Below are 57,451 nucleotides of genomic sequence, written 5' to 3'. Positions count from 1 at the left end.
TGCAACCGCCGCCCTTCTTGTGTGAAGACTTTCAGGCACTGAGCCCGGTCGTCGAACCTGCTGTCACCAACCGCGCTCTGCGAGGCGGTGTCCGACGGGCAGGTCGTCGACGTTGATGCCGACCATTGCCTCGCCGAGTCCGCGCGAGACCTTGGCGAGCACGTCCGGGTCGTCGTAGAACGTGGTGGCCTTGACGATGGCCTCAGCGCGCTGCTTCGGGTTGCCGGACTTGAAGATGCCCGATCCGACGAAGACGCCCTCGGCGCCGAGTTGCATCATCATCGCAGCGTCTGCCGGGGTGGCGATGCCGCCGGCGGTGAACATGGTGACAGGCAGCTTGCCGGCCTTGGCGACCTCGACGACCAGTTCGTAGGGGGCCTGCAGTTCCTTGGCGGCTACGTACAGTTCGTCCTCGCTCAGCGAGGTCAACCGGCGGATCTCGCCGCGGATGGTGCGCATGTGAGTGGTGGCGTTGGAGACGTCTCCGGTGCCGGCTTCACCCTTCGAGCGGATCATGGCCGCGCCTTCGTTGATGCGACGGAGCGCTTCACCGAGGTTGGTGGCGCCACAGACGAAGGGAGCGGTGAACTTCCACTTGTCGATGTGGTTGGCGTAGTCGGCCGGGGTCAGGACCTCGGACTCGTCGATGTAGTCGACGCCGAGGCTCTGCAGGATCTGAGCTTCGACGAAGTGACCGATGCGTGCCTTCGCCATGACGGGGATGCTGACGGTGGAGATGATGCTGTCGATCATGTCCGGGTCACTCATGCGCGAGACGCCGCCCTGTGCGCGAATGTCTGCGGGGACCCGCTCGAGTGCCATGACGGCGACGGCGCCGGCGTCTTCGGCGATCTTGGCCTGCTCAGCGGTGACCACGTCCATGATCACACCGCCCTTGAGCATTTCAGCCATGCCGCGCTTGACGCGGGCGGTGCCGATGGCGGTGGTGGGGGCAGAGTCGGGGGTGCTCACAGCAAACTCCTGCAGTAGTGGCGTGACGAAAGAAACAAGGCACGGCGAACACACGAGTTCATACGCTCGGAGGCCTCTGGCCAGAACTCTAGGACGAACCGGCCTTCGATTCCGTATCCAATTTGCCATTGCTGGCCTTAAACGGCCGCGAGCACTGAACGACCGAACGATCAGCGGATGGAACGCACTTCCGGATCCTCGGAACCGTCCGCAATCGTCGCGGCCTCCACCAGGAGGTTTGCCAGATCCAACGGGTAGACGGGCTCACCGGACTTGGCCAGTCGGCGGATCTCGTCGGCGCTGCACCAGCGATGGCCGGTGATGGCACGCTGTTCCAATTCCGTGTGGCCTTGGAAGACCGGCTCGAAGCCGTGAGTGCGCGTAGCGAAGAACAGCTCTTCCGAACGGATCAGCTCACCGTCGAACGGGAAGATCGCCACCCGACGCCAAAGCGGACCTCGCAGATTCTCCGGCGCTACCTTGAACCCCGTTTCCTCCTCGATCTCACGAACCGCGGCCGCTCGCAGATGTTCGCCGCGTTCGAGCCCGCCGCCGACGGTGAACCAGAAGTAAGTGTTCGGGATCTTGGGATCGTGCCCGCGCAACAGCAGCACCCGATCTTCCTCGTCCAGCATCACCACGCGGGCAGAGGTCCGTGACGTATCCACGGTGATTCCCTCGGGCACCGCCGCCGCGGTCGTGCGCTCAGAGATCTCGAAGTATTGAGGCAGTGGCGCCGTTCCGCCGAGATGTAGCCATCGAACAAGTCGTCGGGTACGCAACGCGAGAGTGTCTCGCACCGCGTCGTTGTGGAACCGCCGGGCGATCAGCACGCGCGCCTCGGCATCGGCCAACTCGGCCACCAGTTGAGGTCGCAGCGAGGTCGTGCCGTAGGCAGCGAGAGCATTGGACAGCCGGTTCTCGGCAAGCTCGCGATCCTGACGATCCGCCCGTTCGGCGGCGTCCGCCAAGGTGACGAATCTGCGGGCGTCGTCGGCGCTCATGTCCACAGCCGCCGCGCGGACAACCGCGGCACGACGGGACAGAGCCGCATCGAGCGCCAACCACGACTGATCCGAACGCACATGCAGTCGATCGAGTCGGTTCGCCGTCCCGTACGCCCACAGTCCGACGACCAGGACGACGGCAGCGACGAGCCCGAGAATGAAGATCGTCAGAGCGGAGAAGGTCATGAACCCACCACGCGTACGCCGGTGCCGCCAACCGTGACGGTCTCGTAGACACGCAGGATCTGTTCGGCCACCACCGGCCAGTCGTATTCGGCAACAACACTTGTCGCGGTGTTGACCAGCGCGCGTCGTCGATCCGGGTCACCGAGAACGGAATCGATTGCCTCGGCCAAGGCATCGGAGTTCCCGATGGGGACCAGCAAGCCGGCCTGACCGTCGCGAAGAACACGGCGGAAAGCGTCCAACTCACTGGCCACGACGGCAGTGCCAGCCGCCATGGCCTCGACCAGCACGATCCCGAAGCTCTCACCGCCGAGATTGGGCGCACAGTAGACGTCCGCACTGCGAAGCGCCGACGCTTTCTCCTCATCGCTGACCTGCCCGAGCAGGCGGAGATGCTTGAAGTACTTGCCCGCCTCTTTGCGGAGTTTCTCCTCGTCGCCGCGTCCGACCACGATCACTTCGAGATCCGGGTGACGCTCGACCAACTCCGGCAGTGCGCCGAGGAGGACGGCCATCCCCTTGCGCGGTTCGTCGTAGCGACCGAGGAACAGAATGGTTCCACCTTCGCGCGGGTAGCCGGGCAACAGATCGGCCTCGGCAAACGCTGCGACATCGACGCCGTTGGGAATTTCGACCGCATCGGATCCGAGGGACTCGACCTGCCAACGACGCGCCAACTCCGAGACTGCGATCCGGCCACTGATCTTCTCGAGATACGGAGCCAAGACACCCTGAAAAGTGCTCAGCACCAACGACTTCGTGGTCGACGTGTGGAAGGTGGCGACGATAGGGCCTTCCGCGATACGCAACGCGAGCATGGACAGACTCGGCGCATTGGGTTCGTGGATATGTAGAACGTCGAAGTCACCTTCCGCGATGAACTTGCGGAGGCGGTTGTTCGCCGTCGGGCCGAAAGACAACCGCGCAACAGAACCGTTGTAGGGAATCGCGACGGCTTTACCTGCGGAAACCACAAAATCCGGCAACTCGTCGTCATCGGACGACGGCGCAAGCACACTCACTTTGTGACCACGTTCGATCAGCACCTCGGCCAGATCCACCACGTGCGCCTGCACGCCGCCGGGGACGTCGAAGGAGTACGGGCAGATCATGCCGATTTTCATTCACCCTCCATGCGGGCGAGCCGCGATTCGGAGAGGTCGGAGCGCCACAGCGGCTGAAGCATGTGCCAGTCAGCGGGGTGCGCTGCGATGTTGACCGCGAAACGGTCGGCAAGCGCCTGCGTGGCCGGGCCGACTCCGCCGGATACGTCGATCGGCGGGTCGATCTTGAAACCCCAACCGTCGGGAGTGAACCAGCAGTGGACCGGAAGTAGCGGCGCGCCGGTGTCGATCGCGAGCTTCGCCGGGCCGGCGGGCATGCGAGTAGGTTCGCCGAAGAAGGTGACGGGCACACCCTTCTTCGCCAGATCGCGCTCCCCCAACAGGCACACGATCTTGTTCTCACGCAGATGCTTGGAGAGTTCGACGAACGGTGGATGCTCCCCGCCGCTTAGCGGGAAGATCTCGAAACCGAGACTCTCGCGGTATTCGACAAACCGTTCGTACAGGGATTCGGGCTTGAGCCGCTCGGCAACGGAGGTCAACCCACCCCATTGCTGAACACACCACACGCCGGCCATGTCCCAATTACCGCTGTGGGGCAGCGCCAATACCGCGCCATGACCTGCCGCCATTGCTTTTTCCAGATGTTCCTGGCCCTCGACCAGCGCATGCAGCGCTTTACCTGTCGCGACCAGGTCCATCGACGGAAGACGGAACGCCTCACGCCAGTACCGGGCGTACGAGCGCATTGAATCCTTGATCAACTGATCCGGAACTTCCGCCGGCGTCGTGCCCAGAACTCTCGCGAGGTTCTTCCTGAGTTGTTCGGGTCCGCCCTTGCGTACCGCGAAATCCGCTCCGGCGTCGAACAGCTTGACCGCCACCGATTCCGGCAGGCTTCTCACCAGCCGCCAACCCGCGGCATATCCCAGATCGGTTGCGCGCTCGGAAAAACTCACTGCTCTGCCTCACCTTCAGGCTTGGGATCGCCCTCGGTGCCCGCCGCGCCTTCGACCGTCGATGCCGCCGGGGCGATCGGCAGAAGTTCCCGGGCGCCAGGCGAATTGCGCACCGCGAGCACTCGTTGGAAGACCGTCACGATACTTCCGGCGGCAAGTACCCACATCGCGATGTGAATCGCCCACGGTAGACCCATACCTGTCAGGCCAGATCCGACCAACACGATGATCAGTCGGTCCGGGCGCTCGATCCACCCGCCGTCCGCAGTCAGCCCGCTCGCCTCTGCGCGCGCCTTCGCGTACGAGATGACCTGCGAGGTGACGAGGCAGATGAGCGTCGCGACGAGCAGCCACTTGCTGTTCTCGTGGTAGACCGCCCACCAGGCCAGGCCGGCAAAAATCGCGCCGTCGGCCACGCGGTCGCAGGTCGCGTCCAGTACCGCCCCGTACCGCGTTCCGCCGCCGCGAGCACGAGCCATTGCGCCGTCGAGCATGTCGAACATGACGAAGAACCAGATGAACAAGGTTCCCCAGAACAGATGTCCGGACGGAAACAGCGTCACCGCACCGGCGACGCTTGCCACCGTGCCGATCACCGTCACCGAGTCCGGCGTCAGACCGGTCTTGACCAGCGCCTTCCCCATAGGTGCCGTCACCTTGGACACCGATGCGCGCCCGAAGAAGCTCAACACCGCAGGAACCCTCCCCGTCGTGAGTTCCGGTTCGGAACTCGTTGCAGCAATGCATCCTGCCATGAAGCCGGATGCATCAACCTATTGTTGCCAGGCACCGGCGAGTAGTCCCCTGGTCTCCCGCAGCAATTGCGGCATCACCTTGACCCCACCGAGCACGGTGATGAAGTTGGCGTCGCCGCCCCAACGTGGGACTACGTGTTGGTGAAGGTGCTCGGACAGCGAACCGCCCGCGGCAGCACCGAGATTCAGACCGACGTTGAATCCGTGCGGATTCGACACGCTCTTGATCACCCGCAACGCACGCTGGGTGAACGCCATCAACTCGGCGCTCTCCTCCGGCGTGAGGTCTTCGAGGGCCGCGACCTTGCGGTACGGCACCACCATCAGGTGACCCGGGTTGTACGGGTACAGGTTCAAGACCGCGTAGACGTGTTCACCGCGGGCGACGATCAACCCTTCCTCGTCCGACATTTTCGGAATGTCGATGAACGGTTCACCCGTCGTACCCGGGGTGTTGGGCGCCTCGGTGATGTACGACATCCGATGTGGCGACCAAATACGCTGCAAATGATCAGGATCGCCGACGCCGTGGTCGATCAGCGAACCCGGACCATCGTCACCGGGGGCGCTCACTGCGCCACGCTTGGCTGCACCAGTTCGGCTGTCGGCGAGGCATTCTCGCGGCGACCGATCCACTCGGTGATGATCCGGACGGCGTCGTCGACGGGAATTCCGTTGATCTGGGTGCCGTCACGGAAACGGAAGCTGACCGCGCCGGCTTCCACGTCACGCTCGCCCGCGAGGAGCATGAACGGGACCTTTTGCGTGGTGTGGTTACGGATCTTCTTCTGCATCCGGTCATCACTGAAATCGACCTCGGCGCGAACACCGGCTGCCTTGAGCTTCTTCGTGACGTCGAACAGGTGATCGGCGAAGGCCTCGGCCACCGGGATTCCGACGACCTGCACCGGCGCCAGCCACGCCGGGAACGCGCCCGCGTAGTGCTCGGTCAGGACACCGAAGAACCGCTCGATCGAGCCGAACAGCGCGCGGTGGATCATGACCGGACGAGTCTTGACGCCGTCGTTGCCGGTGTACTCGAGTTCGAACCGCTCGGGCAGGTTGAAGTCGAGCTGGATGGTCGACATCTGCCAGGTGCGGCCGAGTGCGTCCTTGACCTGAACGGAGATCTTGGGACCGTAGAACGCGGCTCCACCCGGATCCGGCACCAGAGTCAGGCCGGAAGCTTCGCCGACCTCGGCAAGCGTTGCGGTCGCCTCTTCCCAGACGTCGTCGCTACCGACGAACTTGTCCGGGTTCTTGGTGGACAGTTCGAGGTAGAAGTCGTCGAGGCCGTAGTCCTTGAGCAGGTTCAGAACGAACTGCAGGGTGGTGGTCAGCTCGTCGCGCATCTGCTCACGGGTGCAGTAGATGTGAGCGTCGTCCTGGGTCATGCCGCGCACGCGGGTCAGGCCGTGGATGACGCCGGACTTCTCGTAGCGGTAGACCGAGCCGAATTCGAAGAGCCGCAACGGCAATTCACGGTACGAGCGTCCGCGAGCACGGAAGATCAGGTTGTGCATCGGGCAGTTCATCGGCTTGAGGTAGTAGTCCTGGCCCGGCTTGCGCACGGTGCCGTCCTCGTTCAGTTCCTCGTCGACGTGCATCGCCGGGAACATTCCGTCGCGGTACCAGTCGAGGTGACCGGAAACCTCGTACAGATGTCCCTTGGTGATGTGCGGAGTGTTGACGAACTCGTAGCCCGCCTCGATGTGGCGGCTGCGCGAGTAGTTCTCCATCTCGGTGCGGATGATGCCGCCCTTGGGGTGGAACACCGGCAGGCCCGAACCGAGCTCGTCGGGGAAGCTGAAGAGGTCCAGTTCGGTACCGAGCTTGCGGTGATCACGACGCTCGGCCTCGGCGAGCAGTTCGAGGTACTCGTCCTGAGCCTCGGTGGACTCCCACGCGGTGCCGTAGACACGCTGAAGATCGGCGTTGTCCTGGTTGCCACGCCAGTAGGCGGCGGAGCTTCGGGTCAACTTGAAGGCCGGAATGTGCTTCGTGGTCGGAATATGCGGGCCGCGGCACAGATCGGACCAGATCTTGTCGCCGGTACGAGGATCGAGATTGTCGTAGATGGTCAGCTCGTTGCCACCCACCTCCATGATCTCGGGATCGTCGATACCGGACTTGTCGTCGATCAGTTCGAGCTTGAAGGGCTCGTCGGCCAACTCGACCCGAGCGTCCTCGATCGAATCGACCACTCGACGCGAGAAACGCTGCGATCCCTTGATGATCTGCTTCATACGCTTTTCGAGCTTGGCCAGATCCTCCGGAGTGAACGGGCGGTCCACCGCGAAGTCGTAGTAGAAGCCGTCCTTGATCGGCGGACCGATGCCGAGCTTCGCGTCGGGGAATTCCTTCTGGACCGCCTGCGCGAGGACGTGAGCCGCGGAGTGCCGGATGACGCTGCGGCCGTCCTCGGTGGATGCTGCCACCGGCTCGACGTCGACATCGACCTCAGGTGTCCACGACAGATCCTTGAGCGTTCCCTCGCCATCGCGGACAACGACGATCACGTCGGGCCCCTTCGTGGGGTATCCGGCTTCGCGCACTGCAGTCCCGGCGGTCGTCCCCGCGGGCACCCGAAGTGGGGCGGCTGAGTGCTCTGGCGCGGGACTGGTCACGGCGATGTGCTCCTAAAGGTATTGCGACAAGTTAGACAGGCGTCGTACCCACTGCGAGCACGCGCACGATCATGTTATCGGCCCTACCGACATGGTGAGACAACCGAGTGAAGGAAACCGGGCCGCGTTCAGCTCACAGTGGCGACTCGAGCCACGAGTAGTCCAGGCCCACCCATCCCCCGATCAGGCCGAAGGTGCCGAGCACCCACAAAGTCGCCAGGACGATCACTGTGGTGAACAGAACGCCCAACCCCTTGACGAACAGCGACTGCTTGCCGAACCATTCCATGAACCTGTCGTATCGAGCCTTCGCGAAATGAAGGAGTCGATGTGCCCACGCGAACTCCGACGCCAGTATGCCGAGGCCGGCGAAGACGATGAGCCAACCGGGCCCGGGGTACGGAATAGCCACGATGCCTGCTGCGAACACGATCGTGCCCACGACTCCCACACCGATGCGGTACGCAAGATTGAGGGTGGGCCGCGCGGCGATTCCAGCGCGCCACCGCTCCCAGCGGGACTCTGCGTCTTGGAAGACGGACAGGTCTGAATTGTCGACGGGAGAATCGACCTTTTCGGTACTCAAGTCGGTCACCTTTTCGGTCGCGAAATGTCTCTTCGACCAGGCTACCGAAATCATTGGCCGGCGACCTGCGACGACGGTCTGCATGCCGAAACAACCGTGCCCTCGAACAGCTGTGCTCTCAAACAGCTGTGCTCTCAAACGACTGTGCTCTCAAACGACTGTGCTCTCAAACGACTGAAGGCGTCCCCGATGATCGGGAACGCCTTCAGTGTTTTTCTGTGGTCCCGGCTGGGATCGAACCAGCGACCTTCCGCGTGTGAAGCGGACGCTCTCCCACTGAGCCACGGGACCGTAAGTCATCCGAACGCATGCGCTCGAACGAATTGGAACATTAACACGGCTGCGCGATGAATACGAATCACCAGGTTGGCATTCGTTTTGCCCCAGGCGACCCCGAAATCTCCGAATTCGAGCTGATTTCAGACCGTATTCATCGCCAAGACGGACAGTTGCAACGCGCGCGACGGGCCGATTCGACTCCGAACACGCCACTGAGCTGGTGATTTGTGTGTATCCGACACGGTCGGCTAATGTTTCCAACGCACCGAGGAGAGCGAGCAGCTCCCCAAGCAACACGGTGCGATGCGGACGTGGCGCAGCTGGTAGCGCACAACCTTGCCAAGGTTGGGGTCGCGGGTTCGAATCCCGTCGTCCGCTCGAGAGGTGTGACTCAACCTTTTACGGTGGAGTGGCCGAGTGGTGAGGCAACGGCCTGCAAAGCCGTGCACACGGGTTCGATTCCCGTCTCCACCTCGCGCGATTAGCTCAGCGGGAGAGCGCTTCCCTGACACGGAAGAGGTCACTGGTTCAATCCCAGTATCGCGCACCACGTCAGGCCCTCGGGCCTGATGGTCAAGACCTGCTTGCAGGTCTGATAAGTTAGAAAAGTACTGAGTTCCGGTAACGGAGTTCATTGCTCATGCGGACGTGGCGCAGCTGGTAGCGCACAACCTTGCCAAGGTTGGGGTCGCGGGTTCGAATCCCGTCGTCCGCTCCATTTTTCTCCAGAACCCGCGCGATTAGCTCAGCGGGAGAGCGCTTCCCTGACACGGAAGAGGTCACTGGTTCAATCCCAGTATCGCGCACCATTTGAAATTGCAAGAAGCCGGAACCTCAGGGTTCCGGCTTTTTGCGTTCGAGCGCCGAACACATCAACCGCAGTACAGACGCAAGCCCTCTCGGGAATCCACGTCAGTACTGCGGTTGATGTAGCTGATCAGATTGTTGTAACTGATCAGTGAGAGAAGCGGTTCGCTGCCGAAGTCATCGCGCGCAGCGAGGACTCAGTCGACGACTCCGCAATCCCCATCGCCCAGCTCCGACGGCCGTCGCACTCGGTGAAGATGAACGTCGCCGTGCGGTGGCCGATCTGGTGCTGATGGAAAGACAGGATCTCGAGCGAGATTCCCGCGTCGTGCAGCATCGACGTCATGGCCGAGATCGCGCCAGTCGAGGTGGCGGAAGCCTTCTGGATGCGCTCCCCCAGACCGAGAGTCGCTTCGAAAGTCCAACGACCCGGCGCAATCTTCTCGGAGGACCACGCGCCCAAACGGATCGGGCCGCTCATAGCCGCATACGTGGACTCGAACTCGGTCCAAGACATCGCTGAGCATTCGGTGCGCAGGCCGGCTGGCAGAGATTTTCCGTGACGCGTCGCGAAAGGATCAGCAGCGGTAGAAGAAGAATCAGAAGCGAAGGCAGAATCAGAAGCGAAGGCGAAGTTGTAAGTCATGATCGTGGTCTTCCTGGAATGAAGTGGAGGACCAACTGGTAGCAAGACGACCCGCAGCGAGGGGTCGGTCCGATTCAGACCCCGCTACGGCGGCTTACTACGAGAATTCGCTTCATGAGAGACGAGGCTAGGCGGCCCGGTTCGAGAATGCAACCCGGACCGCCTCCGCACAGGTCAGACCTGAGCCGATTTGTGCCCGGCGATCAGGGCGCGATACCACTCGAACGAGGTCTTCGGTGTGCGCTTCTGGGTATCGAAATCGACGTGGACCAGGCCGAATCGTTCCTGGTAGCCGGCTGCCCACTCGAAGTTGTCGAGGAGTGACCACACAAAATAGCCACGGACGTCGACACCGTCGTCCATTGCCGATCGGAGGGCGCGAAGGTGCGCATCGTGGTAGTCGATTCGCGCTTCGTCCTCGACGACGCCTGCGGCATCCGGTGCGTCGTGGAATGAACATCCGCTTTCCGTGATGTAGATCGGCGGCAGTGCGTCACCGAACCGAGCTCGGAACGTCCGCAGGATCTCACCCAGCCCTTCGGGAACGATCGGCCATCCGAAATCGGTTGTGGGATAACCGGTAATCGCGACAGGCGCAAAGGGCAGGCCCGGCGGTAGGTCGACCTCGAGCACACCTTCGGTCCCCTGGCCTTCCACCGGAGCGGCAATCATCGTCGGCTCGTAGTAGTTGATCCCGTACCAGTCGAGCGGCGCCCCGATGATTTTCAAGTCCTCGTCGACGGGACCGCTGAGCAGCTGGGCGAATTCGTCGGCGGGGTACTTTCCGACCAATACCGGGTCGGCGAACATCCAATTGACGACGTGGTCGTAGATGTCGGCAGCCATCACGTCTTCCGGGGAATCGGAAGCGGCCCGCACCGGTGCATGGTTCGAGGCGATTCCGATGTTCGTGCATCCGGTTGCCCGAAGCGCTTCGACAGCGAGGCCGTGCCCGAGCAGCTGGTGATGTGCGGCTTGGAAAGCCTCGAACCCCAAGGCCAGGCCGGGGGCATGAACTCCCAGGGCATGACCGTAGAGCGTGTGCACTACCGGTTCGTTGAGCGGCATCCACATTCCGACGCGATCGGACAACCGTTCGCCGACGACCTGGGCGTACTCCCCCAGCCGGTACGAGGTGTCTCGGTTCATCCAGCCGCCCTGCTCTTGCAGTGCGAGGGGCAGATCCCAGTGAAAGAGAGTGACGGCAGGAGTAATTCCCACCGAACACAGTCGATCGATCAGGCGGTCGTAGAAGTCGAGCCCTTTCGCATTCACAGCCCCCGATCCGGTGGGCAGAATTCGCGACCACGACAGGGACAGCCGATAAGCGTCGAGCCCGAGGTCTTTCATCAACTCGATATCCGATTCCCAGCGGTGATAATGATCGGCAGCAACCGCTCCGGTGTCGCCCCCGACGACTACACCGGGGCGGTCACAGAACTCGTCCCAAATCGACGGTCCGCGACCGTCTTCGGCCACAGCTCCTTCGATTTGGTAGGCCGCGGTGGCGGTTCCCCAGACGAAGGAAGACGGAAATTCTGGTGTCGGCTGCCGAGTCATGTCGGTCAGTTAATCAAAGAAACGTGCAAAACACGCAGCTTTGTTGGACACTCGACCAGTATCAAGATCCAGTACCGTTCGGCCTAACCGAACGAACGAGACAAAGGCCCTGCTTGATGACGGATAACACCCGCACCCTGACGAGGGCTCGGATCGCCACTTCGGTGGCCTTCGGACTTCAAGGATTTCTGCTCGCCGCCATTCTGACGCAGCTGCCGCAGTACAAGGACTTGTTCGAGCTGAGCGAGACACTGGTTGTGGTTGCGGTTGTCACCGTGTCCGTCATCGCCGGGCTCGGCAGCGTGCTCGCCGAGATTCTGGCCGTGAGAACGTCGAGCAAGATGACTCTGCGAACCGGACTCGCCGTCATCGCAGTCTTCGGCGGGGCAACCGGAATTGCGCCCAACGCGGCGATGTTCTTCGTCTTCCTGGCGATCTACGGCATCGGACTCGGCATGGTCGACGGGGCCGCCAACATGCAGGCAGTCTCGATCCAACACGCCAAGGGCCGCTTCATCCTCTCCTCGTTCCATGCTTCCTGGAGCGTCGGAGCGATTGTCGGCGCTCTGTTCATCTCTGCTACCGCAAGCCTCGACATCTCGATCCGCATAACGCAGGTGATCGCGGGAGTTGTTGTCGGACTGATGCTTCTGGCCTTCGGCCCGCAACTGCTCGATCGCTCCGAGTCTCCGGTTGCCGATGCAAACATCACGAGCACCGCGAAATTCACCGTACCCACCCGCGCGTTCGTCCTCCTCGGCGTCGCGATGGCATTGTTCTATGCGGTCGACTTCAGCGTCGGAAACTGGTCGACGCTGTACGTCAAGGACGAACTGCTCGCCGACGCCGGGACGGCCGCCCTTTCCGTGGCGGCGTACCAAATCGCGGCACTGGTCGCACGACTGACCGGCGACTACTGGGTCGGCAAGTTCGGTGAGACCACCGTCGTGCGGATCGGCTCTCTCATCGGCGTGGTCGGCATGACGATCGTTGTCCTCGCGCAATCTCCCGCCGTTGCCATCGCCGGCTTCCTGATCGTCGGCCTCGGCGTACCGGTGATCGCCCCGATCTGCTTCAGCGCCGCCGGACGGATGGCTCCCCCGGATCAGGTCGACGCGGTGATCGCACGCATCAACCTCTTCAACTACGTCGGCACGGTGGTCGGCGGCGGCATCGTCGGCGCGGTCGCTGCCTTCAGTGACCTTCGAATCGGGTTCCTGATTCCGCTGGCGTTCTGCGCGATCTTGATAGTTCTTGCTCCCGCGTTCGCACCGAAACGAGCCACGACGCCGGTCGCCGAGAACGCCGCGTGAGCATCACGCTCGACGAAGGTGGTGTACTTGATCAACCGAATCATGTGCGCGAGAGGTAGAAACTGACGTGACGATCACCGTTGACCGGGCCGGAATCTGGGATTCCGAAGCAATCGCCGACGTGGCAGCGGTGACGTTTCCGCTGGCTTGTCCGCCGGACGCATCCGACGACGACATCAGTGCCTTCATCGACAACGTTCTCTCGGTCGACAAGTTCTCCGAGTATCTGACGGACCCGACACGAACCGTTCTCAAGGTCATTCGCGACGGCTCGATCGTCGGCTACGCGATGCTCGTCGACGACGAGCCCGCCGATCCGGACGTCAAAGCTGCTGTGACACTTCGCCCGACGACGGAACTGAGCAAGTTGTACGTGCTTCCGGGAAACCACGGAACCGGCGCGGCAGCATCCCTGATGGACGCGGTTGTCGACCATGCACGACGCAGCGGAAGTGCCGGGATCTGGCTGGGTGTCAATCAGGAAAATCTGCGCGCCCAGAAGTTCTACGCCAAACACGGCTTCACCCAGGTCGGCACGAAGACTTTTCTCGTGGGGGCACAACTCCACCACGATTTCGTGATGGAGCGCCCCGTCAGCTGACAGGCCTGCTGATCAGCCGGCCGCGACCTCGAAACGAGAAAGTGCGAGCAGACGCGAGGTCGCGCGCAGGTACTTCTTCTTGTACCCACCGGCGAGCATCTCGGGAGTGAAGATCTCATCGAGGCGTGCGCCGGAAACGGTGACCGGGATGCTCGCGTCGTACAAACGGTCGGCGAGAACCACGATGCGCAGTGCAACAGACTGATCCGTGGCCGGGTGAACGCCGTCGATGAAGACTGCCTTCACACCCTCGACCAGCTTGTTGTAGCGCGACGGATGCAGTGTGCTGAGGTGCTTGCACAGCTCGTCGAAGTTGTCGAGCGTGGCGCCGTCGATCGCCTCGGCCCGAGAGACCAATTCCTCCGAGGAGATGGGCTCTGGTGCGGGCGGGAGATCGCGGTGACGGTAGTCGGGGCCGTCGACGCGAATCGTCTCGAAGATCGAGCCGAGCTTCTTGATCTCACGCAGGAAGTCCTGAGCCGCGAAGCGACCCTCACCGAGCTGGCCGGGAAGCGTGTTCGACGTCGCGACGATGGACACGCCGCGCGCGGAAAGCTCCGAAAGGAGGCGAGAGACGAGCATGGTGTCGCCCGGATCGTCGAGCTCGAACTCGTCGATGCAGAGAACGCTGTGGTCGGCGAGCGCTTCGACCGCTTTGTTGAAGCCGAGAGCGCCGACGACGTGTGTCAGCTCGACGAAGGTTCCGAAAGCCTTCGGCGACGGAACGCTGTGGAAGATCGACGCCAGCAAGTGAGTCTTACCGACACCGAACCCGCCGTCGAGGTACAGGCCGGCGCCGGTCGCCTGGGTCTTCTTGCCGAACAGTCCGCGGCGTCCACCACTACGGATCTTGGTTACGCGCTTGGAGAATTCCTCGGCCTTGGCGACAGCAGCTGCCTGGCTCGGTTCCTTCGGATCAGGAATGTAGGACGCAAAACTCACCTCGTCGAACATTGCGGGAGGCACCATTTGAGCTACCAGTTGATCGGCGGGTACCACCGGGCTGCGATCGACAAGACGTTCATGCATCCGTCAAGGGTATCTACGTGATGTGATCTCTCATGTGCACCGTATGGATATTGCGACCTACTTCACACCAGGCCACGAAGACGAACTCCGCGGCTTGTACGCCTATCCGGAGAACCTCTCCCAACCCTGGATGCGCGTGAACTTCGTTTCCAGCATCGACGGGTGCGTCTCCGTCGACGGAGTGAGCCATGGACTGGGCACACCTGCAGACAAGTCGGTATTCGGGATCTTGCGCGAACTTTGTGACGTCGTCGTGGTCGGCGCAGGCACAGCGCGAGCCGAGAACTACGGGGGTGTGCAGATCTCGGACGCAGCCCGGGCGCGACGAAAGGCGGGCGGCCTCGCTCCGGTCCCACCGATCCTCGTCGTCTCGGCGCACGCGTCGATCGACCCTGAAAGCCGGCTCCTGCGAGATACCGAAATTCCGCCGATTCTTGTTGTCGGTAGCGCCGCGGACAGCGCAGCGATTTCAGCGCTGAGGTCGGCCGGAGCGCAGGTGGAGGTGACGGACTCACCGAATGTCAGCAGCGGCGACATCGACAGGGCCTTGTCGGCTCGCAAGCTCCGTCGCGCGCTGTGCGAGGGCGGGCCGTCACTTTTCGGGCAGTTGATCGAGGACAATGCCGTCGACGAACTCTGCATCACCACTTCACCTCAACTGGTGGGGAGCAAAGTCGGCCGAATCTCGCTCTCCCCCAATGCAATGCCCACGTCGATGCGTCCCGCTCACATTCTCGGCGATTCGGACGGCACGATCCTCACTCGATGGGTTCGTCAGCAGCCACGTCGGTGAACCTGGCACTCTGGTCGGCATGCGCAGAGTTGCTTTGATGGCCGTCGTCCTCGCGACGTGTTGTGCGTGCGGCGCCGGGCCGTCGCTTCGGCCCGCCGTCGCGGTCGAAGGCCGCACCGACGGCAGCCCTGCCCAGAGCGAGGGGCCGTCACCCGATGCGCCGCCGGTCGACCCCGGCGTCCCGACCGACGACATACCGTGGCGAGACTGCACCGGCACGTCACTCGCCGACCAGGCTCTCGCAGCGTCGAGCGCCGGCGTCATCCTCGAATGCGCGGAATTCAGTGCCCCCATCGACGTGACCGGCGCCATCGACGGCAACTTCACTGCCGGCTTGACCCGCGCTCGAACGTCGTCGACGCCTGCCAACGCGTATCCGATCGTGTTCACGTCCGGCACCGACCGTTCGTCGGGAAACTCTCTGGCCATGCTCGCTACGTCCGGCTTGACGACGGTACTCGCGGATCACCCCGTCGTTGCCCTGGATCGACGCGGAATCGACAGGTCCACCGCAATCGACTGCATGACGCCGGAGATTCGGCGCGGCCTTCACGATCTGGGCCAGTTCGACGCGGACTCCACCGGCGACGCCGCCGACGCGGTCGCCGCTCTCGGTCACGATGCAACCATCGCCTGTACCGACTACCTCGATCCTCAAGAACTGAAGTTCGGCGCGGACTCCGCTGCCGAGGACATCGACGCTCTACGTACGCGGTGGGGCGTCGAGACCATCGCTCTGTGGTCGGCAGGGTCCGGCTCGGACATCGCGCTGAGCTACGCGGCAGCCCACCCCGACAACCTCGCGAGGTTGATCCTCGATTCTCCCGCTCCGGTGGCCACCGACGCTGCCACCGAGGCGGAGAGCCGCGTGCAGGGCGAGGAAGCGGCGTTGACCGCATTCGCTCAGCGATGTGTGGCGCTGGGGTGCTCTCTCGGACCTGATCCGAAGAAAGCGGTCACGGACCTGATGGAGCGCGCTCGGGCCGATGAATTCCAGCCGCTGTCCGCCGCTGCGGTGTCGAACGCGATTTCGGCGAGCCTGTGGACTGCCGGAACCAACCGTGAGCAAGAGACCCGCTCGCTCTCAGACGCTCTGTCCGCGCTCGGTACCGGCAACGCTTCGCCGATTCGAGAGCGCGCCGCCCGGGCAGAGAACGAGGTGGACGGTGACGGCCAGTTCATCGGACGATGCACCGACGGCATGCAGTGGCCGGGGATCGGGCGCGTCCGCGAACTGGCGGACACCTGGGGCACCAACTATCCGGTATTCGGTCGAGAAGCCGCGCTCGGTTTGCTCGCATGCGCCAGCTGGCCGTCGACCGCCAACTCTCCCCTGCCGAATCAGTTGAAGCCCGCCGTCCTCGTGCTGAGCGGTCAGGGCGACCCGGCCGTCGGGAACTCCGGACTCTCGACCGTCACCGGCGTCGTGACCAACGCGGGGTCGCGCTTCGCAACCCTGGACTGGCAGGGTGCAGGTCACCCCGCGGCACAATCCACCTGCGCGCAGCAGGCGATGAGGGCATACCTCACCGATGCCTCCCTGCCCAGCAACGGAAGCGTGTGCCCGGCCTGACTCGGGCGCTTGTCCACCACGACGGAAAAGGGGTGCATCCCCCGATCACACCCTGCTCCGGTGTACCGTGCCGAAGTGTTCCTTCGACAGCTCGAGCCGCGTACCGGGCGGACAACCCAACAAGTCGTCAACTTCGTTTTGTGGCCGATCGCCGTGATGACTGTGCTCAATCGTGTCATCGTCACAGCAGTCAACGGCGCCATCACCGATGACTTCCGACCGGTCTACAACGCCGCGCTGGCGTTCTGGAACGGGCGCGACGTCTACACCGCAGATTTCAACTCCGTAGACCCCCATTATCTGTACCCACCATCGGGTTCCTTGTTGATGGCACCCCTGGCGATCCTCGATCCCGAGCGCTCGCGGTGGCTGTTCATCGGTGTCAATGCCGTCGCCATTCTCGTGGCTCTCTACCTGCTGTTGCGCTTGTTCGACCTGACGATCAGTTCCATCGCGGCGCCGATTCTGGTGCTCGGCGCTTTCATGTCGGAGACGGTCACCAACACGTTGGTGTTCACCAACATCAACGGCCTCGTACTACTCGGCGAAGTTGCCTTCCTCCTGCTGCTGATGCGCAAGAAGGATCTGTGGGCCGGCGCCGCGATCGGTCTCACCATCGCAGTGAAACCCACTCTCGCGCCACTGCTCCTGCTGCCGCTCGTTCGCGGTCAGTGGAAGGTGCTCGTCACCGCCCTGGGCATCCCGTTCATTCTCACGGTCGTGGCATGGCCGCTTGCGTCGGATCCGATGGACTTCGTCCGCCGCACCGTGCCGTACCTGCTCGAATCTCGTGACTACTTCAACAGTTCGATTGTCGGAAACGGCGCTTACTTCGGTCTGCCCGAATGGTTGATCCTGCTGTTGCGCGTCGTGTTGGCCGCCATGGTCGTCGTCTCTCTGTGGCTTCTTTACCGCTATTACCGCAACGACGAACTCTTCTTCCTCACCACCGCGACCGGTGTGATCATGACCGCGTCGTTCCTGCTGCCATCGCTCGGCCAGATGTACTACTCGATGATGCTGTTGCCGCTGTTGATGTCCGTGGTGCTCAAGAACTCGGTCATGCGGAACTGGCCGGCGTGGCTCGCCGTCTACGGCTTCATGACGTTCGACAGCTGGTGGTCGAACCGCTGGCCGACCTTCGGCCGGGCAGCCGAATACACCAAGAGCACCCTCGGCTGGAGCCTTCTGCTGATCGTGATCTTCTGTGTCCTCGGATACCGGTATCTGGTCGCGCGTCGCGAGGGCCGCTTGGATCGCGGAATCGATCCCGCCTACCTCCTCGATCCCCCACTCGATACCGTCTCACCTGCCGACGAAGCCGAAACGGCGACAAAGCATTAGCGTGGAGGCATGAGTTCTTCACACGATGGCATCGACAGCACACCTGAGGTCACGTACACCGAGAGCGAGTGGCGCGAAAAGCTGACGCCGGAGGAGTTCGCCGTCCTGCGCCAAGCCGGCACCGAACGCCCCTTCGTCGGCGAGTACACCGACACCACCACGGAAGGCGTTTACTCCTGCCGTGCGTGCGGAGCCGAACTGTTCCGCAGCACCGAGAAGTTCGAATCGCACTGCGGGTGGCCGTCCTTCTTCGATCCGGCGGATTCGGATGCCGTGATCCTGAAGGAAGACAGCTCACTCGGGATGCGCCGTGTCGAGGTCATCTGCAAGAAGTGCCACAGCCACCTCGGTCACGTCTTCGAGGGCGAGGGATACCCGACGCCGACCGATCAGCGGTACTGCATCAACTCGATCTCGCTGGTTCTCAAGCCCGCTCAGTAGCCAGGTCGTGGGCTACCCCGAGTCACTGGTAGCCCACGATTCGAGACTTCAACTCAGAAGTCCCAGTTCAGCGCAGTCGGGCTCAGACCAGCCGCGTTCAGGTCCTCGTTTCGAGCGACAAGACCGTCCTTGACTGACCCGATCCCACCACCGATCGCGCCGGAAGTGATGTCCGTCAACGAGGCATCGCCGCCCGTGACTTCCTTCGTCACGATCGCAGCGGACGCTCCCGATACCGCATCGTCGAAAGCCCCCCGCGCGATCTGCTGCAATCTCGAACCGGTCGGGAGCGGGTTCGGGTCGGGGCCGACACGATCCGGCGTCGTCTTCAACCCTCCGTTCGCAAGTCCCTTGATGAAACCGTCGCGCCCCTCGGTCACGACCTTGCCACCGTCGATCGACTGGCGATGATCCATCGTCATCTGCCCGAGTTGAATGGCGAGGCCGGAGAAGACGGCAGCGGCAGCTTCCACTGCTGCAGCCTCGATCACTCGTATCAACAATTGCTGCAACAGCATTCGGACCGTGAGTGTTGTTGCCACCTCAGCCGCCACGATTCCGGCGGTACTCGCACCCAGTGTCGGGACAGCGGCCGCCACCATGGCGGCAATCTCGAGCGCCAGTGCGCCCAGCGCCGCGAGGATCGACAGTTTGGTGTACTCGATGTCCGTGCCGGTATCGGTGCATGACTGACCCAGTTCGGCCGCGGCAGAGGACAACCGCTCGAAGACATCCGCAACTCCCCCGGCCTCCGACCAATACCGAGACAACGAGTCGCCGGCTCGACCGTCGATCGATGCCAGTACTGTTTGCAATCCGTAACCACCGGCAGCGGCCGAAGCCTCGATCCGATCAGCCGCGCCTGACCAGGCATCACCCAACCTCCACAGTGCCGTTTCGTCTCCTTGCGGCCAGTCACTGCCCACCGCGACCGACGCAACCGCCTGTAACCAGCCTGGAATCTCGAGTCCCATCAGAGCCCACCCGCCATGTCGTCGGCAAGCGAGGTGTCGATCGATTCGAAACGATCGGTGATCTCGATCAGCGTGGCGGTCAATTCGCGGAGCGCGCCCGCGACCAGTGTCATCCCACCGACTGCTGACTCCGCACCGGGAACATACGCGTCCGAGAATGCGGTTCCGAACTGGTCAGCGCCCCAGCACCCCTCTTCGGCGCCGGCCACTGTTTCCAGAGCACTCCGTGCCTCGTCGAGATCGGCAGCGACCACCTCGAATGCTGGTGCAGCACTTCCCATCGCGGCCACGTCCACGTCCAGTTCAGACATTGCCGGAGCTCCTCAGAACGGTGCGGTCCCAGTGCTCGTCGCCGCCGACCGGCACCGACGCCGGACGAGGCGCGAGAATCTCACGCAATCCGAGCACACCGGGAACGAGGTCGGGCAAATCGATCCTGGCCGCTTCGGTGAACGGCCTCGACATCTCGGCAATCTGTCGGCGCATGTCCTCCGCCGCAGATGTGGCCGTGGCCAGGATCAGATTTCCCAACGCTACCGGCGAATGCTTGCCGTAAGCGCTCCCGGAGAGGGCGACTCCCACGGTCGCCCCCGAAGCGTCTACGACGACTTCCACACTGCCATCACTCGAGCGCGCGCTCGCCGTCGCTCGTGCGATCTTCTCCTGCATATCCGCCAGCGATCGCGTTCGCTCCAACAGATCAACCTGCATCGAATCGATCTGAGCCCGAAGAACTTCGACCTGTCCCCTCATCGAACCAACATCCGCCCCACTCACGATGGCCCCCACCTTCGATAGATCGTGACACCTGATTCAGGCGCTCACGAGGTTCGACGCGGGAGGTGGCCGATCGGTTCCGTCAGCGCGAACGAAGCACGGGCGGATCGAACGCCTTGACCGGCGGCAGAACCCCTTCGAATTTCTCGATCTGCACCAGAACGTGCTGGCCGGTGCACCCGTGCGAAAGCGAAGACGTGCCGACGTCCGGCGTAAGAACGTTGGGATTTCCGTGAACACACAGCGAATCGGGATCGGCAGGATCGAGCGGGTCGTACCACGCCCCGGTCGACAACTGGACGACGTCGCTCCGCAAATCCGAATCGACGATCACACCAGCCAGGCACGCCCCGCGATCGTTGAATACGCGCACCACGTCCCCAGCCGACACGCCGCGCTGGGCCGCTGCATCGGGGTGCATACGAATCGGCTCGCGTCCCTGAATCTTCGATGCCTGGCTCGCAGCGCCGTGATCGAGTTGGCTGTGCAGCCGCGTCTTGGGCTGGTTGGCGATCAAGTGAAGCGGGAATTGCGTGGCCCGTGGTCCACCCAGCCACTCGTCGGGCTCGTACCAGCGCGGATGGCCGGCGCAGTCGTCGTAGCCGAAAGACTCGATGGTCTCGGAGAAGATCTCGATCTTCCCACTCGGAGTCGAGAGCGGATACTTCTCGGGGTCCTCGCGGAAGTCACCGAAGAGCACGAGGTTGTCTTCGGTTCGCATCCGGTAGTGCCCGTCCGACCAGAAATCCTCGAACGTCGGTGTGTTGCCGCCGTCTGCATCGACGAACGGCCGCCATTGACCGTAGAGATGCTCGATCCACTCCTGTGAGGATCTCCCCTCGGTGAACTGCTCCCCGAATCCGAGCGCAGAAGCCAGAGCGGCAAACGTGTCGTAGTCGTCTCGCGAGTTCGCGAAAGGTGGAACTACTTGCTGCATCGCGACCAGAAGTGGATCATTTCGTGTGCAGCTCAGGTCATTTCGTTCGAGCGACGTTGTCGACGGGACAACGATGTCGGCATTGCGGGCCATCGGCGTCCAGTAGGGATCGTGAACGACGATCGTGTCCGGACGCGCAAATGCCCGTCGCAGCCTCGGGAGATCCTGGTGGTGGTGAAACGGATTGCCACCGGCCCAGTAGACCAACCGAATATCCGGATAGGTCAGGCGCCTGCCGTCGTAGTCGAACTCCTCGCCGGGCGAGAGCAAGAGATCGGAGATCGCGGCCACCGGAATGAAATCGGGCACCGGATTCACACCTTGTGAGAAGGTCGGCAACGGATACGGCACCGGAGCCAGACCCGGCTCGTTCATCGAACCGTAGCCGTGGCCGAAACCGCCACCCGCAAGCCCGAATTGGCCGAGCATCGCGGCGAGTGTCACGCCCATCCACGGTGCCTGTTCACCGTGTTTGATGCGTTGCAACGACCACGTGACGGTCACCAGCGTCCGGCCGGACGCCATTCTCCGAGCCAGGTCGGTGATGAACTCCGCCGGCACCCCGGAGATCTTCTCCGCCCAGCGCGGATCCTTCGGTACACCGTCGGCACGTCCGAGCAGGTAATCCTCGAAGCGTTCGTAGCCGACGCAGAAGCGGTTCAGGAAATCGCGATCGTGCAGGTCCTCCGACGCCAGGACAAACGCCAGGGCAAGCATGATTGCCACGTCGGTTCCCGGAATGGGTGCGATCCACTCGCAGTCGCCATCGACGTCGTCGCGCAACGGACTGAAGGAGACGATCTTTCCGCCGCGGGCACGAAATGCGTCGAGCGCCCCGCTCGTCGGATGATCGCTCGTACCACCGGCATTGACGCCGGTGTTCTTGATCGGTACTCCCCCGAACGAGACGAGAAGATCGGAGTGCTTGGCGATGACGTCCCACGACGTGGAGCGCGCGAACAACTTCCAGTGAGTTCCGACCACACGCGGCATGATGACACCGGTGGCACCGAGCGAGTAGCTGTGGACCGACTTGGTGTATCCACCCAGCTGATTCAGAAATCGGTGAACTTGGCTCTGCGCGTGATGGAATCGACCGGCGCTGGCCCAGCCGTACGAGCCGCCGAAGATCGCTTTGTTCCCGTGCGTGTCGACCACGCGACGCAACTCGAGGGAGAGGAGTTCGGTCAGTTCGTCCCACGAGACCGAGACGAACTCGTCCGCTCCACGTCGGTCGCTGGGACCAGGCCCGTTCTCGAGCCAACCGCGGCGCACCGCCGGGCCCGAAACGCGAGCCCGACTGCGCACCGAACCGGCGAGGTTCCCGAGCATCGGCGAGGGATTCGAATCACCCTCGTACGGATGCACGGCGGTCACCTCGCCGGCGACCGATTCGGCGGTGAACATTCCCCAATGGGACATGTGTAGACGACGCCGGTTCGGTGCAGTTGTCACAGAAACTACTTTCGAAGTAGATCAGGGTAGGGAAAGGACCAGCTTCTCGATGTCCACGCGCGGCCCGGTGAAGAACGGCACCTCTTCGCGAACGTGCAAGCGAGCTTCGGTGGCACGCAGATCGCGCATCAGATCGACGATACGGATGAGCTCAGGCGCTTCGAACGCGAGAATCCACTCGTAGTCCCCCAGAGCGAAGGCCGGGACCGTGTTGGCGCGAACGTCCTTGTACGAACGAGCAGCCATACCGTGATCGGCGAGCATCTTGCGACGCTCCTCGTCGGGGAGCAGGTACCACTCGTACGAGCGGACGAACGGGTAAACGCAGATGTAGTCGCCCGGATCCTCACCCGCGATGAACGAGGGCACGTGGCTCTTGTTGAACTCCGCGGGGCGGTGCACCGCCGAGTTGCTCCAGATGGGAGCACTGGCCTGTCCGAGGACGGTGGTGCGGCGGAAATCCGCGTACGCGGCCTGCAGTTCCTCGATGCTGGCCGCGTGGGTCCAGATCATGAAGTCCGCGTCGGCGCGCAAGCCGGCGACGTCGTAGATGCCGCGAACCACGACGCCCTTGTCTTCGAGACCCTCGAAGAACAAGCGGGCGTCCTTGACCGCAGCTTCCCGATCATCGCCCAGCACACCGGGTTCCACCTGGAACACGGAGAACATGAGGTAACGGATTTCAGAGTTCAGTTTGTCGAAATCAAGGCGTGCCATGGGTCTATCGTGCCACTCGCTCGAATATCCGTGTAGCCGCCGTCGTGCCGACTGCGACACACGCCGGAACCCCGACGCCGTGCAGCCACGACCCGGCCACTTCGAGGCCGTCGAACTGCGTCATCCCGGACTCGATTTCAGCCACGATTTCCGTGTGACCTGGGGAGTACTGGGGAAGACCGCCGTGCCACCGCTGTACGAAGCTCGCTCGTGGCTCCTCGGTGATTCCGGTCACGGCCTCGAGATCGGTGCGCGCAAGTTCGATCAGTTCACCATCCGGCCGGTCGACGATCTCCGATGCGCCGAATCGACCGAACGACACCCGAACGAGATGCTCGCCGCGATCAGCGAGGTGCGTCCACTTTCGGCTCGACAGCGTGAACGCCTTGGCGGTCAGGTCGGCGTCGGTGGCAACCAGGATCCCCGAATTCTGCGGAAGGTCGACCTGACCGGGCAGGCGGAGCGCCACCACCGCGGACGACGCCAGTTCGATCCGCGACGCGATACGCGCAATATCCGCATCGACGCCGGCCAACAGCACCGCTGCGCGCGGCGCCGGAACAGCCAGAATCACCGCGTCGACGCTGCCGAGCGGATCGACGTTCCAACCTTTCCCGTCCCTGCGTAACTCGGAAGCCTCGCCGCGGACGAACGTCGCGTCGGCGGCCTGCCGCAGCGCATCGAGCAAGATGCCGTAACCGTCCCTGAGCGCTCCGAACACTGGTCCGGGTGCAGGTGTCGGCACTGCGGCTGCAACTGCATCCGTGAGGCTCTGAGCGCCCGCATCGAGCGCCGCAGCGAGTGTCGGCAAAGCTGCACGCACTCCGATGGTCTCCGCCAGGCCCGAGTACACCCCGCCGAGAAGGGGATCCACCGATCGGCTGACCACCTGATCACCGAATCGCCCTGAAACCAGTTCGGCAACACTGCAATCGGAACCGCGGGTCCACTCGAACGGAACGCCTGGTTCGGCAGCTATGCGCGACAGTGTGTGCTCGTCGACTAGATCTCTCACCGACTCGGACGATGCCGGGATTCCCATCAGGGTTCCGGCAGGAAGTCGATTCAGTGAGCCCTGGGACCAGATCAACGGGCTCAACCCCGCGGGATAAACGATCTGATCGGTCAGTCCCAGCTCGGCGAGAAGCGCAGGGACTTCGGGCCGACGGGCGATGAACGCCTCGGCGCCGATGTCGATCGGGCCACCGCCCAGATCAATCGTTCGCAGCTTCCCCCCCAGTCGCGGAGAGTCGTCGACGACCGTGATGTCGGCAACGGAGCCCAGACTGCGCCGAAGCCGGTACGCGGCAACCAGACCGGAGATTCCGCCTCCGATCACCGCGACCGACGGCCGAGTGGTTGTCACAGCGAGTGCACCAGCTCCACCGCCGAGGTGATCGCCGTGGGATCGGTGTCGGGAAGAACTCCATGGCCGAGGTTGAAGATGTGGCCGATGGCACCGGCTTCGATCGCGCGGTCACCTTCGGCGGCGATCCGGCGCACCTCACGATCGATCACCTCGGGGCCCGCGAACAGTACGGCGGGATCGAGATTGCCTTGCAGCGCCTTGCCCGGACCGACACGACCGGCCGCGACGTCGAGCGGAATCCGCCAGTCGACACCCACGACGTCGGCACCTGCCTCCCCCATCGCGCCGAGAAGTTCACCGGTTCCGACACCGAAGTGGATACGCGGAACGCCGGCAGCGGCAACCTCGGCAAACACCCGTTCGGAATGCGGGAGAACAAATTCCCGGTAATCGGCCAGCGAGAGCGCGCCGGCCCACGAGTCGAACAGCTGAACCGCGTCGACACCCGCCTTGAGCTGCGTCTGCAGGAAGCAGATCGTGGTGTCTGCCAGGCTTCCGAGCAACGCGTGCCAGGTCTTCGGATCGGAGTGCATGAGCGCCTTGGTCTTCTCGTGGTTCCGGCTCGGACCACCCTCGACCAGATACGACGCCAAGGTGAACGGCGCTCCGGCAAAGCCGATCAGCGGAGTCGAGCCCAACTCGGTGGTGAGAAGTCGAACGGCCTGCGCTATTGCCCCGACCTCTTCGGGAACCAACCGCGGGAGGGCTGCGACGTCGGCGATGGAGCGAATCGGATTGGCAACCACCGGTCCGACGCCGGCAACGATGTCGAGATCGATTCCCGCAGCCTTGAGCGGAACAACGATGTCCGAGAACAGGATTGCCGCGTCCACATCGTGACGGCGCACCGGCTGCATCGTGATCTCACAGACCAGCGCCGGATCGAAACACGACTCCAACATGCCGATCCCCGCGCGGATCTCGCGATACTCCGGCAACGAACGTCCGGCCTGGCGCATGAACCACACCGGCCGTCGACTCGGAGTGCGTCCGGTCGCCGCGGCGAGCAACGGTGCGTCGGGCAAAACTCGCCGAGCGCTGTATTCCGCCGACCCGGTCATGCCTGAATTCATGTTGTCCAACCCGCTCATCAGTCCTCGCGCTCTCCGCCAACGTGTGTCTTCGATCGACTCAATGCTGCCATGTCCCACACTCGGGATCGGACACCCGAGCGGTTCGTGAGCGGCCACACACCCGAACCACACTCGGTCGGCGCGCCTCCACCTACCCGCCCTTATCCCCGACTAACGTCCTGACCTGTGACGACATCCGGATCGACAGCCGACCCGGCCGAGTTCCGTGCCGCCGTGGAGGCGATGACCGCTGCGCGGGTTCGGCCCGAGATAGAGGTCGGTCCCATCCGTCCGCCGCAGCGTCTCGCTCCGTACAGCCACGCAGTGGGAGCCGAGGTTCTGCACCCGGACTCCGACGTCGTGGCCGAGCAGTCCGAAGGCGACGCTTTCGGCCGCCTGATCCTGTTGTTCGATCCGGACGGCGACGAGGCGTGGAACGGCACCATGCGGTTGGTGGCCTACATACAGGCCGATCTCGACGAAGCCGTCGCCGCGGATCCACTACTTCCCGAAGTAGCCTGGAGTTGGCTGGTGGACGCACTCGAAGCCGGACCGGAACCTTTTGTGGCCCTGGGCGGTACGGTCACAGCCACAACTTCCGTGCGATACGGCGACATCGCGGGCCCGCCGCGAGCCCACCAACTCGAGTTACGTGCATCCTGGACTGCAACGTCATCGGAATTGGCTCACCATGTCGAGGCTTTCTGTGAAGTTCTCGCGTACGCGGCAGGACTTCCGCCTGCCGGGATAACCACGCTGTCGCGGCAGGGCGACTAACTCCACTACTCGTTTACGCATTCCCCCGGATAAATACTAGAACCTGTTCTAAAATGAGTCATGCAACGTCTCAGCGGACTCGACGCGACCTTCCTCTACTTGGAAACACCGACCCAGCTATTGCACGTTTGTGGACTCGTACTGCTCGACCCCTCGACCATTCCGGGCGGTTACGACTACCGGAAGCTGCTTCGCGAGTTGGACTCGCGGATGGCCACGATGCCGACCTTCCGGCGCAAACTCAAAGATTCCCGCCTCAATCTCGACTACCCGGTATGGGTCGACGATCACGATTTCGACATCGAGCGGCACTGCCACCGGACCGCGGTACCTGCTCCGGGCACACACGCGGAACTGGCAGAACTCGCCGGACACATCGCGAGCCAACCGCTGGATCGTTCCCGCCCACTGTGGGAGATGTGGGTCATCGAGGGACTTGCCGACGGACAGATCGCCGTCATGTCGAAGATTCATCACAGCGCTGCCGACGGCGTCACCGGCGCGAACATCCTCGCTCAGCTGTGCAGTCTCGAACCGGATTCACCGGCGCTCGTGGATCCCACCGCACAGGGTGCGGGCGACGCGGGAACGCTGGACATCGCCATCGGCGGACTCATGGCCGTCATCGCCCGACCCGCAAGAATTGCCCGTCTGGTCCCCGGCGGAATCGCCATGCTCCCCAAGTGGGTGACGCGTGCACGAAAGGGTGAAGCGATGCCTGCTCCGTTCACCGCGCCGCGGACCTCGTTCAACGGCGCTATCACCGGTCACCGCAACGTCGCCTTCAGCCAGCTCGATCTCGCGAAGGTCAAAGCCGTCAAAGATCGCCACGGCGTCAAGGTCAACGATGTGGTTCTCGCGCTGTGCGCGGGTGCTTTGCGGACCTACCTCGAGGACCGCGACGAACTGCCGGAGGACTCACTCGTCGCTATGGTCCCCGTATCGGTCCACGGTAAATCCGATCGGCCGGGCACAAACCAGATCTCGGGCATGTTCACGCAGCTGGGCACCCAGATCGGCGATCCGGTCGAGCGTCTGCACGCGATCAGCGATTACAACGCCACCTCGAAGAACCACAACGAGGCTCTGGGTGCGAACATGCTCCAGGACTGGTCCCAGTTCGCATCGCCGGCGGTGTTCGGCGCCGCCATGCGGGTGTACTCGTCGCTCAAACTCGCCGAGCGTCACCCCGTCGTGTCCAACCTGGTCGTCTCGAACGTGCCCGGGCCGCCGGTCCCGCTCTACTTCCTCGGCGCCCAGATCAAGGGAATGTTCCCGCTCGGCCCGATCTTTCACGGGGCAGGACTCAACGTGACGGTGATGTCACTCGACGGAAAACTCGACGTCGGCATCGTCAGTTGCTCCGATCTGGCACCCGAATTGGACCAGCTCGCGCAAGGTTTCGGAGCCGCACTCGACGAACTGTTCGACGCTGAGGTGACAACCCCGGCCCCGACTGCGACGTAGAGTCAGTGACCATGTCCGAAGTCACCGATGATGCAACCGAGCCCACCTCCGACGTAGTTCCGCTGCTCGTTCCGCGTGACGGAGTTCCGGACGTCATCACCACAGCCGCCGGTGTCGCCGACGCCGCGGCCGCGCTGGCCTCCGGCCACGGCCCGCTCGCCGTGGACGCCGAGCGGGCATCCGGATTCCGTTATTCGGCACGGGCGTACCTGATCCAGCTCCGACGCGAAGGAGCGGGATCGTTCCTGCTCGACCCGATCCCGACAGCGCAGGACCTGCAGCCGTTGGCCGAGGCGATCAACCCGTTGCAATGGGTGCTGCACTCGGCCGATCAGGATCTCCCCGGTCTCGCCGAACTGGGCCTGACACCGGCCGAGCTGTTCGACACCGAACTGGCCGGTCGACTGGCCGGGTTCGAACGAGTCGGACTCGCCGCGATAGTGGAACGAACCCTGCGGGTGGAACTTCGCAAAGGTCACGGGGCCGCGGACTGGTCGACACGTCCGCTACCGGACGCCTGGTTGAACTACGCCGCCCTCGACGTCGAAGTGCTTCGCGAACTGCGCGACGCCATGGAAGCCGAACTCGAATCCCAGGGCAAGCTCGAGTGGGCGAAGGAGGAGTTCGAGTACATCCGTCTGGCCGGCCCGCCCAAGCCCAAGCCCGACCGTTGGCGTCGTACATCGCACATCACCTCGCTCAAGACCACTCGGCAGTTGGCGGCAGTACGGGCGCTGTGGCAGGCGCGTGAGGATCTCGCGCGCAAGCGCGACGTGTCGCCGAGCCGGGTTCTCCCTGACTCCGCCATCATCGATGCCGCCCTCAAAGATCCTCAGTCGCTGGATGCGCTCCGTTCGCTTCCCGTGTTCGGCGGACCACGTCAACGCCGGTATTCGCGTGTGTGGATGGACGCGCTGGAAGCTGCGCGCAGGCTCCCGGACAGCGAGCTTCCGCCGAAGACCCCGCCGATCGTCGGACCCCCTGCCGCCGGCCGGTGGGCTCGCCAGGACCCGGCGGCGGCCGATCGACTGACGGCGGCTCGGGCCGCACTGTCGGACCTGAGCAAGGAAGTGTCGGTGCCCGTGGAGAATCTGCTCCAACCCGACCTGGTCAGGCGCCTGTGCTGGGACTGGAAGTTGGAACCCGACTCCGACATCACAGAAGTCGAGAGCGCAATCGAGACCAAGCTCACTTCCGGTGGCGCACGTGGCTGGCAACGCACTTTGACGGTTCCCGTCCTCGCCGAGGCACTGAACTCCGTGGTCCCGGCCGAGCCCGAAGTAGAAGAGCCTGAATCCTGACCTGACCCCGGTGTGAGGTTGGAGCAATTCGGCACGTTAAGTTACCGGTCAGTAATGGGCAGTAGTACGCTCGATACGAGGCCGGACGCCTGGCCGTGATCGCCGAACCAACGTCTCACCGCACTTCGGAGTGGTGGGCAGCTCCATCAGGAGGAATTCGCGTGGCTCCATCCACAAACAACCAACGCAACGTCGTCTTCGTCGACGGCATTCGCACCCCGTTCGGCAAGGCCGGCCCGAAAGGCATGTACGCCGACACGCGCGCAGACGATCTCGTCGTCAAGGCGATTCGTGAGCTGCTTCGCCGTAACCCGCAGCTCGATCCCGCACGGATCGACGAAGTGGCTGTCGCAGCCACCACGCAGACCGGTGACCAGGGCCTGACCATCGGCCGCACCGCTGCGATCCTCGCCGGTCTCCCCGAAACCGTTCCCGGATTCGCCATCGACCGCATGTGTGCCGGCGCGATGACCGCCGTCACCACCACCGCGTCGGGCATCGGCTTCGGCCAGTACGACGTCGTGATCGCCGGTGGCGTCGAGCACATGGGCCACCACCCGATGGGTGAGGGCGCAGACCCCAACCCGCGCTTCCTCGCCGACCGCCTGGTCGACCCGAGCGCCCTCGTGATGGGTAACACAGCCGAGAACCTGCACGACCGGTTCCCGACCATCACCAAGGACCGCACGGACGCCTACGCCGTCAACAGCCAGAACAAGTACGACGCTGCCAAGAAGGCCGGCTTCATCGCCGACACCCTGGTCCCCGTCGCCACCCGCAGTTCCGCGGGCTGGGGTCTGGCCACCGAAGACGAGCCGCCGCGCCCCGGAACCACCGTCGAAGATCTCGCGAAGCTCAAGACGCCGTTCCGCCCGGCCGGACGCATCACCGCCGGTAACGCCGCCGGACTCAACGACGGCGCCACCGCAGCACTGCTCGCCGGTGAGGACACCGCAGCCGAGCTCGGCCTGCCGGTCGGCATGCGCATGGTGGGCTTCGCCTACCAGGGCGTCGACCCCGCCGTCATGGGCATCGGCCCGGTTCCCGCCACCGAGAAGCTCCTGGCACGCACCGGCCTGAAGATCGAGGACATCGGACTCTTCGAGATCAACGAGGCGTTCGCCGTTCAGGTCCTCGCGTTCCTCGAGCACTACGGAATCGCCGACGACGACCCGCGCGTCAACCAGTGGGGCGGCGCCATCGCGTGTGGCCACCCCCTCGCTTCCTCGGGCGTTCGCCTGATGACGCAGCTCTCCCGCCAGTTCGCGACGCGTCCCGACGTGCGCTACGGCTTGACCACCATGTGCATCGGACTCGGCATGGGCGGCACCGTCATCTGGGAGAACCCGAACCACGCTGACTACCAGGCAGGGGTTAACTAAATGTCTGATATTGCAACAGCATTCGCCGACGAGGTCGTGACGAACGCCTACACGAAGATCATCTCGGTCCCCGGCATCGAGGGCCCGTTTGCACTGATCACCCTCGACAACGGCTTCGACCACACCAAGCCGTCGTCATTCGGTCCCGGCGGACTCGCAGCATTCGACGCCGCCCTCGACGAAGCCTTCGCAGCCAACCCGGTTGCCATCGCCGTCACCGGCAAGCCGTTCATCTTCGCCGCCGGCGCGGACCTCAAGGGTGTTCCCGCGATCACCTCTCGCGAGCAGGGACTCGAGCTGGGCCGCTTGGGTCACAAGGTGTTCCGACGCCTGCGTGAGTCGTCCGTTCCCACGTTCGCCTTCATCAACGGTGTCGCTCTGGGCGGCGGCCTCGAGGTCGGCCTGCACAGCCACTACCGCACGGTTGCCGCCAATGCGGGCGCACTGGGTCTTCCGGAAGCATTCCTCGGTCTGGTCCCCGGTTGGGGCGGAACGCAGTTGCTCCCCAACCTCGTCGGCCCGTCGAACGCTGTCACCGTGGTGATCGAGAACTCGCTGAACCAGAACAAGGTGCTCTCCCCCAAGAAGGCACTCGAACTCGGCGTCGTCGACGTCGTTCTCGATTCTGCCGACTTCATCGAGCAGTCCCTCGCCTGGGCGTCGCAGGTCCTCGCCGGCACAGTGACCCCCGCTCGCCCCGAGATCGATCGTGGCCAGGGCTGGGACGACGCGATCGCTCGTGCGAAGGCGATCGTCGACGGCAAGACCAAGGGCAACGCTCCCGGCGCCGTCAAGGCCGTCGAGCTGCTCGAACTGGCTCGCAGTACCGACATCACCGATGCCGCTTCGCTCGACAAGGGCTTCGCGGCCGAGGACGAGGCTCTTGCCGATCTCCTCCTGACCGACGAACTCCGTGCAGGTCTGTACGCCTTCGATCTGGTGAACAAGCGCGCCAAGCGCCCCGCCGGAGCACCCGACCGCTCGCTCGCCCGCAAGGTCAGCGGCGTCGGCATCGTCGGTGCCGGTCTCATGGCCAGCCAGCTCGCGCTGCTCTTCGTCCGCCAGCTCAAGGTGCCGGTCATCCTGACCGACATCGACCAGGAGCGCATCGACAAGGGTGTCGGTTACGTCCACACCGAGATCGAGAAGCTCCAGGGCAAGGGACGCCTGTCCCCCGACGCTGCGAACCGCCTCAAGGCGCTCGTATCCGGTTCCCTCGACAAGGCCGCGTTCGCCAAGACCGACTTCGTCATCGAAGCCGTCTTCGAGAACATGGACGTCAAGAAGAAGGTCTTCGCGGAACTCGAGCAGTTCATCGCTCCCGAAACCATCCTCGCCACCAACACCTCCTCGCTCTCCATCACGGAGATGGCGTCCGGCCTCGAGCATCCCGAGCGCGTGGTCGGCTTCCACTTCTTCAACCCGGTTGCCGTTCTTCCCCTCCTCGAGATCATCAAGGGCAGCAAGACCGACGATGCCACTCTCGCAACGGCTTTCGCCACCGCGAAGTCGCTGAAGAAGTCCGCCGTCCTCTGCGGCGACAAGGCAGGCTTCGTCTTCAACCGCCTCGTCACCCGCACCTTGGGTGAGGTCATGTCCGCCGTCGACGAAGGCACCCCCTTCGACGTCGCGGACAATGCCATCGCCGAACTCGGCATGCCCATGTCGCCGTTCACCTTGCTGGCCCTCGTCGGACCCGCAGTGGCTCTGCACACCGGTGAGACCCTGCAGGAGTCGTACCCGGACCGGTTCAAGAGCTCACCTGGACTCGAAGCACTCGTCGAGGCTCGCAAGCCCGGCGTGTGGACCTGGGGCGAGAACGGTCAGGCCGTCGATCCCGAGGTCGCCGCACTGTGGCCGCAGGGTGACAAGGTGTCCACTTCGGAAGAGGTCCTCGAGCGCACACGTCGTGCGTTTGCCGAGGAAATTCAGATCATGCTCGACGAGGGCGTCGTAGCGGCAGCCGAGGACATCGACCTCTGCCTGCTGCTCGGCGGCGGGTTCGGATTCTGGAACGGCGGCATCACGCCGTACCTGGACCGGACCGGTACCTCCGAGGCTGTCAACGGCAAGCGCTTCCTCGCGCCTGGTGTTGCCAGCGTCTGAGTCAGTCGATCGACCCGTCACGGACGGCGTGCCTTCGGGTACGCCGTCCGTGGCGTTTGCGCAGGTTCAGAATAGGGTTCCCACATCGTCTTTCACGATGTTCTCGAGCGCACGCTCCGCGACGGCGGCGATAGTCATCGACGGATTGCACGCAGCGGAGTTCCCCGGCAACAGAGCGCCGTCGAGCACGTACAACCCCCGCTGGCCCAGAACCCGACCATCAAGATCGCACACCGAGTTCATGCAGGCACCGCCGAGGGGATGCCAGGTGGACGGCAGTAACGCGTTGGTGTCGGTGAGCAGTCCTCCTGCCGCGATCTGCTGGGCCGCAGGTCCGATGTGGCCTTGCTGGATCGCAGAGTCGCCATCCCTCGGCCAACGGAGCACCGCCTCGCCTCGCGCTGAGTCGTACACGAACCGACCCCGGTCGCTGCTGACCCCGAATCCGACCATCACCGTGCTGTGAGCGTCGAACGCCACCGGCGGGAACGACGCCTGAATGACGGTGAACGCGTTATGCGGGTCGTCCCAGTTCCGGCTGCCGTAGACGACCGGCCCGCCCTGCGTCGCGCCGAAATTCTCCGCGAGATCCGACCAGATGTAGATCCGGTCGGCATTGGTCCCCCACCCCGCGCCGAGTTCGTCGGGCAAATCCGTGATCCGCCCCGTTGCCGCGGCGCGGACCAGGAGTTTGGTGGTGTTCATGCTGCCGGCAGCCATCACGAGCGCATCCGTCGTCAAAATCTTGTTCTCGAGAATGTTGCCGGAAATGTCGGTCCGGTCCACGTACACACGCCACCGTCCGTCGGCCGCCCGCTCGACATCGGTGACCTGGTGCAGAGTCTCCACATTCACCAATCCGGTCGCTTCCGCTGCCGCAATGTAGGTGACATCCACCGAATGTTTGCCCCCGTTGTTGACACCGAGCGCGCCGTCACCGTTGGTGTACGACGGCTTCATCTCACCCCGCAGTTCGGCCAACGCGTAGTTCCAGTCGATCGGCATCGGAATCTTCGACACGGGTAGACCGGAACGCGTTGCGTTACGCGCGAATACACGTGCCGCCTCGTAGTTCGGGCTGGAAATCAGTTCGTCGGGTGCAGTTTCCACTTGCAGCATTCGCGCCACCCGCGGGTAATGGACGCGGTCCATTCGTGCGTAATCGAGCTCAAGCGGAAAGTGCGTGTTGAAGACCGCTTCTTCCGGTTGCAGCGTCATCCCTTGGTACACAAGCGATCCGCCGCCCACACCGGCTGCGCAGATCGCGGTCATGTTCTCACCGGTCACCGTCTCCAACAAACCCGCGTATGGCTCGAAGATCGCCGGCCTGCCGAACAGAGTCGGGTTGGACTGATGCCAGAGAATACGCTTGTCCGGACTGGCGGGATGCGGAAAAGTTTCGGCATTCGGCCCGGTCTGCCACCGAATGCCTCTCTCCAGCAGGGTGACCGGAACCCCGGCCTCGGCCAAGCGAAGTGCCGTCACCCCTCCGCCGAACCCCGAACCGATAACCACGACACGGTGCACTTCACGTGTCAGCGGAATCCCTGTTGCAGCCTTGGCAGTGCGTGGCGCCATCATCGCGACTCCCACGGCGGCCGTACCGGCCAAGAACGATCTACGTTTCACTCCGGACATGACTGGTGCTCCCTCGAAGAATGTCGCCAGAGAATTCCGGGCACGCCAAAACTAGACACTCTGACGCTCAAGTGTCAAGGTTTTAGCGGAGCAGGCGAGGAACTACGAGGTCGACCGGATTGCGGGCCCGAGCCACCTCGAGAGAAAGGCCCGCAAGGAGTCATCGGAATGGACGAGATCGCTGTCGAATGCAACAACCGAAAGCCCCAGTCGCACGGCAATTTCCACTATCTCATCCAACTCCGCTTCCGTGGCGAGGCCACGTTCGACCATAGGGGTGAGCATCTGACCAGCGAAAGGTATTGCTCGACTCATCATTTCGAGATCGAAGACAGGGTTTCCCCGCTCGGCGAGGAGCAGAGTCGCGAGCACCGGGTGAGCACGCACGGCAGTTCGCGCGGCAACGATGAATTCGACGACGTAGTCGCACGCCGTGTCAACCGACTCCACCTGTGCCGTGATCTCCCCGAGAACCTCGACAGCGAGACCGCCCATCGCCTGGGAGACGACCTCTTCACGTGTACCGAAAATCGAGTACACCGTCTGGCGCGAGACACCGGCCGCGGTGGCAACTGCGGCAATGTTCACAGCCTCGAATCCGCCACCTTCGATCAGTCCGAGGGCGGCGCCGAGAATCTTCTGCTGAGATCGCACGAGGAAAGTATCGCCCACCGAAACGGCGCCCTGAGAAGCGCGGTCCAGATCCGACTCCCACCTGCATAAACGGCACAATCGGTTTCGTTTGGCTGCCGAAATTCAGTAGGTTAGGCTGCCCTTCATGAAAACATCTGTTCGGGGCTTCACTGCCCTCGGTGCGGCTGCAATCGCGGTCACCGCACTTGTCTCGTGCTCCTCGGATTCAGGCACATCCACGGCATCCCAAGGTACGGACGGATTCCCCGTCAGCATCGAGAACACCTTCGGCACCACGACCATCGACTCGAAGCCCGAGCGCCTCGTCACCCTCGGATGGAACGCGCAGGACATCCTGTACGCACTCGATCTGACTCCGGTCGGACAGCCCAAGTACACCTACGGTGCGGACGACAACGGCGTCATGCCCTGGGCCCAGGACTACTTCGACGCGGACAAGACAACGCTCTTCGACATGCCGGCCAGCGGAGAACCGCCGATCGAGTCCATCGCGTCGTTGACCCCCGACGTCATCCTGGCGCCGTACGAGGGCTTCGAGGAATCCGTCTACAACCAACTGAGCAAGATCGCACCGACGGCCGCTTATCCCGGCGCAGCGTGGCAGACGTCCTGGCAGGACCAGACCCGCATCGTCGGCAAGGCAGTCGGCAAGAGCGAAGAGGCCGAGAAGCTCGTCGACGGCCTCGACGCGACTCTCGCCGATACCGCCGCAGCCCACCCGGAGTTCGCCGGAAAGACATTGGCAGTGGTCAACTTCGACACCGATTCGAGCAACATCAACGTCTATCTGCCCACCGACCCGCGGGTCCAGGTGCTGACGGAACTCGGATTCGTCAACGCGCCGGGCGTCGAGAAGCTCGCCGCGGACAATGCAGGTGGATCGTTCTTCAAGACGATCTCCTACGAGAACATCGCCGACATCGACGCCGACGTGATCGTCGGCTTCACCGACGGCTCCGGTGATCCGTCCGGCATACCCGCAGTCGGTGGACTCGACGCGGTCAAACGCGGATCCACCGCATTCCTCAGCGACACCCGCGTCATCGGCGGACTGAGCAACGTCAACGTCCTGAGCACGCCTTGGGTCCTCGGCCAGATCACACCGACGTTGAGTGAAGCCTCCAAGCGCGCGACCGCCTAGAAACGGGATTTTCACGACACCCTCAAAGCCAACTCCCACGGAATGAACTACACGAGTGGGTTCACACTGAAGCCTGACGCCACAGGCACGATCCTCGAGATGTACTTCTCCGGGGAATCCGAATCCACTTCACGTATCTCGAAGATCTTCACAGCGGTATTCGGTCGGTTGGGCGCGCGGGTGACCGGAAATTCATGGCAAAGGATCTCGAGGACATCGCAGCAAAAGCCGAGAGTCTCGCGGGTAAGTAAACCGCCCTCACCTGCACCGACATTATTGTTTGCATAATCACTGCAATCAATACCTTGTCTCTGCGTCCGGTTGTTTCGACCTGGGAATGGACTCAGCTGGATAACGGCGCGTGAGTCCCCGCCAAATCTCGTCCGGTGGGCGTAGCGTGCAGAGTGCTCGCGGATGGATCGACGCATCGGGGTGTCGACCGTAGGGCCTTTGAGGGGGCAGGAATGGCATTCAGCGGAACCGCCTCCGGCGGTGGATCCGGCGCTACTCGCGCCGACGTCGGACATGCAGTGCTCTTCGCCGGCGCCGCCGCGCTCGGCGGTTTTCTGTTCGGATACGACACCGCTGTCATCAACGGGGCAGTCGGTGCGATCCGAGACAAGTACGACATCGGCGCCTCGGGCACCGGGCTCACGGTCTCACTGACTCTGCTCGGCGCAGCACTCGGCGCCTGGATCGCAGGCACACTCGCAGATCGCCTCGGCCGCATCCGCGTCATGCAAATAGCCGCGGTGTTGTTCATAATCGGCGCCGTCGGTTCCGCAGTTCCGTTCAGCGTCTACGACCTCACGTTCTGGCGCGTGGTCGGTGGCCTGGCCGTCGGTTTCGCATCGGTCATCGCTCCGGCGTACATCGCGGAGATCTCTCCCGCTGCGATTCGCGGCCGCCTCGGTTCGATGTACCAATTGGCGATCGTTCTCGGAATCGCTGTGTCGCAGTTGGTCAACTACGCACTCCAGGCCGCGGCCGGTGGCGATCGCAATCAGATCGCGGGCCTCGAGGCCTGGCAGTGGATGTTGATGCTCGAAGCCGTTCCCGCGGTTCTGTATCTGATCATGACGACCACGATTCCCGAGTCGCCGCGATTCCTCGTAGCGCAGGGCAAGGACGATCGCGCTCGCAAGATCATCTCCGACCTGGAAGGCGGCGATCACGACGCCGTCACCGAGCGGATGAACGAGATCCGCGACTCGCTCAGCGAGAAGCAAGCCAAAACAACGGTCCGCCAACTCTTCTCGAAGCGGCTCGGCGTCTCCCACCTCGTGTGGGTCGGCATCGCACTCGCCGCACTGCAGCAGCTGGTCGGTATCAATGTGATCTTCTACTATTCCAGCACCCTGTGGCAGGCAGTGGGATTCGGTGCCGACCGCTCCCTTCTGATCAGCGTCGTGAGCGCCTTGGTCAACATCGTCGGTACGTTTGTCGCCATCGCCGTCATCGACCGAGTCGGTCGAAAGCCGCTGTTGTTGGTCGGTTCCGCCGGTATGGCCATCTCACTGGGCACCGCGGCGTTCTGTTTCCATTCGGCAACGGTGACCAAGAACGAGATCGGCGAATCTGTGGCCACGCTGACCGGAGCCAACGCGACTATCGCACTTATCGGTGCGAACGCATTCGTATTCTTCTTCGCTCTGTCCTGGGGCCCGGTGGTCTGGGTGTTGATCTCCGAGATGTTCCCCAACCGCGTGCGTGCTGCAGCAGTCGGAATTGCGACCGCCACCAACTGGGTCGCGAACTTCCTGGTCTCCTGGACGTTCCCGGCACTTGCCGATTGGAATCTGTCGTACACCTACGCCGGCTACGCCGTCATGGCAGCGTTGTCACTGTTCCCCTCGGATYRATCCGAGGGCCACCGCTTTTCGAGATTATCGTGAGACGAGTCGTCAGCCTTGCGCGACTTCGCCCTGAGCCGAAGCCGAGGACGCGTCTTCCTGGACGTGGACGCCGACGCTGCCCATCCCCGCCACCCAGCCGGTGATCTTGCGGGAGAGGTCCTGAGCCGTGAGTCCGAGTTCCTTGTGAATGGCTTCGCGGCTGGCGTGATCGAGGAACTGCTGGGGAACGCCCATGTCGCGGCACGACGTGTGCACTCCGGCGGCACGCATCGCGGCCGAGACCGTCGAACCGATGCCGCCGTGCAGACCGCCGTCTTCGATGGTGACCACGAGGGCGTACTTGTCCGCCATCTTCACCAGCGAATCCGCGACCGGCAGAACCCATCGCGGATCAACGACGGCAACCGAGATGCCCTGCTTGTCGAGCCGCTCGGCAATCTCGAGCGCCAAGGATGCAAACGGGCCCACCGCGACGAGGAGCACGTCGCCGCGCTCACCCTCGCTGGCCTTGAGAACGTCGACCATTCCGTCGAGTCGCTTCACTGCCGGAATCGCTTCGGGTACAGCACCCTTCGGGAACCGTACGACCGTTGGGCCGTCGTCGACGAGAAGCGCCTCGTCCAACTCCTCCCGCAGTGTGTCTGCATCACGCGGTGCCGCGACGCGAATCCCCGGGATGATTCCGAGCAGCGAAAGATCCCAGACGCCGTTGTGGCTGGCGCCGTCGACTCCGGTGACCCCGGCGCGGTCGAGCACGACTGTCACCGGTTGTTTGAGCAGTGCGACGTCCATCAACAACTGGTCGAAAGCCCGATTGAGGAAGGTCGAGTAGATAGCAACGACGGGGTGAAGGCCGCCAAGTGCAAGACCGGCGGCCGAGGTCATCGCATGCTGCTCGGCGATACCGACGTCGAAAATCCGATCGGGGAACTTCTCACCGAAGGCCGCGAGGCCGGTGGGCCCGGCCATCGCCGCGGTGATGGCGACGATGTCCTCACGACGCGAAGCCTGCTCGATCAATGCGGCCGAGAAGACCGACGTCCAGTCCGGCGCGGACGACTTGGTGCCGCGACCGGTGACGGGATCGATGACGCCGGTGGCATGCATCTGGTCGGCCACGTCGTTCTCGGCGTGTGCGTAACCGTTGCCCTTACGAGTGACGGCATGCACGATGACCGGTCCGCCGTAGGCCTTCGCCCGGCGCAACGCCGATTCCATGGCGGCTTCGTCGTGTCCGTCGACCGGTCCGAGGTACTTGATACCCAGATCGGTGAACATGACCTGAGGGCTGACCGCGTCCTTGAGACCCGCCTTCATTCCGTGCAGGACGGAGTACGCGGTGCGCCCCACCCAGGGCAGTCTCTTGACCAAGCGTCGGCCACTGTCGAGGGCGCGCTCGTAACTCGGCGCGGTGCGCAGTGCCGAAAGATGGTCGGCGAGGCCGCCGATGGTCGGCGCGTACGAGCGGCCGTTGTCGTTGACGACGATCACCACCGAACGGTCTTTTCCGGCTGCGATGTTGTTGAGGGCTTCCCAACACATTCCGCCGGTCAGGGCGCCGTCACCGACGACGGCGACAACGTGGCGATTCTGGCCCGTGAGCGCGAAGGCCTTCGCGAGGCCGTCGGCATAGGACAACGCGGCGGAAGCGTGAGAGGACTCGACCCAGTCGTGTTCGCTCTCGGCGCGGCACGGATACCCGGACAGTCCGCCCTGCTTACGCAGAGTGTCGAACTGATCCTGACGACCGGTGAGGATCTTGTGCACGTAGGCCTGATGGCCCGTGTCGAAGATGATCGCGTCCTGCGGCGAGTCGAAAATTCGGTGCAGTGCGAGGGTCAACTCCACGACGCCCAAGTTGGGCCCGAGGTGACCACCGGTCGCAGCGACCTTCAGCACGAGGAACTCACGAATCTCGTCGGCCAACTCCGTCATCTCGGCGTGGCTCAACTGACGTAGATCGTCAGGACCCTGAATGCGGGCAAGAACACCCAACGAGATCGCTCCCTCCGTGCTTCACAGCTGCACCGGTGCGCGCCGCGGCTGTCTTCGCGACAGTGCTGCCAGTCTACGGAGCGTTCCGGCGAACCGACACGCGGACTCGGCCCGAATCCGGTGTGACTTCGCGTAACAGCGAAATCCCACGGATCGCTCGTGATCGCAATCACAGACAAATGGGATCCGTCGCAATCGACTCGACAACTCTTGTTCCACAAAACGACCGCCATGTCGGCTTAAGGTCGACATATGGGAACTGTGGTCGACGACCTGATAACGCGAGTGTTCGACGAAGTCCGATCACTCGACGAGGGTGAGTTGGCCGACTACATCCCCGAACTCGCGGCGGTCGCCCCCGATTCGTTCGGAATCTGCATCGCCACCGTCGACGGTTACGTCTACGAGATCGGTGACTCGCGAATCCCGTTCACCATTCAGTCGATCTCGAAACCCTTCACCTACGCCTTGGCTCTCGCCGATCGGGGAAGCGAGGCGGTTGCCGCGAAAATCGACGTCGAACCATCCGGCGAGCCGTTCAACGAAATCAGCCTCGACCCGCTCACCGAAAGGCCACGAAACCCCATGATCAATGCCGGGGCGATCACCGCTGCATCACTGGTCGCCGGCCCGAATCCCGAGGCCCGCTTCGAGCGCATCCGCTCGGCCTACTCGAGGTACGCGGGCCGTGAACTGGCATTCAACGAGTCGGTCTACACCTCCGAGGCGCGCACCGGTCACCGCAACCGCGCGATCGGACACATGCTGCGATCCTTCGACGTCATCACCGGCAATCCCGACGAGGCCGTCGACCTGTATTTCCGTCAGTGCTCGATCGACGTGACCTGCCGCGATCTGAGTCTGATGGCTGCGACGATGGCGAACAACGGTGTCAATCCGCTCACCCACGAGCGTGCGCTGGCGCCCGCGGGCGTCGAGCAGGTCCTCAGCGTCATGGCTACGTGCGGAATGTACGACGGCGCCGGCAAGTGGCTGGTAGAGGTCGGATTGCCGGCCAAGAGCGGCGTCGGCGGCGGAGTCCTGGCGGTTCTGCCTGGCCAGATCGGCATCGCGGTGTACTCCCCCAGGCTCGACGTTCACGGAAACAGCGTTCGCGGAGTTGCGTCTGCCCGTGCACTGTCGAAGGAACTCGAACTGCACTTCCTCCACGTGACGCGGGCGTCACGCTCGTCGATCCGGGCCAGATACAGCGTCATCGAAGCACCGTCGCGAGTACGACGCACCCCGACCGAACAGGCTGTGCTCGACGACGTCGGCAAGCGCAGCCGGGTCTACGAACTGCACGGCGATCTCCTCTTCACCGGTGCCGAATCGGCGGTCCGCGAAATCGGCTCGGTGGACGAGGGCCTCGAAGTTGTCGTCATCGACGTCCGCCGTGTCGACGACGCCAGCGACGTCGCAGTACGCATGATCACTGCGCTGCAGGTTCAACTGGCCGAGCAGGCTTGTGCGGTGGCCGTCGTCGATCCGCAAGGACTGCTGGGACAACGAAGTTCGAGCATCGACCCCGCCAGAAGAAGTGGTCGGGTTTTTGCGGATCTCGATTCCGCCATGCAGTGGTGCGAAGACACGTTGCTTGCGGTGCATTGTGAGGCCGAACGGCAGGCGTCGACGATCTCGATCGAGGACCACCCAGTTCTCGATGCTCTGTCCGCGGCACAGATCGAGGGATTCTCGGCAGAGTTGGAGACCCGTACCTATGCCCGCGGCGAGAAGATCGCCCGCCGAGGTGAATCGGCGTCTGGCTTCTACCTGATTCTCAGTGGCCAGGTCAGCACCATGTTCACCGACGCGCACGGGGTCGAGCACCGCATCACGACGCTCTCCGCCGGAATGACGTTCGGCGAGATGACGATGTTCCTCGACACTCCGTTCCTCAACGACATCCGCGCCGATTCCACGGTCACCGTGGCCGTGCTGACTCCGGAGCGATATGCAGAACTGACCGCGCAGGCACCCGAGTTGAAACTTGCGCTGCTCGAACGACTGGCTGCGGGAGCCTACGAGCAATTGGACCTGATGTTGCGGAGTGTCATATCCGCCGGACGAATCGGATAGGAAGTACACATGCCGACCACCGCCCTCACCTCGGAACCGTCCACTGTCACGGTGACCGGAACTGCCACTGCAACAGCTGTTCCCGACATCGTGCGGCTGACGATCGGAGTATCGGTGACACAGACGGCCGTTTCCGACGCATTCGACGCCGTCGCGCGTCTGTCCACTGCGCTGACCGAGACCCTGCACGCGCGCGGTGTGCGCGGAGCGGACCTCACCACCGCCGGGCTGAGCGTCCATCCGCAGACTCACTGGAGTGACGGAGGCCGCCAGGAGACAACAGGATTCACCGCATCGACAACTTTCCGAGTCGTACTGCGAGAACTGGAGCCGGAAGCGGCCAACTCCCCCGCCGCCGTCATCGCGGCGTGTGTATCGGTGGGCGGCGACGCGATTCGGCTCGACGGGCTCGAGTTCGACCTCGACGACCGCAGCGATCTGGCGACAAAAGCACGCGAATTGGCATGGACGGCAGCCGAATCGAAAGCCAGACAGTTCGCAGACCTGGCAGATAAAGATCTGGTCGAAGTTCTCGAGGTGCTCGAGGACTTCGACCAGATCGTGCCGATGCGCGGACGTGTCGCGGCGATGAAAGCGGATTCGGCCCCGATAGCCGTCGAACGCGGAGAGATCGAAGAATCGATCTCTGTCCGCGTTCGATGGGCTATGGCGTGACAGAACTGTTCAGAAGACGCGGCCGGCGGTAGACCAGCCGGGCATGCGGATCAGCGAGTGAGGTTCTTCTCTTCGTTCTTCTCTTCGCGCTCTTCTTCGTACTTCTGCTCGGCGTCAGGAGTCGCGATGTCGATCGTGGTGCGCAGCGGACGGTTCGGGATGAAGATGACCGACACGAGCGTGACCACAGCGACGACGGCTGCGACCAGGAAGATCCGTCCTGTTGCGTCGCCGTAGGCGAACCGAACGATCTGCGAGACGAAGTCAGGCATATTGCTCAGGTCGAGGCCGTCCTGGAGGCTCTTTCCAGCTACTGCCTGCTGCTCGGGCGGCAAGGTGGAGACCGAATCGACTGTCAGTGTCTTGACGCGAGTCGCAAGAATCGAACCGAGCACCGACACGCCGATCGCGCCGCCGAACGTGCGGAAGAACGCCACGATACTGCTGGCCGCACCGATGTTCTCGACGCTGACCGTGTTCTGCACCGCGAGCACGATGTTCTGCATCAACATGCCGGTACCCAGACCGACGATGGCGATGAAGATTCCGATGGTCCAGAGGCTGGTGGCGTGGTCGATCGTCGACAGCAGCCCGAAACCGACCAGCAGCAGAACTGCGCCGGCGACGATGAAGGGCTTCCACTGACCGAACTTGGTGATCAGCTGTCCCGAGCCGACGGAGGCGACGAGCATGCCTGCGACCATCGGAATGGTGAGCAATCCGGCTTCGGTGGGATCGAATCCGCGTGCGGTCTGGAAGTACTGCGTCAGGAAGGTCGTCGCGCCGAAGAGGCCGACACCGACTGCGATCGAGGCGATGATCGCGAGAGCAGTTGTGCGCTCGGTGATGATCTTGATCGGCAGGATCGGATCCTTGACCTTGGATTCGACGAACATCGTCAGGCCGAGCAGGGCCAGACCGCCGATGACGAAGAAGGCCGACTCCTTCGAGAACCAGGCGTAGTAGTCGTCCTGACCGGCAAACGAAACCCAGATCAGCAGGACGCTGACACCGGCGGTGAGCAAGGTGGCGCCCATCCAGTCGATGGAGACGTTGTCCTTCTTCACAGTCTCGACGTGCAGTGTGCGCTGAAGCAGGAACAGTGCGATGACTGCCAACGGAACACACACGTAGAAGCACCAGCGCCAGCCGGCAGTGTCCACGAGGACGCCGCCGAGGATCGGTCCACCGGACATCGAGACGGCCATTGCCGCACCCATGTATCCGGAGTAGCGACCGCGATCTCGCGGCGGGATGATCGTGCCGATGATGGCTACGACGAGAGCAGTCAGGCCGCCCATGCCGATGCCCTGGATGACACGTGCACCGAGCAGCAACGGAACATTGTGCGCCGCGCCGGCGATGACCGAGCCGATCACGAAGATGACGATCGCGGTCTGGACCAGGACCTTCTTGTTGTAAAGGTCGGCCAGTTTGCCCCAGATCGGCGTCGATGCCGCGGTGGCGAGCAGTGCCGTGGTGATGATCCAGGCGTACTGCGTCTGAGTTCCGTGCAGTTCACCGATGATCGTGGGAAGCGCTGTCGAAACGATGGTGCTGCTGAGCAGCGCGGTGAACAGCGCTGCGATGAGTCCGGTGAGTGCTTCGAGAATTTCGCGGTGAGTCATCGCGCCCGCTTCGCGAGCCGATCCGTCACCTCCGGTACTTGCCCGGGTTTCTCCTACTGTTGCTGCCATGTGCCTTATCTCCCAATACTTTCTACGCCCGTGTGCGGAACTGCCGGTGAGGCCTGCCGATTCGATGCGCCGAACGTCTCGTTGAGACGTTGCAGCGATGTCACTGCGGCCATGGCCTCTTCCTGGCTCCAGTCTTCGAGCATGTTGCGCAAACGCGCCGCACGCCGCTGCGTGGTTCTCCGTAAAACGTCGTGTCCCTCTTCCGATACTCGGATGCGGAACGCCCGCTTGTCAGCCGGATCGGGATTTCTCTCGACATACCCCGCGTCGACCAGATCCGACATTTGTCGGCTGAGCGACGACTGACTGACACATAGATCGACGGCCAATTCGTTCTGTCGGCACTCCCCACGCGCTGCCAGCATGAACAACACACTGACCAGCGCAGGCGGCAGCAGGCTGTCTGCACCGGTGGTGACCGCGGCTCGCAGCGATCTGCCGAACATGAAGATCGTGTCGACGAGCGCCTGGGCCGTCTCCGGCTGTACCGACATTGCCTACCCCTGAATTCGAGCGGCCCGAACGAGCCGTGACTTGAAAACGGAAAACTACTTGCAGAACGAAACTATACGATTAGTTGCGTAATGCAAGCAACTGTTCTGAACGCGAGAAGCGTCACACCGTTTCAGGGAAAGATTTCGGGACGCGTCAGCGTTCGAGGAGCGCGATGCACTCCATGTGGTGAGTCTGAGGGAAGGCGTCGAACGCCCGGAGGCCGCCGATTCTGAAGCCCTGCTCCAGGTAGAGACCGATATCGCGGCCGAACGACGCCGGGTCGCACCCGATGTGCACGATCCGTTCAGCGCCCGTTGCGGCGAGAGCTTCCACGACCGGACGGCCGGCTCCCGCACGTGGCGGGTCGAGCACGACGACGGCAGGCGAACGCTCCAGATCCGCGATGACGTTCTCGACGCGGGCGCTGTGGAAGCGCACCTGACCGAGATCGGACAGAGCTGCCCGCCCGTCCGCGACTGCGCGCGCCGAAGATTCGACTGACTCCACCACGCCGGACGGCCCGACAAGGTCGGCGAGCACGGATGCGAAAACCCCGACTCCGCCGTAGAGATCCCACGCCGTGTCCGCGGTAGTGGCTCCGGCCCACTCCCCGACCACCTGTGAGTACGCGTTCGCAGCGCCGCGATGGGCCTGCCAGAAACCGGTCGCGGCCAGCGCCCATTCTCGATTGCCGACGCGCTCGATCACTGTGTCCGATCCGATGGCCACTCGGGTCTTTCGCGGGCCGCCGCTCGCCGCTCGGCGTGCCATCGCGCCGCGACGCCCCGGCGTCCGCCGTCCCGTCTTGGACACCGCGGGTGCGGCAATTTCCACGACGTGCCGCTGACCGGCAGCGTCGAGAACGACCTGCAGCTCGCTCCCTGGCGCCCATTGCGCACCGCCGAGACCGTCGTACGCGCTCTGATCGATCTGGGTGCAGCGCAGGTCCGTGACGATCCGGTTGCTCCGGTACGCGTGGTATCCCGCGACCCCGTGCCCGTCCACCGCCAACCGGACTCGCGTGCGCCAACCCGTTCCGTCTCCGGTTCCAGGTAGTTCCTCTACCGCGACGTCCGATTCGACACGAGCGAGTCGCAGAAGCTGCTCACGCACGACCGAGGTCTTCATCTCACGTTGGACACTCAGATCCGCATGCGAGTAGTCGCAGCAGCCCGCCCCGCCCGGGCCGGAGATCGGGCATGTCGGATCGATGCGATGCGGAGATGCGTCGAGAACTGTGATCGCGTCGGCGCGGCAGAACGATCCGCCCTTGTCCTCCGTCACCCGGACCAGCGCCCGCTCCCCCGGCAAACCGTGACGGACGAACACGACCCGTCCCTCGTGCCGGGCGACGACGAACCCGCCGTGACCGGGGTTGCCCAGATCGACCTCGAAGGTCTGCCCGGTCCAATTCTCACTCAACGAACTACGCCTGCCATTTCGATGTTGCCGATCATTTTTCGCCGGTGATCATTTCTCGCCGGTGTCGTAACCGCGACGCGTGGCGCCTGCGGTCTTCTCGATGTCCAGCGGCTTTGCCTTTGCCGACGAACTCAGCTGCCACGGAACGCTGGTCACCATCACGCCGGGCTGGAAGAGCAGACGACTCTTCAGACGAAGCGCGCTCTGATTGTGCAGGATCTGCTCCCACCAGTGTCCGACGACGTACTCGGGAATGAAGACGGTGACGACATCACGCGGAGCATCGCGTCGTACACGCTTGACGTAATCGAGAACCGGCTTGGTGATTTCGCGGTACGGCGACTCGATCACCTTGAGCGGAACCGTCACGTCGCTCTTCTCCCACTCACGCACGAGTGCACGGGTGTCGGGCTCGTCGACGTTGACCGTGATGGCTTCGAGGGTGTCAGGTCGCGTGGCTCGCGCGTAGGCGAGAGCTCGCATCGTCGGCATGTGCAACTTCGAGACGAGCACGATCGAGTGCGTGCGGCTGGGCAGTACGCCGTCCCACTCCTGCTCCTCGAGTTCGGCTGCGACGCTGTCGTAGTGCTTGCGGATCATCTTCATCACGATGAAGATCGCGACCATCGCGACGATGGCGATCCAGGCGCCGGCAGCGAACTTGGTGATCAGAACGATGATCAGGACGGTGGCGGTCATTGCGAGACCGATCGAATTGATCACTCGCGAGCGCTGCATCCGGGCCCGCTGTGCCTTGTCGGTCTCGGACTTCAGATGCCGAGTCCAGTGCTTGATCATGCCCGTCTGGCTGAGCACGAACGAGACGAAGACGCCGACGATGTACAGCTGGATGAGCTTGGTGACCTCGGCGCCGAACACCACGACGAATGCGATCGCAGCACCGGAGAGGAAGAGGATTCCGTTGCTGAATGCCAGTCGGTCGCCGCGCGTGTGCAGCTGACGCGGTAGGTACCGATCCTGCGCCAGGATCGATCCGAGTACCGGGAATCCGTTGAACGCGGTGTTCGCGGCCAGAACCAAGATCAGTGCCGTGACGATCGCCATGAAGAAGAATCCGATCGGGAAACCACTGAACACGGCTTCGGCGATCTGCGCGATCAAGGTCTTCTGGTGGTAACCCTCCGGCGCACCGACCAGCTGTTCCTGCGGATTGTGTGCGTAGACGATGCCGATCTTCTGAGCCAGGATGATGATGCCCATCAACAGGACGATGGCGATCGACCCGAGCAGCAGCAAGGTCGTGGCCGCGTTGCGCGATTTCGGCTTCTGGAACGCCGGTACGCCGTTACTGATGGCCTCGACGCCGGTCAATGCAGCACACCCCGAGGAGAAGGCGCGCGCGATCAGGAACGCGAAGGCAATTCCGTACAGATGCGAATCCTCGGCGTTGAGCGTGAACGACGACGATTCCGCGTGCACGTCCTCGCCGAGGACGTAGATCCGGAAGAACCCCCACCCGAGCATCAGGAACATGCCGACGATGAATGCGTAAGTCGGAATTGCGAACGCGGTCCCCGATTCACGGATACCGCGAAGGTTGACCGCCGTCAGCAACACGATCGCCGCGACCGCGAACAACACCTTGTGCTGCGCGACGAACGGCAGAGCCGAGCCGATGTTCGACGCCGCCGACGAGATCGACACGGCGACCGTCAGCACGTAGTCGACCATCAGCGCACTACCGACGGTCAGACCGGCGGTCGGGCCGAGGTTGACCGTCGCGACCTCGTAGTCGCCGCCACCGGACGGGTATGCATGGACGTTCTGGCGGTAACTCGCCACCACCACAGCCATGACGATGGCGACGGACAATCCGATCCAGGGCGTGTACGCATACGCGGAAATACCCGCGACGGAGAGAACCAGGAAGATTTCTTCGGGGGCATACGCGACGGACGACATCGCGTCGGACGCGAAGACCGGTAGTGCAATTCGCTTGGGTAGCAGCGTGTGCCCGAGTTTGTCGCTTCGGAACGGCCGACCGAGCAGGAGCCGCTTGGTAGCGGTCGAGAGCTTAGACACGTGCAAAGCGTAAGCCGTCTCGCCCGATTCGGAGTCATCAGAGCCCCAACTTCACCTTTTGTCGTGACACCCGGCACGCAGGCGCCCGTTGTACTTGCTCTTCCCGTGAGGGGCTGTACCGTTCGATTCGGCGTGCAATCGCGCCATGAGGGTCCATGAACGGAGTAGGGCGTGTATGTCGTCATCATGGGGTGCGGTCGAGTGGGTTCTTCCCTCGCCGCGTCTCTGACCAGGATCGGACACGAGGTCGCCGTCATCGACCGCGATCAGAGTGCGTTTCTGCGTCTCGATCTCGACTTCCCGGGAACCAAGGTTCTGGGAATGGGGTTCGACCGTGACGTGCTGGTCCGGGCGGGCATCGAGCGGGCCGACGCCTTCGCTGCGGTGTCCTCGGGAGACAACTCCAACATCATCGCGGCGCGAGTCGCACGCGAGACTTTCGGCGTCGAACGCGTCGTCGCGCGTATTTACGACGCCAAGCGTGCCGCCGTTTACGAGCGCCTCGGCATCCCCACCGTCGCGACCGTGCCGTGGTCGACGGATCGCTTCCTGCACACGCTGACCAAGGAAAGTCAGACCGCGAAGTGGCGCGATCCTTCGGGCACTGTTGCGATTACCGAACTTGCCCTGCACGAGGATTGGGCCGGCAAGCCGATCGCACTACTCGAGAGCGCGACCAGTTCGAGAGTCGCCTTCATCATCCGATTCGGAACCGGCGTGCTCCCCGATCGCAAGACCGTCATCCAGGCCGACGACCAGGTCTACATTGCCGCGGTATCGGGAACCGTCGCCGAAGCGATCGCACTGGCCGGCAACCCGCCGCCGAGTGACGACTGACGGAGGCCGCAGATGACTGATCCGAACGCCGCCCCTCACAACAAGCCTGCGACTGTGTTGCACTACAACGTGATTGGAAGTTCTCGATGAAGGTCGCCATCGCCGGAGCCGGCGCCGTAGGCCGCTCCATTGCGCGAGAGCTGATTCGAAGCTCACACGACGTCATGCTGATCGAGCGCAAACTCGATCACATCGAACCGGAGTCGGTGCCCGAGGCGAAGTGGGTACACGCGGACGCGTGCGAACTCAGCCGCCTCGAGGACGCGTCGATGGAGTCCTACGAGGTCGTGATCGCCGCAACCGGAGACGACAAGGCCAACCTGGTCCTCAGTCTGCTCGCGAAAACCGAGTTCGGCGTTCGCCGAGTTGTCGCCCGCGTCAATGATCCCCGCAACGAATGGCTCTTCGACGAGTCGTGGGGCGTCGACGTCGCCGTCTCGACACCGCGGATGCTCGCTTCGCTCGTCGAAGAAGCCGTCTCCGTCGGTGACCTGGTCAAACTGATGACACTGCGGCAGGGGCAGGCCAATCTCGTCGAGATCACGTTGCCCGACAACACACCTCTTGCCGGAAAAGCCGTCAAGAAGCTCGAACTTCCGCGGGACTGCGCACTGGTCACCATTCTGCGGGGTGGGCGTGTGATCGTCCCGCAGATGGACGATCCCATCGAAGGTGGAGACGAACTCCTGTTCGTCGCGGCCGTCGACGCCGAGGATCAGTTGCGCGTTGCACTCCGCCTAGAGAATTGACCGACGAACACACTGACGACGAAAGGGAATCACATGGCACAAGCACCCGAAAACACCGTAGTCACCGACAATCCAGCCCAGAGCCGGTACGAGATCCATGCAGACGGCGACCTCGCCGGCATCGAGGACTACACCACGTCCGGTGACGTCGTCTCGTTCAACCACACCGAGATATACCCGGCCTTCGAAGGTTTCGGGCTGGCCGCGATTCTCGTCCGCCAGGCTCTGGACGACCTACGCGCCCGTGGTCTCAAGGTTCACCCGGTCTGCCCGTACGTCGTGAAGTTTCTCGACAAGCACCCCGAGTACCAGGACCTGATCAGCTGAGATCGCGGTCTTCGCGCGGCTTCGTCAGATTCACCGAGCCCACCTCTTCGGACCCTGCGTCCGTTGCGGTGGGCTCGCTGCTTTCGGGCTCCACAACCGGTTCCGGCTCGACGATGCGATCGGCCTTCCGCACAGCCCAGACCGTCACGAGCAGCACCAAACCGGTCAATGGCCAACCCATGCCGATACGCGCGACTGCGAGCCATCCGGTGTGGTCGGTGTCGTAGAGCTGTGACTGAACGAGATACCGTGCACCGAAGACCAGCGCCCACGCCCCCGTCGCGATGTCGTAGAGCCGGACGGCGGAGCTGTGCTTGCGCCACAGATTGCCGTGCCCGTTGAGATAACCCCAGATGATTCCGACGAGCGGCCAGCGCACGAGGATGGAAATCAGGAAGACCGCACCGTAGGCGAGGCTCGTGTAGATACCGAAGAGGAAATATCCTTTGGCATCGCCGGTGCGATAGGCGATGAACGCGGAAACTCCGACTCCGAGAAACCCGGAAATTGCGGGTTGGAGGGAATCCTTGCGGAAAAGGCGCCAGGCCGCGATAGCGACAGCGACGCCCAATGCGGCCCAGATTGCCGCGGTGAGGTTCCAGATGCTGTTGACCGGGACAAAAATCAGAATCGGCAAAGACGAATAGATCAGACCACTCAGCCCGCCGAGTTGGTCGATTACCGATCGCTGTTGTGTTTCAGTCACCTGTCGAGGGTGCCACAGTCACCGAGTTGCACGGTAAATGCGGGAAACGCGCCTATTCGCCGCGCAGTTCGTAGTAAGGGTTGAAGATCGCCTTGCGACCGTCACGCTCGCCCACACGACCGCGGATCAGCAGGGTCTTACCGGTCTCGATTCCCGGGATCCGGCGACGCCCGATCCAGACGAGATTGATCACCTCGGTGCCGTCGAAGAACTCGGCCTCGATGCTGGCATTTCCCGACTTGGGACACGCGTCGACGCTGCGGAGTCGGCCCACCATCGTGACTTCTTCACCGCGACGACAATCGCAGGCCTTCTGACCTCCGGAAGCCTTGTTGGACTCGGCCATCTCCTGGGCGTCCAACTGGTCGACGTCCTCGGTCAGACGCTGGGTCAGTCGACGAAAATATCCTGCGGCGGCGGGTGCCATTGCGCGCTCCTGCGAACATGTGTGACGCAAGGGTTTCGCGTCACGTGAAGGGCTGTGTGATCGCCACTGTAGACCCATTACGAGCGTGTAACCACACCGGTCAGTCCGCGTCTCGGGGGCACCGGGCAAGATCAAAAGATGCAGAACTCAGAATCGGCGACCGTTGCCGTCGTTCTCCCAGGTACAGGCTCTGACGCCCACTTCGCAGACCGCGCATTCCGGGCGCCGCTAGCGGCTCTGGGTGTGCGCATCGTCGCAATTGAACCGGACCCTCGGCGTGTCGTGGACGGCTATCTGGACGCGATGGACCGAGCCGCGGACACACACGGCCGAATCATCGTCGGAGGCGTCTCGATCGGGGCCGCCGTGGCGCTCCAGTGGGCCGCCGAGAACCCCGATAGAACCGTGAGTGTGTTGGCAGCGCTTCCGGCCTGGATCGGGTCGGCGGACGACGCACCCGCTGCAGCGAGCGCGAGGTTCACCGCAGCACAACTGCGCTCCGAAGGATTGGAGGCGGTGATCGCAGCGATGCTCGCGTCGAGTCCGGCGTGGCTCGGAGCCGAACTCGAGCGCTCCTGGCGCTCTCAATGGCCCGATCTCCCGGCCGCGCTCGACGAGGCGGCGTCGTACCACTCGCTCAGCGAGAGCGCGTTACAGGCGGTGGGCATTCCGGTCGGCATCGCTTCGGCGGTGGACGATCCGGTTCATCCCGCGGCAGTGGCGCAGGCCTGGGCGAATGCACTCCCCCGCGGCGCAGTCGCCACGACGACGCTCGACATGATCGGGCGCGACCCCGCGGTTCTCGGGTCCACCTGCATCAAAGCGCTCGCGGCGATCGAATCCGATACCACCGCGAGCGCCTGAAAGAAAACCTGCTATTGACCCAATTGCTGCATGGCAGAACCGGATTCGCCGCTACGCGGCGGCGGGGTCGGTCGCGCTGGAGGTGACGGCGGAGCGGGCGGAGCTGACTGCTGTTGCTGCTGGGCGGCGACTTGTTGCTGCTGCGCTGTTGCCAACTGCTGCTCGTGTGCGGCCGCCAGCTGCTCGGCGAGTACCTGCGGGAGCACGACGGGCAGCGGTGTCCGCACCGGATGCGGCTCTGATCCTCGGTTGACGACGGTGTCGCGCAGGATGTCGCGTGCGATTGCCACCAAAGGGGTGTTCGCGGCGGTGGATCCGCTCGGACCCGCAACCACGCAGCGGACCATCCACCGCGGACCGTCGGCGCCGATGAACCGCAGGTCCATGTTGGCCGTCACGGCAGCCAGTTCCCGGCCCCAAGGGCCGTTCTCGACGCTCACCGCAGAATTGTCGTCGCGAAGCGACTGCGCGAGCTCGGCAACGACCTCACGCCACTGACCGGGTGATTTCGGGGCGGCGTATGCAGCAACCGTGATGCGGCCATGTTCGGTGACCAGGTGCACGGCCTGCGGCGAACCGTTGGGTGCCATCTCGACCTGCAACTGTCCGCCGGTCGGCATCGGCACCAGAACGGAACCGAGATCCAGGCGCTGACCGTCACGGCCTGCCGTCGGATCGTCGGAATCGATCTCCGTGATGTCGTAAGGGCCTTCCGATTCGTCACCGAACTCGTCGCCGGCGACGTCGAGATCGTCTTCGACCTCGTCGATCTCCACCGACTCGTCGTTCTCGTCACCGAAGAAGCTGGTGGGTTCCTCGTCGACGTCTGTCTTCTTCTTGCGTCCGAACATGATTCAGACTCCCTCTCCGACGACCGCGCCAGGCGCATCGGTATCGAGTATCGCGTGACCGCCGCTGGAACCGTAGCCTCCGGTTCCTCTGGTCGTGTCGTCCAGCGACTCGACTTCCTCGAAAACCGGAAGTTCGACTCGTTGAACCACGAGCTGAGCGATTCGGTCACCGCGGCGGATGTCGATGGCTGTGGCCGGATCGAGATTGATCAAGCAGACCTTGAGTTCGCCCCGGTATCCCGCGTCCACGGTTCCGGGCGCATTAACGATCGACAGTCCCGATTTGGCTGCGAGTCCGGAACGCGGATGGATCAACCCGACGGTGCCCACCGGCAACGCGATCGCGATCCCCGTTCCGACCAGTGTTCTATGGCCGGGTTCGATGGTGACGTCGCTGGTGGAGCACAGATCCACACCCGCATCTCCGGGATGCGCACGCTGTGGAACGGGCAGGTCTGGATCCAGTCGCTTCAAGGCGATGGAGAGATGGTCGCTCACGTGGGCCAAGACTACTCGTAGCGACGGACTATCCTTGACAGGTGCCCGAAACATCTCGACCTGACGTCGCCACCACAACGCCCCCGTCCACGACGCTGTTCTCCGAGCGCCTGTGGGTGCCGATCTGGTGGTGGATCGCCGGGTTGGCCGTAGCCGGACTCCTCGCGGCCGAGGTCCACATGGGCCGCCCGGGGCTTCTCTCGTACCTGGCGTACGTCGTACTGCTCCCCATCCCGATCTGGGCGGCATTCTGGCTCAGTCGGATGCGCGTCGAGGTGGTGGAGACAGCAGGGGTGAAAGAACTGCACGTGGGTCGAGCCCACCTGCCGGTCGAACTGATTTCGCGGGCGGCAGCAGTGCCGGCTTCCGCAAAGAGTGCGGCGATGGGGCGCCAACTCGATCCGTCGGCGTTCGTCCAACATCGCCCATGGGTCAAGACAATGGTGTTGATCGTGCTCGACGACCCGGAGGATCCCACGCCGTACTGGCTCGTGAGCACACGTCGTCCCGCTGATCTGCTGGCTGCGCTGGATCGCTGACCAGCGCGGTCACAGCAAAGCAGTACTTCCCGACCCTTGGTCGACCCGCGAGCTGACGGGTCGACCACCGGGAAGGGAGATCAGGCAGCGCAGTCCATGCATACGAGCTGCCCGTTGGCATCACTGGCCAGGCGGCTGCGGTGATGAACCAGGAAGCAGCTCGAACACGTGAACTCGTCTGCCTGCTTCGGAACAACTCGAACCGAGAGTTCCTCGCCGGAAAGGTCGGCACCCGGCAGCTCGAAGGACTCCGCGGTGTCCGTCTCGTCGATGTCGACGACGGCTGACTGCGCTTCGTTGCGTCGCGCCTTCAGCTCCTCGAGAGAGTCCTCCGAAACCTCGTCGGACTCTGTACGCCTCGGTGCGTCGTAGTCAGTTGCCATCTCGTCTACCCCATCCTCTTCGTGTATCCCGGTCCCGTGTGCGCCGAGAATCCGGTAGATCCTTGATGCGCATGGAAACCGCCGTGGCATCCAGATCATTCCCTGTCGCTGCATAACGCTGCAGGACTGGAATTAGTGCCCGGAAGTTCCTTCCGAGAACGTGATCTGCGCCTCATTTGGTTGTCATTTCGGCGTCCGGCCGATGCCCAGTTGAACGACCTGGGCCGCCAGACAGTAGCCGACGTGAGCACGAAAGTAGTAACCGAATCGGAAATTTCCGAAAAATGACTGCGAATTGTCACCAAGGCAAGAGCAAGCTGTGACCTTTCGGCGACATTTTCAGACCGGATCCGGGTAGAAACTGCCCGCTAGTTGCCCAACTACCGTTGGGCGATCGCCAGCGGCCCGACGCGTCGAGCCGCGCCTCGGCTGTGTCGTCACACAAGCCCTCTAAGGTAGGCACCGAACGTCATGCCGGCGCCGCTCGGCCCGATGGCGAAGTAGAAGTTTCGTCAAGAAAGTCGAGGGATACCGTGGTTTCTCTGATCACCGAAGGCAGCTCTACCGATGACCAGGGACGTCCGTTCCGCCGTCGGCGCGCGTGGCCGGTGATCGCCGTGTTCGCGGTACTCGCATTGATCGGCAGTGTCTTGTGGGTCCGCATCCTGAGCGCCGAGGCAGAAGTCAGTGACACCGTCGCCTGCAACCTCCCGCAGCCTTCCTCCGATCCCTCGGCAGCGGCGCCACTACCGCTGGGAACCGTCGTCGACCGCTCGAAGCTGCTCGACGTGGATCCCGCTCCCCTGGCGGCCACCAAGGTTCGTGTGTTCAACGCCAACGGCGAACACGGTCAGGCCGCCCAGGTGGCAGCGCAACTGAGCGAGTTCGGCTTCTCCAGCGCGCCGGACGTCCAGGTCGGAAACGACCCCGTCTACGTCGACCAGAACATGGAGTGCCAGGGTCAGATCCGCTTCGGAGCGAACGGCCTCGCCGCCGCCAGTTCCGTCTGGCTGGTCGCCCCCTGCGCCGAACTGGTCCAGGACGGCCGCGGCGACGACACCGTCGACCTGGCTCTCGGCACCTACAACAAGGGCGCCCTGACCCCTAACACCGACGCCACCGCGATCCTGCATGCTCTGGCCGAGCAGCCCGCAAACGCCGAAGTCGCTCCGATGGACATCGCACTGCTCAAAGCAGCGCGCACGGCGCGCTGCTGACAAACCCGGTTCGGCCTCAGCTCGGAATCGGCTGATCTGCGCCGATCGAACTGAGCATGTGCGCGAACTGCTCGGCGATCGCCGGAGCCACCGCATAGACGACATCTCCGTCGGCCGAAGTGGAATTGGGCGCCGGGACGTTGATCACGGCGCCCGCTTCGGAAGCGATCAGGGAGCCCGCGGCCCAGTCCCACGGACTCAGCCCGTGCTCGAAGTGAGCGTCGACCCGGCCGGTGGCAACCATGCACAGATCCAAAGCAGCCGAACCTATGCGTCGGATGTCGCGAACCTGCGGCAGGATCTGCCCGATCAAGGTGCCCTGCACCTTTCGGCGATCCGCTCCGTAGCCGAAACCGGTGGCCAACAAAGCCATTGACAGTTCGGTCACCTCATTGGCGTGCAGTTCGCTGACGACGCCGTCGGCCGTGGCCATGGTTGCGCCGCCGCCCCGGTGCGCGGAATACGTTGTTTCCAGCGACACGTCGACGACAGCCCCGGCCACTGAGATCCCGTCGATCTGTACGGCCACCGAAATGGCGAACGCGGGGATTCCGTAGAGAAAATTCACCGTGCCGTCGATGGGATCGACAACCCATCGAACTCCCGCGGAATCGTCGGTGTCTCCGCCACCTTCCTCACCCAAGATCGAATCTGCAGGGCGCAATTGCGCCAGAAGGTCGCGAATCACCTGTTCGGTTTCGGTATCGACCACCGTGACGGGATCGGTCGGCGTGCTCTTCGCAGCAACCGAACCACCCTCGGAGGCACCGGAACCCACCAGGCCGAATACCTCGGGCCGCCGCACGCGGACGTGTTCGGCTGCGCGTTCGGCGACGGCTACGGCAACTGCCCGCAATTGTGCGGGGTCCAGAGAATCGGCGGAAAAGTCGGGCAACGTTCTTTCTGAAGGGCGCACCGGACCATCGCAACACATCTCTACCGAGGGGCACCACTCGAACGCCTGGAGTCGCACGCGCCCGAGTCCTCGTTCGGGTTAGTGTTTGCAACGGTAGATCGTGACCTCGAATTCGACACTCAGGAGCGCAGGACGATGACAACCACAGGTTTCGGGATCGACGTCGGCGGCAGCGGCGTCAAGGGCGGCACGATCGACCTGAGCACCGGGGAAATGATCGGTGACCGCATCAAGATCCTGACCCCGCAGCCGTCCACTCCCGATGCGATCGCGGGCACTGTGGCCGAGATCGTCGAGCAAGCCAAGTGGACCGGTCCGGTCGGCATCACGTTGCCCGCTGTCGTGACCGGCGGCGTCGCGCGCAGCGCCGCGAACATCGACAAGTCCTGGATCGACACCGACGCGGCCGCGCTCTTCGGCAAGGCTCTGGGCGGGCGCGAAGTCACCGTCCTCAACGACGCCGACGCCGCCGGAATTGCCGAGGACTCGTTCGGCGCGGGCAAGGACACCTCCGGCGTCGTGATCCTCTTGACCTTCGGCACCGGAATCGGATCTGCCGTGTTGG

53 protein-coding genes and 6 tRNA genes are annotated in these 57,451 nt (G+C 63.4%); 27 read left to right on the top strand and 32 right to left on the bottom strand.

Annotated features, from left to right (window positions below; translation table 11 throughout):
- Positions 1 to 63: 63 nt before the first annotated feature.
- From pdxS to AC1DVN_RS29020, 9 genes are all read right to left on the bottom strand, one after another.
- Positions 64 to 972 carry a pyridoxal 5'-phosphate synthase lyase subunit PdxS gene (gene pdxS, locus AC1DVN_RS29060; protein WP_003943338.1) on the bottom strand — a complete coding sequence of 303 codons (909 nt, stop codon included), beginning with the start codon at positions 970 to 972 and terminating at the stop codon, positions 64 to 66.
- 170 nt (positions 973 to 1,142) lie between these two features.
- A complete protein-coding gene (locus AC1DVN_RS29055; RefSeq protein ID WP_042951805.1) occupies positions 1,143 to 2,165 on the bottom strand; it encodes an NUDIX hydrolase in 1,023 nt (340 codons plus the stop codon).
- Complete coding sequence (locus AC1DVN_RS29050; RefSeq protein ID WP_003943332.1) at positions 2,162 to 3,289, bottom strand: glycosyltransferase family 4 protein; 1,128 nt, start codon at positions 3,287 to 3,289, stop codon at positions 2,162 to 2,164. The genes AC1DVN_RS29055 and AC1DVN_RS29050 overlap by 4 nt, the downstream gene beginning before the upstream one ends.
- The gene (locus AC1DVN_RS29045; RefSeq protein WP_019748286.1) at positions 3,286 to 4,188 is read right to left on the bottom strand and encodes a phosphatidylinositol mannoside acyltransferase; all 903 of its coding nucleotides are present in this window, start codon (positions 4,186 to 4,188) and stop codon (positions 3,286 to 3,288) included. Before AC1DVN_RS29045 ends, AC1DVN_RS29050 begins: the two co-directional genes overlap by 4 nt.
- A complete protein-coding gene (gene pgsA, locus AC1DVN_RS29040; protein WP_020907628.1) occupies positions 4,185 to 4,880 on the bottom strand; it encodes a phosphatidylinositol phosphate synthase in 696 nt (231 codons plus the stop codon). Before pgsA ends, AC1DVN_RS29045 begins: the two co-directional genes overlap by 4 nt.
- An 81-nt stretch (positions 4,881 to 4,961) precedes the next feature.
- The gene (locus AC1DVN_RS29035; protein WP_019748284.1) at positions 4,962 to 5,516 is read right to left on the bottom strand and encodes an ATP adenylyltransferase; all 555 of its coding nucleotides are present in this window, start codon (positions 5,514 to 5,516) and stop codon (positions 4,962 to 4,964) included.
- A complete protein-coding gene (gene thrS, locus AC1DVN_RS29030) occupies positions 5,513 to 7,570 on the bottom strand; it encodes a threonine--tRNA ligase (RefSeq protein ID WP_007732914.1) in 2,058 nt (685 codons plus the stop codon). Before thrS ends, AC1DVN_RS29035 begins: the two co-directional genes overlap by 4 nt.
- Positions 7,571 to 7,703: 133 nt before the next feature.
- Positions 7,704 to 8,156: a TIGR02611 family protein gene (locus AC1DVN_RS29025; protein ID WP_477994631.1), complete on the bottom strand. Its 453-nt coding sequence runs from the start codon at positions 8,154 to 8,156 to the stop codon at positions 7,704 to 7,706.
- Positions 8,157 to 8,375: 219 nt separating this feature from the next.
- Positions 8,376 to 8,447 (bottom strand) — tRNA-Val (locus AC1DVN_RS29020).
- 293 nt (positions 8,448 to 8,740) lie between these two features.
- On the opposite strand from AC1DVN_RS29020, the gene AC1DVN_RS29015 reads away from it, so the two are divergent.
- The 5 genes from AC1DVN_RS29015 to AC1DVN_RS28995 all read left to right on the top strand — a co-directional run bounded on the left by AC1DVN_RS29015 (position 8,741) and on the right by AC1DVN_RS28995 (position 9,244).
- Positions 8,741 to 8,813, top strand: a tRNA-Gly gene (locus AC1DVN_RS29015).
- 25 nt (positions 8,814 to 8,838) lie between these two features.
- Positions 8,839 to 8,909: transfer RNA gene (locus tag AC1DVN_RS29010), tRNA-Cys, on the top strand.
- A gap of 1 nt (position 8,910) precedes the next feature.
- Positions 8,911 to 8,985, top strand: a tRNA-Val gene (locus AC1DVN_RS29005).
- A 92-nt stretch (positions 8,986 to 9,077) separates the two neighbouring features.
- Positions 9,078 to 9,153, top strand: a tRNA-Gly gene (locus AC1DVN_RS29000).
- Positions 9,154 to 9,169: 16 nt separating this feature from the next.
- Positions 9,170 to 9,244, top strand: a tRNA-Val gene (locus AC1DVN_RS28995).
- A 146-nt stretch (positions 9,245 to 9,390) separates the two neighbouring features.
- Here the strand turns inward: AC1DVN_RS28995 and AC1DVN_RS28990 are convergent.
- Both AC1DVN_RS28990 and AC1DVN_RS28985 read right to left on the bottom strand, forming a co-directional pair.
- Positions 9,391 to 9,888: an alpha-isopropylmalate synthase regulatory domain-containing protein gene (locus AC1DVN_RS28990; protein WP_477846765.1), complete on the bottom strand. Its 498-nt coding sequence runs from the start codon at positions 9,886 to 9,888 to the stop codon at positions 9,391 to 9,393.
- A gap of 174 nt (positions 9,889 to 10,062) precedes the next feature.
- Positions 10,063 to 11,448: a GH1 family beta-glucosidase gene (locus AC1DVN_RS28985; protein ID WP_070385158.1), complete on the bottom strand. Its 1,386-nt coding sequence runs from the start codon at positions 11,446 to 11,448 to the stop codon at positions 10,063 to 10,065.
- Positions 11,449 to 11,564: 116 nt separating this feature from the next.
- On the opposite strand from AC1DVN_RS28985, the gene AC1DVN_RS28980 reads away from it, so the two are divergent.
- Positions 11,565 to 12,761 carry an MFS transporter gene (locus AC1DVN_RS28980; protein WP_477994629.1) on the top strand — a complete coding sequence of 399 codons (1,197 nt, stop codon included), beginning with the start codon at positions 11,565 to 11,567 and terminating at the stop codon, positions 12,759 to 12,761.
- Between the two features lie 67 nt (positions 12,762 to 12,828).
- Complete coding sequence (locus AC1DVN_RS28975) at positions 12,829 to 13,362, top strand: GNAT family N-acetyltransferase (protein WP_003942603.1); 534 nt, start codon at positions 12,829 to 12,831, stop codon at positions 13,360 to 13,362.
- 12 nt (positions 13,363 to 13,374) lie between these two features.
- On the opposite strand, the gene zapE is transcribed toward AC1DVN_RS28975, so the two are convergent.
- On the bottom strand, positions 13,375 to 14,391 hold the full coding sequence (gene zapE, locus AC1DVN_RS28970; protein WP_019748277.1) for a cell division protein ZapE: 1,017 nt from the start codon (positions 14,389 to 14,391) through the stop codon (positions 13,375 to 13,377).
- Positions 14,392 to 14,434: 43 nt separating this feature from the next.
- Here zapE and AC1DVN_RS28965 point away from each other — a divergent pair, with 43 nt between their 5' ends.
- The 4 genes from AC1DVN_RS28965 to msrB are packed head-to-tail and all read left to right on the top strand — an operon-like array spanning position 14,435 to position 18,542.
- Positions 14,435 to 15,184 (top strand): pyrimidine reductase family protein, encoded by a 750-nt coding sequence (locus AC1DVN_RS28965; RefSeq protein ID WP_019748276.1) that lies wholly within the window; start codon positions 14,435 to 14,437, stop codon positions 15,182 to 15,184.
- A 19-nt stretch (positions 15,185 to 15,203) separates the two neighbouring features.
- Positions 15,204 to 16,757 (top strand): alpha/beta fold hydrolase, encoded by a 1,554-nt coding sequence (locus AC1DVN_RS28960; RefSeq protein WP_019748275.1) that lies wholly within the window; start codon positions 15,204 to 15,206, stop codon positions 16,755 to 16,757.
- A 60-nt stretch (positions 16,758 to 16,817) separates the two neighbouring features.
- Positions 16,818 to 18,101, top strand: coding sequence for a glycosyltransferase family 87 protein (locus tag AC1DVN_RS28955; protein ID WP_019748274.1), 1,284 nt, complete (start codon positions 16,818 to 16,820; stop codon positions 18,099 to 18,101).
- Between the two features lie 9 nt (positions 18,102 to 18,110).
- Entirely contained in the window at positions 18,111 to 18,542 is a 432-nt protein-coding gene (gene msrB / locus AC1DVN_RS28950; protein WP_003942631.1) for a peptide-methionine (R)-S-oxide reductase MsrB, read from the top strand.
- 53 nt (positions 18,543 to 18,595) lie between these two features.
- Here the strand turns inward: msrB and AC1DVN_RS28945 are convergent, their stop codons facing one another.
- The 7 genes from AC1DVN_RS28945 to hemE form a co-directional block, all read right to left on the bottom strand.
- Complete coding sequence (locus AC1DVN_RS28945) at positions 18,596 to 19,516, bottom strand: WXG100-like domain-containing protein (RefSeq protein WP_046378502.1); 921 nt, start codon at positions 19,514 to 19,516, stop codon at positions 18,596 to 18,598.
- Positions 19,516 to 19,827 carry a hypothetical protein gene (locus AC1DVN_RS28940; RefSeq protein WP_019748272.1) on the bottom strand — a complete coding sequence of 104 codons (312 nt, stop codon included), beginning with the start codon at positions 19,825 to 19,827 and terminating at the stop codon, positions 19,516 to 19,518. The genes AC1DVN_RS28945 and AC1DVN_RS28940 overlap by 1 nt, the downstream gene beginning before the upstream one ends.
- Positions 19,820 to 20,293, bottom strand: a complete 474-nt coding sequence (locus tag AC1DVN_RS28935; RefSeq protein ID WP_020969512.1) for a YbaB/EbfC family nucleoid-associated protein — start codon at positions 20,291 to 20,293, stop codon at positions 19,820 to 19,822. The genes AC1DVN_RS28940 and AC1DVN_RS28935 overlap by 8 nt, the downstream gene beginning before the upstream one ends.
- 82 nt (positions 20,294 to 20,375) lie before the next feature.
- Positions 20,376 to 22,652 carry a molybdopterin guanine dinucleotide-containing S/N-oxide reductase gene (locus tag AC1DVN_RS28930; RefSeq protein ID WP_477994639.1) on the bottom strand — a complete coding sequence of 759 codons (2,277 nt, stop codon included), beginning with the start codon at positions 22,650 to 22,652 and terminating at the stop codon, positions 20,376 to 20,378.
- A gap of 54 nt (positions 22,653 to 22,706) precedes the next feature.
- Positions 22,707 to 23,402 (bottom strand): hydrogen peroxide-dependent heme synthase, encoded by a 696-nt coding sequence (gene hemQ, locus AC1DVN_RS28925; RefSeq protein ID WP_019748269.1) that lies wholly within the window; start codon positions 23,400 to 23,402, stop codon positions 22,707 to 22,709.
- A 4-nt stretch (positions 23,403 to 23,406) separates the two neighbouring features.
- Positions 23,407 to 24,768, bottom strand: a complete 1,362-nt coding sequence (locus tag AC1DVN_RS28920; protein WP_092765564.1) for a protoporphyrinogen oxidase — start codon at positions 24,766 to 24,768, stop codon at positions 23,407 to 23,409.
- A complete protein-coding gene (gene hemE / locus AC1DVN_RS28915; protein ID WP_021334677.1) occupies positions 24,765 to 25,862 on the bottom strand; it encodes a uroporphyrinogen decarboxylase in 1,098 nt (365 codons plus the stop codon). Before hemE ends, AC1DVN_RS28920 begins: the two co-directional genes overlap by 4 nt.
- Positions 25,863 to 26,030: 168 nt before the next feature.
- Here hemE and AC1DVN_RS28910 point away from each other — a divergent pair, with 168 nt between their 5' ends.
- From AC1DVN_RS28910 to AC1DVN_RS28890, 5 genes are all read left to right on the top strand, one after another.
- On the top strand, positions 26,031 to 26,621 hold the full coding sequence (locus tag AC1DVN_RS28910) for a DUF3000 domain-containing protein (protein ID WP_019748266.1): 591 nt from the start codon (positions 26,031 to 26,033) through the stop codon (positions 26,619 to 26,621).
- A 60-nt stretch (positions 26,622 to 26,681) separates the two neighbouring features.
- On the top strand, positions 26,682 to 28,088 hold the full coding sequence (locus AC1DVN_RS28905) for a WS/DGAT/MGAT family O-acyltransferase (protein ID WP_019748265.1): 1,407 nt from the start codon (positions 26,682 to 26,684) through the stop codon (positions 28,086 to 28,088).
- An 11-nt stretch (positions 28,089 to 28,099) separates the two neighbouring features.
- Positions 28,100 to 29,389 (top strand): HRDC domain-containing protein, encoded by a 1,290-nt coding sequence (locus AC1DVN_RS28900; RefSeq protein ID WP_477994627.1) that lies wholly within the window; start codon positions 28,100 to 28,102, stop codon positions 29,387 to 29,389.
- 161 nt (positions 29,390 to 29,550) lie between these two features.
- A complete protein-coding gene (locus AC1DVN_RS28895; protein ID WP_003942598.1) occupies positions 29,551 to 30,771 on the top strand; it encodes a thiolase family protein in 1,221 nt (406 codons plus the stop codon).
- On the top strand, positions 30,772 to 32,877 hold the full coding sequence (locus tag AC1DVN_RS28890; RefSeq protein ID WP_007732875.1) for a 3-hydroxyacyl-CoA dehydrogenase NAD-binding domain-containing protein: 2,106 nt from the start codon (positions 30,772 to 30,774) through the stop codon (positions 32,875 to 32,877).
- A gap of 66 nt (positions 32,878 to 32,943) precedes the next feature.
- Here the strand turns inward: AC1DVN_RS28890 and AC1DVN_RS28885 are convergent, their stop codons facing one another.
- Positions 32,944 to 34,515, bottom strand: a complete 1,572-nt coding sequence (locus tag AC1DVN_RS28885) for a GMC oxidoreductase (RefSeq protein ID WP_477994625.1) — start codon at positions 34,513 to 34,515, stop codon at positions 32,944 to 32,946.
- Between the two features lie 102 nt (positions 34,516 to 34,617).
- Positions 34,618 to 35,169: a TetR/AcrR family transcriptional regulator gene (locus tag AC1DVN_RS28880; protein ID WP_003942617.1), complete on the bottom strand. Its 552-nt coding sequence runs from the start codon at positions 35,167 to 35,169 to the stop codon at positions 34,618 to 34,620.
- Positions 35,170 to 35,293: 124 nt separating this feature from the next.
- Between AC1DVN_RS28880 and AC1DVN_RS28875 the strand changes: the two genes are divergently transcribed.
- Positions 35,294 to 36,310: an iron-siderophore ABC transporter substrate-binding protein gene (locus tag AC1DVN_RS28875; protein WP_477994622.1), complete on the top strand. Its 1,017-nt coding sequence runs from the start codon at positions 35,294 to 35,296 to the stop codon at positions 36,308 to 36,310.
- A gap of 464 nt (positions 36,311 to 36,774) precedes the next feature.
- Positions 36,775 to 38,205, top strand: coding sequence for a sugar porter family MFS transporter (locus AC1DVN_RS28870; RefSeq protein ID WP_477994621.1), 1,431 nt, complete (start codon positions 36,775 to 36,777; stop codon positions 38,203 to 38,205).
- A 9-nt stretch (positions 38,206 to 38,214) separates the two neighbouring features.
- Here AC1DVN_RS28870 and dxs read toward each other — a convergent pair whose 3' ends face one another.
- A complete protein-coding gene (dxs, locus tag AC1DVN_RS28865) occupies positions 38,215 to 40,161 on the bottom strand; it encodes a 1-deoxy-D-xylulose-5-phosphate synthase (RefSeq protein ID WP_097387405.1) in 1,947 nt (648 codons plus the stop codon).
- A gap of 252 nt (positions 40,162 to 40,413) precedes the next feature.
- Here dxs and glsA point away from each other — a divergent pair, with 252 nt between their 5' ends.
- Together glsA and AC1DVN_RS28855 are read left to right on the top strand one after the other, a co-directional pair.
- A complete protein-coding gene (gene glsA, locus AC1DVN_RS28860) occupies positions 40,414 to 42,240 on the top strand; it encodes a glutaminase A (RefSeq protein WP_047888397.1) in 1,827 nt (608 codons plus the stop codon).
- A gap of 9 nt (positions 42,241 to 42,249) precedes the next feature.
- Entirely contained in the window at positions 42,250 to 42,915 is a 666-nt protein-coding gene (locus AC1DVN_RS28855) for an SIMPL domain-containing protein (RefSeq protein ID WP_019748257.1), read from the top strand.
- A gap of 50 nt (positions 42,916 to 42,965) precedes the next feature.
- Here AC1DVN_RS28855 and AC1DVN_RS28850 read toward each other — a convergent pair whose 3' ends face one another.
- From AC1DVN_RS28850 to AC1DVN_RS28835, 4 genes are all read right to left on the bottom strand, one after another.
- Positions 42,966 to 44,612 (bottom strand): MDR family MFS transporter, encoded by a 1,647-nt coding sequence (locus AC1DVN_RS28850; protein WP_019748256.1) that lies wholly within the window; start codon positions 44,610 to 44,612, stop codon positions 42,966 to 42,968.
- A 5-nt stretch (positions 44,613 to 44,617) separates the two neighbouring features.
- Positions 44,618 to 45,106: a MarR family winged helix-turn-helix transcriptional regulator gene (locus AC1DVN_RS28845; protein ID WP_003942624.1), complete on the bottom strand. Its 489-nt coding sequence runs from the start codon at positions 45,104 to 45,106 to the stop codon at positions 44,618 to 44,620.
- A gap of 154 nt (positions 45,107 to 45,260) precedes the next feature.
- The gene (locus tag AC1DVN_RS28840) at positions 45,261 to 46,529 is read right to left on the bottom strand and encodes a class I SAM-dependent RNA methyltransferase (RefSeq protein ID WP_477994617.1); all 1,269 of its coding nucleotides are present in this window, start codon (positions 46,527 to 46,529) and stop codon (positions 45,261 to 45,263) included.
- A 48-nt stretch (positions 46,530 to 46,577) separates the two neighbouring features.
- Entirely contained in the window at positions 46,578 to 48,572 is a 1,995-nt protein-coding gene (locus tag AC1DVN_RS28835; RefSeq protein ID WP_007732857.1) for an APC family permease, read from the bottom strand.
- Between the two features lie 171 nt (positions 48,573 to 48,743).
- Between AC1DVN_RS28835 and AC1DVN_RS28830 the strand changes: the two genes are divergently transcribed.
- The 3 genes from AC1DVN_RS28830 to AC1DVN_RS28820 all read left to right on the top strand — a co-directional run bounded on the left by AC1DVN_RS28830 (position 48,744) and on the right by AC1DVN_RS28820 (position 50,485).
- The gene (locus tag AC1DVN_RS28830; protein ID WP_019748254.1) at positions 48,744 to 49,409 is read left to right on the top strand and encodes a potassium channel family protein; all 666 of its coding nucleotides are present in this window, start codon (positions 48,744 to 48,746) and stop codon (positions 49,407 to 49,409) included.
- Between the two features lie 86 nt (positions 49,410 to 49,495).
- Positions 49,496 to 50,158, top strand: coding sequence for a potassium channel family protein (locus tag AC1DVN_RS28825; RefSeq protein WP_003942632.1), 663 nt, complete (start codon positions 49,496 to 49,498; stop codon positions 50,156 to 50,158).
- Positions 50,159 to 50,191: 33 nt separating this feature from the next.
- Positions 50,192 to 50,485, top strand: a complete 294-nt coding sequence (locus AC1DVN_RS28820) for a GNAT family N-acetyltransferase (protein WP_019748253.1) — start codon at positions 50,192 to 50,194, stop codon at positions 50,483 to 50,485.
- Here the strand turns inward: AC1DVN_RS28820 and AC1DVN_RS28815 are convergent.
- Positions 50,478 to 51,191, bottom strand: a complete 714-nt coding sequence (locus tag AC1DVN_RS28815) for a DUF3159 domain-containing protein (protein ID WP_070385150.1) — start codon at positions 51,189 to 51,191, stop codon at positions 50,478 to 50,480. The genes AC1DVN_RS28820 and AC1DVN_RS28815 overlap by 8 nt on opposite strands.
- 52 nt (positions 51,192 to 51,243) lie before the next feature.
- Complete coding sequence (locus AC1DVN_RS28810) at positions 51,244 to 51,618, bottom strand: OB-fold nucleic acid binding domain-containing protein (RefSeq protein WP_003942613.1); 375 nt, start codon at positions 51,616 to 51,618, stop codon at positions 51,244 to 51,246.
- A gap of 138 nt (positions 51,619 to 51,756) precedes the next feature.
- On the opposite strand from AC1DVN_RS28810, the gene AC1DVN_RS28805 reads away from it, so the two are divergent.
- Positions 51,757 to 52,482, top strand: a complete 726-nt coding sequence (locus AC1DVN_RS28805; protein WP_042951781.1) for an alpha/beta fold hydrolase — start codon at positions 51,757 to 51,759, stop codon at positions 52,480 to 52,482.
- An 11-nt stretch (positions 52,483 to 52,493) separates the two neighbouring features.
- Here the strand turns inward: AC1DVN_RS28805 and AC1DVN_RS28800 are convergent, their stop codons facing one another.
- Positions 52,494 to 53,333 (bottom strand): DUF3710 domain-containing protein, encoded by an 840-nt coding sequence (locus tag AC1DVN_RS28800; protein WP_428689897.1) that lies wholly within the window; start codon positions 53,331 to 53,333, stop codon positions 52,494 to 52,496.
- Positions 53,334 to 53,336: 3 nt separating this feature from the next.
- Positions 53,337 to 53,831, bottom strand: coding sequence for a dUTP diphosphatase (gene dut, locus AC1DVN_RS28795; RefSeq protein WP_003942635.1), 495 nt, complete (start codon positions 53,829 to 53,831; stop codon positions 53,337 to 53,339).
- Between the two features lie 41 nt (positions 53,832 to 53,872).
- Between dut and AC1DVN_RS28790 the strand changes: the two genes are divergently transcribed.
- Entirely contained in the window at positions 53,873 to 54,370 is a 498-nt protein-coding gene (locus AC1DVN_RS28790; RefSeq protein ID WP_019748248.1) for a DUF3093 domain-containing protein, read from the top strand.
- An 80-nt stretch (positions 54,371 to 54,450) separates the two neighbouring features.
- Here the strand turns inward: AC1DVN_RS28790 and AC1DVN_RS28785 are convergent, their stop codons facing one another.
- Positions 54,451 to 54,753 carry a DUF4193 domain-containing protein gene (locus tag AC1DVN_RS28785; RefSeq protein ID WP_003942593.1) on the bottom strand — a complete coding sequence of 101 codons (303 nt, stop codon included), beginning with the start codon at positions 54,751 to 54,753 and terminating at the stop codon, positions 54,451 to 54,453.
- 533 nt (positions 54,754 to 55,286) lie between these two features.
- Here AC1DVN_RS28785 and cei point away from each other — a divergent pair.
- Complete coding sequence (gene cei / locus AC1DVN_RS28780) at positions 55,287 to 55,970, top strand: envelope integrity protein Cei (RefSeq protein WP_003942618.1); 684 nt, start codon at positions 55,287 to 55,289, stop codon at positions 55,968 to 55,970.
- 16 nt (positions 55,971 to 55,986) lie between these two features.
- On the opposite strand, the gene AC1DVN_RS28775 is transcribed toward cei, so the two are convergent.
- Positions 55,987 to 56,865, bottom strand: coding sequence for an inositol monophosphatase family protein (locus AC1DVN_RS28775; protein ID WP_021344118.1), 879 nt, complete (start codon positions 56,863 to 56,865; stop codon positions 55,987 to 55,989).
- Between the two features lie 156 nt (positions 56,866 to 57,021).
- On the opposite strand from AC1DVN_RS28775, the gene AC1DVN_RS28770 reads away from it, so the two are divergent.
- The coding region (locus AC1DVN_RS28770) for an ROK family protein (protein WP_477994615.1) at positions 57,022 to 57,451 on the top strand (430 nt) is incomplete at its 3' end.

Source organism: Rhodococcus sp. P4_E4 (assembly GCF_056401575.1).
Note: the sequence above shows the minus strand (reverse complement) of the source record. Positions and strands in the feature narration are given on the sequence as shown.

Coding starts and splice junctions, on each gene's coding strand:
- AC1DVN_RS28900 (WP_477994627.1), top strand. CDS start 28,100: ATGTCCGAAGTCACCGATGATGCAACCGAGCCCACCTCCGACGTAGTT.
- AC1DVN_RS28845 (WP_003942624.1), bottom strand. CDS start 45,106: ATGTCGGTACAGCCGGAGACGGCCCAGGCGCTCGTCGACACGATCTTC.
- AC1DVN_RS28985 (WP_070385158.1), bottom strand. CDS start 11,448: ATGACTCGGCAGCCGACACCAGAATTTCCGTCTTCCTTCGTCTGGGGA.
- AC1DVN_RS28965 (WP_019748276.1), top strand. CDS start 14,435: ATGGATATTGCGACCTACTTCACACCAGGCCACGAAGACGAACTCCGC.
- AC1DVN_RS28945 (WP_046378502.1), bottom strand. CDS start 19,516: ATGGGACTCGAGATTCCAGGCTGGTTACAGGCGGTTGCGTCGGTCGCG.
- AC1DVN_RS28980 (WP_477994629.1), top strand. CDS start 11,565: ATGACGGATAACACCCGCACCCTGACGAGGGCTCGGATCGCCACTTCG.
- AC1DVN_RS28885 (WP_477994625.1), bottom strand. CDS start 34,515: ATGTCCGGAGTGAAACGTAGATCGTTCTTGGCCGGTACGGCCGCCGTG.
- AC1DVN_RS28810 (WP_003942613.1), bottom strand. CDS start 51,618: ATGGCACCCGCCGCCGCAGGATATTTTCGTCGACTGACCCAGCGTCTG.
- glsA (WP_047888397.1), top strand. CDS start 40,414: ATGGGAACTGTGGTCGACGACCTGATAACGCGAGTGTTCGACGAAGTC.
- AC1DVN_RS28825 (WP_003942632.1), top strand. CDS start 49,496: ATGAAGGTCGCCATCGCCGGAGCCGGCGCCGTAGGCCGCTCCATTGCG.
- AC1DVN_RS28820 (WP_019748253.1), top strand. CDS start 50,192: ATGGCACAAGCACCCGAAAACACCGTAGTCACCGACAATCCAGCCCAG.
- msrB (WP_003942631.1), top strand. CDS start 18,111: ATGAGTTCTTCACACGATGGCATCGACAGCACACCTGAGGTCACGTAC.
- hemQ (WP_019748269.1), bottom strand. CDS start 23,402: ATGGCACGCCTTGATTTCGACAAACTGAACTCTGAAATCCGTTACCTC.
- AC1DVN_RS28805 (WP_042951781.1), top strand. CDS start 51,757: ATGCAGAACTCAGAATCGGCGACCGTTGCCGTCGTTCTCCCAGGTACA.
- AC1DVN_RS28850 (WP_019748256.1), bottom strand. CDS start 44,612: ATGGCAGCAACAGTAGGAGAAACCCGGGCAAGTACCGGAGGTGACGGA.
- AC1DVN_RS29050 (WP_003943332.1), bottom strand. CDS start 3,289: ATGAAAATCGGCATGATCTGCCCGTACTCCTTCGACGTCCCCGGCGGC.
- zapE (WP_019748277.1), bottom strand. CDS start 14,391: ATGCATGAACGTCTTGTCGATCGCAGCCCGGTGGTACCCGCCGATCAA.
- AC1DVN_RS28960 (WP_019748275.1), top strand. CDS start 15,204: ATGCGCAGAGTTGCTTTGATGGCCGTCGTCCTCGCGACGTGTTGTGCG.
- AC1DVN_RS28940 (WP_019748272.1), bottom strand. CDS start 19,827: ATGTCTGAACTGGACGTGGACGTGGCCGCGATGGGAAGTGCTGCACCA.
- AC1DVN_RS28905 (WP_019748265.1), top strand. CDS start 26,682: ATGCAACGTCTCAGCGGACTCGACGCGACCTTCCTCTACTTGGAAACA.
- AC1DVN_RS28855 (WP_019748257.1), top strand. CDS start 42,250: ATGCCGACCACCGCCCTCACCTCGGAACCGTCCACTGTCACGGTGACC.
- AC1DVN_RS28990 (WP_477846765.1), bottom strand. CDS start 9,888: ATGACTTACAACTTCGCCTTCGCTTCTGATTCTGCCTTCGCTTCTGAT.
- hemE (WP_021334677.1), bottom strand. CDS start 25,862: ATGAGCGGGTTGGACAACATGAATTCAGGCATGACCGGGTCGGCGGAA.
- AC1DVN_RS29055 (WP_042951805.1), bottom strand. CDS start 2,165: ATGACCTTCTCCGCTCTGACGATCTTCATTCTCGGGCTCGTCGCTGCC.
- AC1DVN_RS28890 (WP_007732875.1), top strand. CDS start 30,772: ATGTCTGATATTGCAACAGCATTCGCCGACGAGGTCGTGACGAACGCC.
- AC1DVN_RS28930 (WP_477994639.1), bottom strand. CDS start 22,652: ATGTCCCATTGGGGAATGTTCACCGCCGAATCGGTCGCCGGCGAGGTG.
- AC1DVN_RS28875 (WP_477994622.1), top strand. CDS start 35,294: ATGAAAACATCTGTTCGGGGCTTCACTGCCCTCGGTGCGGCTGCAATC.
- AC1DVN_RS28800 (WP_428689897.1), bottom strand. CDS start 53,333: ATGTTCGGACGCAAGAAGAAGACAGACGTCGACGAGGAACCCACCAGC.
- AC1DVN_RS28785 (WP_003942593.1), bottom strand. CDS start 54,753: ATGGCAACTGACTACGACGCACCGAGGCGTACAGAGTCCGACGAGGTT.